This is a genomic window from Bifidobacterium sp. WK012_4_13 (assembly GCF_041080835.1).
GTDB classification, from domain to species: Bacteria; Actinomycetota; Actinomycetes; order Actinomycetales; family Bifidobacteriaceae; genus Bombiscardovia; species Bombiscardovia fermentum.
In genome coordinates this window covers 1-42,795 of sequence record NZ_CP129684.1, presented here as the reverse complement: position 1 = coordinate 42,795, position 42,795 = coordinate 1, and the positions used below count along the sequence as shown (strand labels likewise).

Genomic DNA, 42,795 nt, shown 5'->3' with positions numbered 1-42,795 from the left:
TACCCATTTTAGCCCCAAGGGGGCACAGTAGGTAGTTTTACTTGTTTTGTCATTTTTTTGAGCTTCTAGTGCATGAACTAGAATTGATAATTGAGCATGGAAATGCATATTTTTATAGAGATTGGAGCACAGTAATGGCGTCGAGAATGAGCGAGAATACTCTGGGTGTTGATGTGCTGAAACGAGAGCGTGCACTTGCATCGGAGAAGCTGAAGGATATGAAGACTGTATTCAATGAGCTTAAGAAAATGATGGGTGCTGCGTCGGTTTTGAACTCGGAATTGGCAAAGTTCACGAATAAGTATGGGATGAACAAGCAGGCAATCGATGAGCTTTTTGAGCTTTCTTCGCAACAAATATCCTTGATTCGACAAGCGGCTGCGAGTGATTCATCTTCGGAAGATGCGCAAGAAAAATCATCAAATGAGGAAACGGAATCTCAGGATTCTTCGCAGAATGCGATCAGTGATGTTCCTGCTTTTGTACATCATGATGCGTGATTTGTTCTTCACTGACAAACAGTAATGCCCCGCAAAAGCGGGGCATTCTTTATTCGTTTCGGGCGATTATCCGCGCAAATTTCGTGATGGTATCGGCTTGTGTCTCTATTCTTCCTTACTGTTTTGGTCTGCGATTTCCTCGATGTTGTCGATGAGTATTTCCATATCTACCGCTGAGGCATTGTAGGAGCCGTAATGAATGTGGCTGCATATTCTTGCTTGTTCAGCGTCGATGAGGGGTTTGACGAGTTGAAGGTATTCTTCGTTGATGTACGTGTGCCCGCGCATGGGAATGTAGCCATATGCCATAAGGTTGACGCTTACCGGGTCGGCTCCCATGTTGCCCATCTCATCTCTGTACACCGTCATCAGTGCCAGTGATCTGTCTGCTTGGAACCGGCAGACTGTGTAGGTTATCGGTTCGTCGAACCCGTTGGTGCCGGTCAGTGCGTGTCCTTGGCTGTCGTTGAGATATTGCATTGTTTTCTTCTTTCTTTGTGTGGTTCCAATCATTTTTTTGGAACTTCTTGAACGATTTCCACGGATGCGGTGGAGCGCACGAATGCAAGCCGCAGCGGCACGAGAGAACACGCCTGCGGCGTGTGACCGGAGTGGCGAGAAGGCCCGAAGGCCCGTGCGCGGCGGCCGGCTTTGCCGACGCATCCGGGTTGCATGAGGCAGCACCGGCGCTACAGTGGAATGAGTCAAGAAGGGACGAAAAAGACGCGCAGCGAAGCGCAGCCACGATCATGAAGACACTAATGCGACCGCCCCTTTGACGGTCGTTCCGCTCATCAATGCGCGGGTGAAACCCGCTCCCTATGTCGCCGGTAGGCGAGAGCGGCTTGGAGTGCGCCACGTTGTCTGTGGCGCGCGAGAAACGCACGGGACGCGAGCCTTGGGCACTCCACGCTGACTGTGGAGTGCCCGGCTGGTTCAGTGTGCCAGGAGTCTTTGCACGGTCTCGCGGTCGCTGTCCTCGTAGGCTGGGTAGCGTTTCGATTCCTGGAAGTCACCGTTATCATCAAGGGTCAACGCGACTTTGCGCAGCCCGTCCACGAAATAGTAGATTGGTTTCTTCTTCCACTGGCTTACCTTGCCACTGTCGATGAGCTGCTGGCTGTGCTCGCTGACGGGCGTGCTGTCGGCCTTGCTTTTCACTGCTTCGAGATAGGCGACCTTTTTTCTCAGGGCGGTTATCTTGCTGCCGAACGTGCAACGCTTCGCATCCCTGTGGTTCTTGTTCCATGCTTTCACTGCCTCGTTGTCGGCTATCATCTGAGCTAGCCTGCCTTTGAAATAGTCAAGGTTGTTGACGCTCGTGGCGGCTCCCACGCTTGCCCAGCCTGTGCGTCCCACCACGCGAACATCCTGCAACCGTTCGTTATCTTCCTTGAACTTCTCGACCATTTCGAGCATGTCCACGCGGTCGGCTGCACGCTCTTCCTCGTCAGCGAGGCGGCGCGTCCTGTCCCACTGCTGCTGCACATGCTTGTAGATGTTGCCGCGTCCCTCGATGTTCGGCTGTCCGAACGGTATCGCATGCGCCTCGTCGCGTGCCGCCTGTTCGGTCGCTTCCCGTTCGCTTCTGACCCGTTCGAGTCTGCTCTTCGCCTGTTCCAAGCTGTTTGCTTTGATGATGGTAGTCATGATGTGCTGCTCCTTAGTTGATGCTAACGGTGACGTAATCGGTGGTGAAAGTCTGTGGCAAGTCGGGAAGGGTGAACCGTGATGGACTGCATTTCTCATGCTCTGATTGCAGTTGTTCGTATTGTTCCGTGCTGATTTCCCACTCGTCGCCGCAATCGTTTTCCAGATGCCACACGTCGGGCGCAATCGTGTCCATCGATGAGATAATTTGGTCTGCGTCATCGTTGCCGATGCCCTCGCTATGCACATAGGTGTCGCATTTGTTCCATGTATGGTTGCTCTCTGATGGCTGCTCGATGCTGATTCTTAGTGTGCGGCTCATGAGTTCTACCCCCCCTGTTTTTTCTTTTTGGCCGGTTGGTCAAGCGAAGCGTTATCGAACAAAGCGGGTTCCGTCATAAGCGACGCTCCGAGCTTGCTCGCGTGCGTCGCGTTGACGGGTTCCGCGACTTCGATATGATCCAAGGCGATAGCCGACCGGTCAAAAAGAAAACAGAAAAGCGCAGCCGAAGGCTGCTCCATCTCCTGCTCGATGCCTCGCCTCTTCTCTTCAGGCATCGAGGACGCGGCCACGTTGTTCGGCCGCCTTCATGTGTCTGCGTCCGCGTTTGGCGGATGCTCCTTTCGATGGTCAGTGCAGCCGTGGGCCGCTCCATTCCCCCTGCATCGCGCGATGGCGACGGTGGGGTGTGCCCGCCGTTGCTGTGCGGCGGGTGTGACGCTCAGTCGTGGAAGTATCGTGGCGAAAGAATCGATTTGGGGAATGATACGCAATGTGAATCGTCGTAGTCGTAGTCGCTGATGTTCAGACAGCCGTCGTTTTTTTCGATGAGGCTGTCCAGGTTTTCCGTGGTGAGAATGTCCATCAGATGGTTCACCAGCACATGCCGTTCGATGGTGGCCGGCTCCCCGCTGCCCCCGTCCGTCTCACGAATCGAATACCGGTGCCAGCCGTGTGGAACCTGTTCGGGGTTCAGTCTCAGGTCACTGTAGAGTGCGGCGACTGGCGCTTCCCGCGCCTCGATTCCAAGGCGTATCGAATACAGTTCCTCCGTTCCGTTCGGGCGGGCCATCAGTCTTCACCTTCCTTCTTCTGTTGATTTCTGATGACTTGTTCATCGTGGTGTCGCATCCATTGGTGGAATGCCTCGCGCTTTTCCTTTTCCCACTGGTCGGCCACGGCACGTCCCTGCTCGTACCTGAGTGTGTCGTAATAGTCGTTGATGAGCGCGTCCTCTATTTCCTGCTCGTCTGGTTCATAGGCGGCTATGCCGAGCTTTTCAAGACTGATGACCGCAGTCGTGGTCTTGACGTCTGGTTGTGGTTCCAATCGGCATTCGCAGGTAAAGTGTTCGTCACATGCTTCGTTTTCTTCGACTTGTCTGCCGCACCTTGAGCAGTGGTAGTAGGTGTTTGCCATGATGTTCTCTCCTTGGTTCTGTTTCATTTGATTGCTGTTGATTGGCTATTTCTGCTTGTCGTCAAGCTCGTTGCTGAGTTGGTCGAGGCCGTGCTTGGCTATGTCCTTGAACGTGTCGATGGTGGCCTTGGGCAGGTGGCCGCCATGGTTGGGGTCGTCCTTCGATTGGTGTGACTGCCACATGTCTTCCAGTGCTTCCCATTCGCTGGTGCGGATAGTGGTCATGGTCACCTTCGCGTCGATGCACAGCAGTGCCTTGTAGAAGCTCTTGGGGTTTTCGTTTATCATCTGCTTGATGATGCTGATGTAGGGCTGTATCAAGTTGATTTCGACGCTGGCTTCCATCACCTGCTCGATGCCGGTGGCGAGCATCTTCCTGTAGTGTGCCTTGGGGACTCTGGTCTGCTCGTAGGCGTAGGTCATGTCCTCCATCGACCCGGCCATCCTCTCGGCGGTCATTGCCCTGAAGTCGTCGCAGAACGTGTTCGTCATCATGACTCTCCTTTGTGTATCCAACTGTTTTCCTGACGCCTGGAATGCCGGCACAACAGGAAGCGGAGAGTCAAGCCGTGTGTGGATCGGAACATGGGGAGCGAAGCCCAAGGGGATACGCTTTTATATCCCCGAAGACGAAAGCGAGGCGTGGGCCGGGACACATCCGGCTTGACTCGCAGCGGGTTGTGCCAGAGTGGAAGGTGGCAGGAAAACCCCACCATCCAACCTGTTCAGCCTTACCGCCATAGGCCGTAAGGCGACGAAAACCGGTCTGTCCCTCTGCGGGCAGTCCGTCTCCCCTAGCTCATCGAATGATGTGATCCGGGAGACGCGGATCACATCGCGGCCGGCAGATAGAATGAACGTCCTCGAAGAAGGGTGATGCCGATGAGTGGACGCATGTTCGTGCTGGCCGACGCGGATAGCTTCTATGCGTCATGCGAGAGAGTGTTCCACCCCGAACTCGCACGCCGGCCGCTCGTGGTGCTCTCCAACAATGACGGGTGCGTGGTCTCGCGCAGCCGCGAGGCGAAGCTGCTCGGCATCAGCAACGGCACGCCCTGGTTCAAGATCAGAGGCCAGGCACAGCATGATGGCGTGATAGCCAGGAGCAGCAACTACGAACTGTATGCGAGCCTGTCCAGGCGCATGATGCGGCTCATGGCCGCGGCCCTTCCCGGCCAGGAGATCTACTCGATAGACGAATGCTTCCTGCGAGGCTTCCAGGATCCGCAGCGCACCAGGATCGTCTGCACAAGAATGCGGGAAACGGTGCTGCAAGGCATCGGCATCCCGCTCACCATCGCCACCGCCCCCACCAGGACGTTGGCGAAGATCGTCAGCCACTACATCAAGCACCAGGGCGGCGGCATAGGCGACTGGGATCTGCTTAGATCCCAGGAGCCGGACGTGCTCGACCGGATCGACGTGTCGGAAGTGTGGGGCGTCGGCCGACGCCTCACCAGAAAGCTTCAAGGCATGAGCATCACCACGGCCGGCGACCTCGCACGCGCGGATCCATCCAGGATCCGTCACCTGTTCTCCGTGCTCCTGCAACGCACGGTATTGGAACTGCAAGGCATACCCTCCATCGAACTGGACGATTTCGACGCCATCGACGGCACCAGGAAACAGCAGCTCATGTGCAGCAGAATGTTCGGCCAGCCCATAACCGGCCTGCCCGACCTCTCCGCAGCAGTCAGCACCTACGCGCAGCAGGCATCCATCCGGCTACGCAAGCAAGGATCCCTGGCCGGCATGGTCACCGTGTTCATCGCCACCAGCCCCTTCAACCAGGACTACCAGTCCAGAAGCGGCAGCATCATCCTCACCGACCCGGCAGACGACCCGCTCACCATCGCCAGGGCAGCCGTGGGCACACTCCCCCGCATGATCGACCCACACGCCAGATACGTGCGGGCCGGCGTCATGCTCGGCGCACTCACCGACGCCGCGTCATACACGACCTTCGACGGGATGGACGCCAAGCGTGACAATGGCCTGGGCACGATCCTCGACCAGGCCAACCGGAAATTCGGGCTGCAAAGCGTCGGCATCGGCTGGGCCGGCATGAAAGGCAAGGGCAGGGCACGCCAGGAAACCGGCGCCGCATGGAACATGAAACGACACCACCTCAGCAACCGAGGCACCACACGGTGGGATGAGCTGGCCGTGGCGAAGGCACGATGATCCTTTAACGCTGTCTCTCTGTGAGCATGGTAGGAGCACCTTTTTACGGGCATCCTCTAGGAGTCGGCTTCAATGTCTGACTTCAGTCTTTCAAGACTCCGCATGGAATCGGTGGATAAAGGGTGGGCATGATTCAACATATAGGCGTCACCATCAATGTGTATGAGAGTTTCGTATCCCTGGGGGCAAGGCCGGTTAACGATGCCTGGCTGTCCTTGATCTGTTCTGAAGTCGTCAGAGCTGATGAGAGGGCCGCTCTTGAGAACAAATGATTCCGCCATGTACATTTTCAGTCCGGATTCTGTGAATATGCACGACACGTCTGGCATGCATTCGAAGATGCGAACAGCCATACGGTCCGATTTTCCGAGAAGCTTGAATTGTTGCATGATCTTATCGTGATCGGCATGATGGTATATCCCGAAGTTGAACAGGTTGTAGGTTGCCTTGGAGAACGGCTCATTACCCGAGAATTCTTCGGCAAGCTGGGAATAGAAGCTTGTGGAACGGTACGAGTCAATTATCTTAGGGGTCAGAAACAGGTCCACGACCGTGTCCGACAGCGGCTTGGTCTGAGAAACATAATGGATCTTATACATCACGTCAGGATCGCGGAGCAGAATCGGGAAGGGATCCACGCTCAGTCGCAGCAGGATGATCTCGGTCACTGCACCCATGATGAACGCATGGAACTCATCGCGCATCGCAGGCAAATATCCTGCATACCAGGGTTCCGGTCTCTGAGTCAATGAGTAGAACGTGCGGAACCCCTGCCGGTGAATGTACTTGTTCGCACGACGCAAGGCCTTGTTGCGTTCAGCGAAGAATTCAGGCAGAGCGGCCTTGACCTCCTGAAACGGGGCGCAGACCTCCGCCAGGTTTTTCCTTATCTCCCCATCGGGCGGAAACCATCCGCCTTTTTTCCATCTTTCATACAGCTCACTAGATGCTGGATCATCGTCGCCCGAGAAATATGCCACGATGTGGGCCAGTTCCACTGCGGATCTCACGGAATAGAACGCGGAATCATACATGCCGCTTTCTAAAAGCTTCACGGCATTACGCAGCTCCTTCGACGCCTCCGCAAAGAAGATATTGAGCTGAAACATGTCAATGCGTCCCGTGAGCGACATCTCAATATCCAAGGTCGCCTGAAGAATGGCATCCCGATCATCAAGATGGCATGAACGAAGATGACTGAACCAGACATTGGTATCGATCAATGATGCCCCGTCCACGTCCGCTGAATTCTTCATACGACTCAGAATAGTCTGCCGATAGACCCCTTAATAGCCGCAGTCATATGACCGACTAGCCGTATAGCACGTCACGCGCCTATAACGCTATGGATGGTATGTCGGCTGACGTGGTACTGGTCAGCCGTCTCCTTCCGGCCCGTTGTCAGGGTCGGAGTCTTTGGCCTGCTATTGGGTGGTGATGTTGATGCGCTTGGTCATGTTCAACTGCGAGTAGTTACTAACGGCAGTGCCGTTGAACCTGAGCATAGAGTTCTGATGATGAATCATTTCTTTCCCCTTCATAGAATAAGCCCCCATTCTCGCCGATGAGACCGGAGCCTGCCATAATCATACTGCTGGGAGGAAGCAGGCTCACAGACGTCACTTACTGCTCATCGCACGTTCATGTTCCGTGACCCTTGCAGCGTGTGTCGCCTGCATATAATGATCGTGGAAATGTCAAGGACGACGGTTCCAGCGGTAGGAACGGGCTTGGGTAATACGCCGACGCCTCTTCCCGCTCTTTGTAGAGCGGTCACACGCGAAGGGTACGTGGCCGGTCGAACGGTTCAAGATTCAGTTACTTACAGGTTTATCGATTCTGATGAATCTCTGAAGGAGATGCCTATCATGGCAGATGCAATGGTTCTAGCCACACAGCAGTGGCTCAACGCAACATACGGGTCGGTTGACGGATGGGTGAGTCTTGCGGAGGATGGAAATACCGGGTGGAACACGATCTATGGGCTGCGCCGAGGTCTTCAGCATGAGCTTGGCATTTCTCCGGTGTCCTCGGGTTTCGGCACGGCCACCACCGCCGCGTTCACGGCGAAGATAGGGAAGATAGATGCATCGACGACGTCGCAGAACGTGCTGCGCCTGGTATCGGGAAGCCTGTGGTGCAAAGGGTATTCGGGATGGAACTTCACCGATCCCATGGCATTCACGAACCTGGTGCCATCCGTTTCCCGGGTCAGGTCCGATCTCGGCCTGGATGCAACGATTCAGTCCATCGATGTGAAGCTCATGGCATCGCTGATGTCGATGGATGCGTACGTCATTCCCGAGACGGGCAGCGGGACCGGCAGCATTCGCACGGTGCAACAGTGGCTCAACGGCATGTACTCCACTCGTGGCAGCTTCGCTCTGGTTCCCTGCGACGGACTGTACTCGCGGCAGATACAGACGGCCATGCTCTACGGATTGCAGTACGAGTTCGGCATGGACGATGCGACAGCCAACGGCAACTTCGGCCCCGGCACCAGGCAGGGTCTGCGCGACAGTGCTCCGGTCTCCCAGGGAGACGCGGACAGCTCCCACCATTACGTCCGTCTCTTCCAAGGAGCGCTCCGGCTCAACGGGTATGCGGACACACCATTCGACGGATCGTTCGGCGCGCAGACCGGCGCACAGGCGTCAAGCTTCCAGTCCTTCATGGAACTGACAGTGACTGGCGAGGGTGACTACGGGACCTGGTGCGCGCTGCTTGTATCGACAGGGGACCCCGACAGGACAACGAAGGGGTTCGACACCTCGACGCAGCTCACCGGCAGCCAGGCGCAAGGCGCCGCCGATGCCGGATACACGCATGTTGGCCGATACACGGTCGGGTCCGGCAAGAACATCACCATCGCCGAGCTTGGCGCGATCAAGGCCGCGGGACTCAGACTGTTCCCCATCCACGAACGCTACAACAACAGCGACAGCGTCATGACCGCTGCGGAAGGAGAAACTCAGGGCGCCGAGGCCACGGCGCGATGCCGGCTGCTGGGACTGCCCATGGGATCCACCGTCTTCTTCGCAGTGGACTATGATCCGAACGAGGATTCCATCGCCGGACCGGTATCCGACTTCTTCAACGGCATCGCCGACGGGATGAAGCCCTACCTCAACGGCGCATACGCCATCGGCGTGTACGGCACCCGCAACGTATGTCAGAGTCTCACCGGCAAGGGTCTGGCATCGGCCGTCTTCGTGGCCGGCATGTCCACAGGCTGGTCGGGCAACATGGGATTCCCCATGCCGCCAGCATGGCAGTACAACCAGATACAGGAAACCACCGCCAGCCTGGGCGGCAGCAGCATAGGCATCGACAAGGATGCCATCTCATCGCGCGCGGCAGCCATCGACCTAGCATCCCTCACCCTGCCACCCACCGAAAAGGACGGGGACACCCCCGCACAGTTCGGCCTCGACGTCCTCTACGACTGGATCGTCAGCGCCGAGATCAAGGGAGAGAAGGCGATATACGCGGCCAACAGCCTGCTCAACCCCATGAACGCCTACGCCGGGTTCATGCCCGACTACATCCTCGGATGGCTAAGAAAACCGACATACTGGTCCGACGGAGAAGAGAAATCCATAATGTGGCACACTTATACGCCGGAGCCGGCAACAAATGAGCAGGAGGTCCTTGCGAGAGCCGCTGTCGAAGAAGCGCTCGGCACTGCGGGAACCACTGGAAGTCTGCCATCGGTCAATACATCCTACCGGGATGTCCCCCACATGGCGGCCACCTGCCTTGGCTACCGCGATTGGGGCGTTGACATTGCCGCAAACAAGTCGGATGCCGGTGATTTGGGCGGATGGCTGCTCGATCTGCTCCAGCTCTGGGGCTCCTACGAAGGAAGCGGAGAAAACGCAGACCTGTCGACATGGGCGGCTCAGCGCCTTGGCGTGGTCGACGCAGACGGAGGTTTCGCATACGCCGATGTGCTGGCGGACGCCGACGGGTGGCTCCTGCAGAAAGCCATGAGCGGCGATACCTCGGGGCTGGCGCTGGGCAACGCGATGCGCTCGATCTATCAGGCAGACGGCAACCAGCGGATCAGAAACTTCTACAGCAGCCGGTTCAACGCAAACCCGGACAACGTGTCTGCAGCGTTCACCATGGTTCTCAATGGCATCGACGTGTGGGGCGTCAACCTCGGCTTCACCACTAAACTGCTGTTGGCAGCAGCAAAGGCATCGGGTATGCCCTCCGCCAGCCAAGCGGATGCGCTAGCCCGCGTGTACGCCAGGTTCCTTGCCTCACCGAGCAGATGAAAGCCACGCATCATTGATCGCAGGTGATCCCGTGCGGTGACGTCTGGAACTCCACGGTGCCGTCGTGTCCCCAGATGTTCAGATGGGCGGCACGGCCCTGCCATATGAGCGACCATGCACCCTCGCGGATGGGATCGGCAACAACGTCATGCACCTGCGACCAGTTGCCGCCGGTGTCTACGAGCCATGGGGAGTCGGGCTGCTTGAGATACACGTCGCCGGAGGAGTTGGCCATGCCCTCGCCGAACGAGACGACGACGGCGCAGCCGGCAGCGCTGCGCGGCGCGAGCACATGATAACTATCGGCGAACAGCAGCGTGAACCCGGCGGTCAGCAATCCCCAGAACACCGCCAATGCGAGGATGACGCGCGTCAGAAGCCACAGAACCCTGCGCGCATGGCCTGTAACGACACGTTGGCCGGCCGCCGCGCCGGGTCTGCCAGCGGCCACCATGCACAGGACTCCGTAGGCAAGCCAGCACAAAGCGCCGAGCACCAGACCGGCAGTAGTCAGCAACGTCTCCGGTGTGAGCACCATCCCTGGCAGCGGCATCATAGGATGTTCCCACACACTGATTCCCACGCTAGTGCGCACCTGCGGATCACTGAGCGGAACGAGCGGGATAAGGAAGCAGACAGAGCCAATCCAACCAAGCAACCTGCGCCAACGACCCATCGGCACCTCCAGCCATCCTACGAACCGACCGAACCTTATCCAGCAACCAACCCTTTTTCATATCCAGAGCTATCACAAGTTCCAACACGATACTCCCGTCCACTGCGCATCCATGCAGCACCGCCACCGATCAGACCCTCAACGGGATGGAACATGAAACGACAGCACCTCAGCAACCGGATTCCCACACGGTGGGATGAGCTGACCGTGGCGGAGGCGCGATGAGCGGATGCAGCTAGCTAGTTATATAACTAGCTAGCTATGCCTTGATGACGCTGTATATGGTCTGCCGGCTGACGTGGTACTGGTCGGCGATCTCCTGCACGGTGAGCGTCCTGCCCTGGTAGAGTTCGCGGATGCGTTTGCGCTGCCTCCCGTCAAGCTTGGATGGCCTGCCACCCAGGTGTCCCCTGGCCCTGGCGGCCTGCAATCCCGCGTTGGTGCGTTCCCGTATCAGGTCGCGTTCGAACTGCGCCATCGCGGCGAACACGTTGAAGATCAGCACGCCTCCGGGTGTGGTGGTGTCCATGTTCTCCGTCAGGCTTTTGAACCCCACTCCCTTTACTTGCAGCAGGTTCATGAGATCGACGAGGTTCTGCACGCTACGGCCGAGCCGGTCGAGCTTCCACACGACGAGCGTGTCCCCCTCGCGGATGGTGTCGAGCATATGGTCCAGTTCGGGCCGGTGCGCCTTCGCGCCGGACGCATGGTCGGTGAACAGCCGTTCGCATCCTGCCCTGGTGAGCGCGTCGGTCTGCAACCGCTCGTTCTGCTCCAGAGTGCTCACCCTGGCATAACCGACGATCATGGTCACGCGGCCTGCAACCGGTGGTGCTGGTGCTTCATCTCCTGCTCTATGAGCATGCGCAGATACTCGGACTTGTTGCGCATTCCAGACTGTTTGCGCTGCTCGTCCACGAAGGCAGCCATCGACTCGGAAGCCTTGAAATGAATCTGCACGCTCTTCTCCCTGGGCTTGTCCCCCAGGCGAGGCCTGCCCATCAATACAGCCACGGCATCCGCAACATTATCGGTGCCGGCCGCCTCCATCAAATCGTGATCGGCCTCAACCTGAGCCTGGGCGGCGGTACTCTCCACCGCCTGAGAATCATCCCACTGCCACGTCTCGTCCTGCAATGCCATGAGGTTCACCTACCTTTCAATCCTTGTCCCAGAAGCCACCCTGTTCGGCGTTCACATGGAACACCACGATGCCCTGCCCCGGTATGATCTTCATCATGACCTCGATGCTCGGCACCAGCGGGTCACCGTGGTGCAGTCCAGTGAACTTAAGATAGCGTTCACCGCTACGCACCAGCACCTTACGACGAATCAGATGCTGATACGCAAACAGCACATCGGCGACCGTGTAACCATGACGCTCGGCCGAGCGGGCAAACACCATCCTTGAAGACACGACATAAGTATAGCACACTTTCGTGCTACGTGCAGGTTCTTATGTGAAGAAACTCAACCCAATCAAGCGATTACTGCACTCTGATTCTTGCACGGGTTTCCATACACGTTTCAGCATGAAAAAACGGCCTGGGTCGGCAGGCCGTGGGATTGTCTAGAAAACGGTCGTATATTGCATTAACTTACACGACTCGTTTGCCTCCATCTACGTGACTTTACAGGTACGTTTTTAACCAATCAGGTAGCGCAGGATCATCAACCGACCAGGACTCTATGACACTTTCATCCGTGTCCCAGGTATTCTCTTCACCATCAAAGAATTTCTGTCGATGACATTTATACTTCACAACGCTGTCACCCTCGAGTCGATATTCATTCCAATAGTAGTTATGTTTCCCATAGCCACTCCACTCGTTCGTTGTGTAGATCTTCATGGCAGAGTCTTTACCGTTGGAAGGCCAAGTTTCGTGAGTTCTGTAACGCTGATGGTTTGTGGATACGGCATTGCGAATAAAGGTGCATTGGTTACCGTTCCTACCGGCCAGTATTCAATCTTGATACTACCTGGATATTGAGATTGAATAGCATCATCAATGATTTCTCTGGCATTTACCAGGCTCTCTATTTCACCCTCACGAACTATGACATACTGTTTCCCGCTTGCAGCCTTCCACACCTCGCAGCGGTACCTTCCTCGTGTGGTCTTAAGGTCATCGTCGCCAACAAATATCGGCGGTGCAACATTGAAACCACTGCGGCTGGGATCAATAAGATGATTAACCACGAGAGTCTCCTTATAAATTATCGACCTGTTAATGGATAAATGAAAGAGCACAACACGCACTGTCATCTCTCTCGCTCAATCACAATAATACCCAGCCTCAATGAATGATTTTGCACAGTGATCATATAAGGCAAGCGAATCAACGGTGGTTGTTGATTCGTGCGCCAGGAGCATGGTCGAGCTGATCCAGCTCGGCAGGTGTGGGCAGCCGCCCACGATTCATCTCCCCCGCTTACGCTTCTGCTGCGTGACGTCGGAAGGGGATTGCTCTGTTTTGAGTTGCTTGGTTCCCGCTCTGAGTGCCTGGCGTATATCGCTGACGCTCTTCTTCGCCTGTACACTGCCTTTGGTCTGGTAGCTGTAGCGTTGCCGCTGCTGCTCGTAACTCACTGTCGGAAAGCACCTGGTACACGTTCGGCTGCCCTGGTGCCTCATCTGCACTGGGCTTGAAGCCGATGGCCGGCAGGAACCGAAGATCCTGTTCAGGTGGCAATGGCTGGGTGATCTTGTCGAACATGGCCTCCAACGGGTGATAGTCCACGTTCTCATGGGCAACAAACGAGGCAATGTCATTCTCGCGCTTGGTCACTCTCGACCAGTCCAACCCCCAGCCGGCATCGCGGGCCACTAGTGTCCAGAACACGCGCTGGGTACGGCCATTGCCCTCACGGAAGGGATGCAGAGTATTGAAGTTGGCGAAGTTGACGGCCAGCCGCTCGATGAACTGGTCTCGATCCAAGCCTTGCGGCATATGATCGTTCTCTAGCGTGCTTTCCGCGTATTGGACGCCGGTGGTGAACAGTTGCAGGGGTTGGAATACGCTGCCTCCACCCTTGCTCATATCGATGGTGCGGATCCGTCCCGCCCACTCGTACACGTCCTGGAACAGGTAATGGTGGATCCACTGCAACTGCCCGACCGTGCCTTCGGCGGCGAGAGGCATACTGGCGAGTTTGCTGTAACGGGCGTTGACCAGATCATTCTCGGCGTCAGCCAACTCCTGCTCACTTTGGGCGTTGACTTTGTTGCGCAGTACGTTCGTTCCGGGAATCAGATACGGGTCGATACCCGTGTCATCATTCATGCCGTTTCCAGACCGTACCGGATGCGGGTGCGCCGGATCAGCCCATCCTCGTCGATGAGGCCATCGATGTAGTCCTGCGCGTCGCGACGATACGCGTCAGTGACGCGCCCGCCTTCAAGCTCTGCGGAATGCATGCCATCGCGGATCACCAGACTTCGCCGTGTTCGCTCATCCATCGCATCCTCCTTAAATCGAATTATCCATTATCCCATAAACGGGAGCATTTCAACGGGTCACACACTGGGTGAGCAGGCTTACGGTCTGCGTCTTCTCCGCACTACCCATCGGCCTGACCATCCTTGTGGATGTGATCCCAGTTCAGCACGTCATAGCCAAGACTCGTCTCACTGCTGAACACCACAAGTTTCAACTTGCGTTTCCCGTTCTTCGACACCACCGGGCTGCCGCCGGCCATGATGAATGTACCCTTGCTCAACGGTTTTACAGGTGACGCGATCAGGTTCTTGATGTATTCCTTGGTCTTGCCCCTGGCCTCTAACTCCACATACTCCGTGGCCGCGCCCGTGTGGTTCACCGCCACGGTCATCCACAGAACCTCGTCATACATGCCATCAGCAGCAGGAAACCGCTTCACACGAGGATCCGTCGCCAGATTGCCCGCCACATACTCGAAATCACCAGCCATAAAAGCCATAATCGCCTCCCTTAACAGGATTATTGCATTATGTTTTTATCCTAGCAAGAATAGTAGATTTATGCAATTCTATATCTGTGTCTTTATTGCATTATTGCCTAATCCTGTATCTCTGTGTCTATCCATTCCTCGATGATCTTCGTCATGGGTTTGCCTGTTCTTACCGATTCCATCTTCAGCTTCCGATGTTTGCTCACCGGAAGGTACAGACTGATCTGCTGCGTCTTCTCCTTCGCCTCGCCGGTCTTGTCAACGAGAACGTCGGTGAGCCTCTTCGTCGCCTTCTTGTTCAGATCTATCGCCATGATTCTTGCTTTCTGTCTTTATTGCTAATATCTTTCTGCATTTATGTCTTTGTTGCTCTTTAACGGAAGGCGGCCATTACCTCGTCTACGGCTTCCTTGTACCCACTATCTGACGGGATGGCATTGGTGCCGATGGCGCGTTTAATGCTTTCCCTTGCCTTGATGTAGGAATCCAAACGAGATAGCCCGGCTTCCTTGATGCGTTTCTCGCATTGACGCCACTCGACCGTGCGATCATCCACTCGCGTAACCAGCACAGTCATGGGCTTATCGACTGCTTCTGCAGTTTCCAGAGCGCGGGTCACATCAAGTTTGCTTGGCTGCGTGGTGATGATGACAAGATCAGCTGCCGAGATGGCCGCTTGAATGATCTCAGCTTGCAGCGGTGGAGTGTCGATAAGCACCCAGTCAGCATCCGATACGGGTGGTTCGTCTACTTCCTTCATGTTTGCGCTGTGCACGAGGAAGGGGAGAGGTGTCCCGTTTTTCTGTGCCATCTTCTTCCAGTCCGTCGCCCCTCCGGAAGGATCGGTGTCCCTGACCTCTACCTTTTCTCCTCTTGCGGTCAGGATACCGGCGAACATGAGGGCGCTGGTGGTCTTCGCCGCGCCGCCCTTGGTATTGGCGAAGGTGATGAAGTGTGCCATAACTATGCCTTTCTGTCTTTATTGCTTATGTTTTTATTGTAGCACTATTTATTGCTTACAATAAAACGGTTATTATTGCTTACAACGCTTTGTCACAATCCCCTTCACTATGAGTTGAATGATCTTCAAAGCCAATCGAATCAATTCCGTTGTTGATTCGTGCGCCAGTGCCAGGAGCTAGGTCGAGCTGAATCAGCTCGGCGAGGGAGAGGGGCGGCAGTCCCTCATTCAAACATCAGAAAACCCTTTGCGGACATCATTATGTTTGCTCTATATGTGTTATCTATATGAAAAAGACTATATGAAAAACTATATGGGACACCATCTCAGCCATACTGCCAGTAAGCAATTGGTGGTATACCACCCTACAACAAGCCCGAAGTCACCCTACAACAAGCCCGAAGTAATTTTCCTTACACCCTACAACAAGCCCGAAGAATGACCCTACAACAAGCCCGAAGAATTGGGTATGAAAAAGCCCGCTTTCGCGGGTCGTTCGTTTCAGTTTCCTGTGGGTTTTCGTTTGGCTGTGACGCTTCGTTTTGACCTGTGAAGGATGATTCCCTGGCCGTCGATGATCTCGACGTTGAGATCCGGCCATACCATTCGCACGTTGTTCAATGAACTCTTGAATCTCCTAATGAAGTTATCAAGTCTGCCGTAGGTGTTGCCGAATTGGTTGGCGAGTTGTTGCCAGGTGATGGGTGATGTTTGACGACTGGGGGAGTGGATCAGCGAGTAATTACGAGCATTGAGCCACGTGTAAAGATCTAGATCTTGGCCTCTACTGCGTCCCTTGACGAGCGGGTTGGTGTTGGTAAGCAGAAACACTGCGGCGGCGTCAAGCGGAGTACTGTGCTGCATATGTTCATAGGTACTTTTGTTAAGGCTGATGGTTGAGAGTTCTCCCATAGTCTTGAAACCCCATCCGAGGTTGTAAGTATCCGCAATGATGAGGTTCTTGCCTGCCATCATTCCGTTTTCGTCATCTCCCTCATAAGTAGTAACTTGTGTTCTCATGCCACAAATGGCCTGTAACGCAACACGATATCGATTGTATTCTCTACCATTTGGTTTGCCGTCGTGCCGGTATATTCCTATTTCCTTCATGAGCTGGTTCAGGCTTTGGGGGAGTGTCAGCATGAGGTTGTCTGCTTTGTGGAGCATAACTTGTGTGGAGATCCATATGAGAAGAAGTCGGGCTATTTTGCCGTAAGGCCATAGAGCATACTGTTTTTTGTCTTTTACATATAGGTTTGGGTTCACCGTATAAAGGGTGTTGCCGTTGATACGCTTCCAAGACTCGACATTGCCTGGGTCAGTGTAGGGGAGGCTGAACTTGCAAAAGTCGGAGAGTAAATACAGACGTTGCTGGCTGTTGAGCTGCTGCCATTCCTGGCCTGTATGCTCTTCGTGAACGGCATCTCTGTTGTTGCCGTTCACATCGCTGCTTGTAGTATCATTGTCCATAGTTAATCACTCCATATTAGTGATTGCTTGGCCTCCGGAACCGTAAATTCACGGAGGCATATTTTTATTCTCATTACGTAACTATATATCATGATTACTGATTCGGTATAGATTCGTATACTTATATACCCTTTTTCTTGTTTTTCTTAATGGTTCGTTGTGCCTGTTTTAATTCTGCGGCCGTGGCAGGATCGGGTATTTCATCCAATGCTGATGAGGGATGTAGATATGTGATCGCTAGATTTACTATGGCGTTTTTCACTGTGTGGTCATTGAGCATGTCGTCTATGAGTTTTGCCTCGTTGATTTTCCCGTTTTTTATTGCGACGGCTTGTAATATTTTCATCCATTCGGCTGCTGAATTTTTATTGAAGTAGTTGCACATCTTCTCGAATTCGCCCAGAGTGAGTGGTGCATTTTCGTAGTTGAATTTTTTCTTGATAGCTTGGTAAGTAAAGCCAAGTGCTGCTGCCACTTTTGTTCGGCTCGTTCTTGGCTCGGTTTCGTTGGCCCATGACTTGACAAAATCTATTGCTGTCCTGTCAATGTCGCTCCACGAACTTTTAATCATAAAAGAAGTCTACGGATTCACAATTGACAAAAAATCACTACTTTTATAACCATAAACAAAAGTATCTAATAGTAGGTATAAACACATTACTAGAGTATCTATAATTCAGTCATCAATTATTTTAATAGTGATCAATAAGATACATAAATTACCTATTTATAAATAAATAGATACATATGCATCGGTTTATTTGATATTTGTGATACTATTGTGAGCATGATGCAAGAACACACGAAGAAGGTAACTTCAGCTCTTTACGAAATGTTAAAAAATGAGGTTCCTGGAACTTCTCCAATGACAGTTGCATCAGCTCATATTGGCACCAGTTATGAAACGCTGAGAAGAAGACTTAAGACTGGGACGTTGTCTTTAAATGATTTCGAACTGCTGTCTGATCTTCTGGGTCTGGATCCAGGGTTTATGTATGCGCATCCTGATGAGGCTAAACGTAAACAAAAGTAATGGTGATAGAAGAGAGAAATCATGAGTGGTAAAAGGGATCTGACTTCGGTCTGGTCATCATTATCAAAGCGGCGGCGTCTAACTGTGGCAGTCACGGCAATAGTAGTTGTAGTTCTGCTGATTCTGCTGGCGAGTCTGCATCTCTGGAACAGGCATCAGGTGGCAGTGGCACAAGGCGAATGCAGGATTGCAAAAGAGCAGTATTCCACGTTCGAGAGTAGGGCCAAGCACCTAGATACTGATAGTGATGTGCAGTCAGCCACGGTCATTACAGCAAGTCAGGTTGCTGATACCAAGACAGTCGATACTCTCCATGCGAAGCTCACTGCTTTTACTCAGAAATCACCAAAGAAAGCCTCCTGCACCATGGGAAACGCTGCAATAATCCGGCAGACCACGGCTATCCTGCACAAGTCCTTAAATGATCGCAAGACGGCGAAGACCGCTGTTGTTAGGGCTGCTCGTGCGGTGGTGGTGTCGCGTGACGCGAAGACCCTGACCGATGCCAAGGCTTCCTTGCTGAAGGCGGTGAAGGCTGCTCAGGGCACGCTTGATTCCTCCCATGGCAAGGTTGCTGACAACAAGACCCGTGAAGCGTTGCAGAAGGTGTTGGACGCGGCCAACAAGGTGCTTGCCGATACGAGTGTGAAGGATCCGAAACGCTATCAGGATGTGCAATCGACGCTGGCCGCTCCGGTGAAGGCGGTCAATGATAGCGTGGCCGCGAAGGCCGCATCTGATAAGGCCGCCGCTGATAAGGCCGCCGCACAGGCTGCGGCCGCGTCAGCTGCTCAGTCTCAGTCTGCGTCGGGATCTTCGGGTTCCTCGTCCTCGAACTCGTATCAGCGTTCTTCTGGTTCTGGCTCGTCAGGATCCACTACGCCACGCCAAACTACCGGATCTACAACCGGTAATGGCACATCTGCCGGGACATCAAGCCATTCAAGTGGCTCATCCTCGTCGCATTCCAGCTCAGGAGGCAATTCTAGCGGCTCGGGATCCGGTTTCGACCTGACACCCTCTAAGCCCATTCAGGGCTGTGTAGATGGTAAGAGCATATGCCCAATTGGATAAGAAAGAATTCTTATAACTGAATAATCAATTAAAAATGTGCCCCCCGCTATCGCGGTTCTATCTTGCCGGATGAGCGCGATAGTAGGGAGCCTGATACGGCAACCCATAAGGGGCTGCCCCTTAATGATAAGGGAACAACATGAGGAATTGGAAGAAGGGTGCGACCGTAGTTGCTGCTGTGATTGCGGCGCTTTCCACGCTTGTTTCGCCACTGGCTTTCGCTGATGGTGGTGGCGGATCTGGTGGTGGCGGCACGGGTGCTGGCGGTGATGGTCAGATCAGTTTTGCGTATCGTGATAGTTTTGGTGCTCCCACGTTGGCTAACGTGGGTGTTGCTTTGGCGAGTATGGGTTTGACTTCGTATAACGATGCCACGCATCCTGCTGATGCTGCTGCTACCACGGCGTTGAATAGTGCTGTGGGTGAATGCCAGTCCCGTTATGCTGCCAAGCATGATGGTGATACGAATGCGGGCTGCCGCCTGGTCAGTGTCGGCGCGGTTTCTACTGATGGCCAGTACACGGGTAGTACTGGCGGGTTCAACTCGGATCAGTGGGCTGCCGCCTGGAATGCAACTACGCAGGGGAAAAGCTACTCGTATGAGGGTGTTGATTATCAGACCACCACTCCATTTTCTGACGGTGTGACCACTATTAACGGTTTGGTTGCTCGTGAGGCTGCAAAGTCTCCTGGCATCATCGTGATTGTATTGTCCAGCGACGAGCCTCCGGTGGCTTATAATCTGTCGGTTTCCACGAAGCAGGCTTCGCCGGCGTCGATGAAGGTGGGTTCCACCGCTGCGGTGCATGATGTGATTACCACGTCCAATAATGGTTCCTCATTAAGTGAGAACCTGTCGGCGAAGGTGATCATGCATTATGACGGTCAGAAGAACGGGTATGTGGCCGCTAAGAGTGTGACGAAGAGTGTCACGGTCAGTAATAACGGTTCGAAGAATTCTCCTGATTTCACGCCGTCTGACTTTGGCATGTCGCATTGGCAGGAAGGCACGTACTGGTTTGACGTGCAGGTAGCCAAGCAGGGCAAGATGCAGGCTGCCGTGGATACCACGGATCCTGAGGCGTCTGAATCGTTCTCGGTTGCCGCCGTGCCTCCCGTGAAGCCTGGTAAGAGCATCGAAGAGGGTACTTCCGCCGACCGGATGGTGAATCGTACGACGATCACGACCGGTACCGGTCGTGGTGGCTATGAGATGACCATCAAGGATACGATCACCCCGAACGGCGTGAGCTATGGCATCAGCAACTACAAGCTCGTGGACACGTCGGACGGTAATAAGGATGTATCCGGTCAGTTCACGATCAACTGGGACAGAAACGCGAACACGGTCACTGCCGTGCGCGCCGCTTCCAAGGGTGAGATGCCGTCGGATCACACCTTCACCTTCAGCTTCGATGTGACGGTTGCCAAGCCTGACTTCTCCAAGGTCGATGATGTGGCTTCGGTCAAGTGGAATCAGGAGCCGAGCGTGAACACGGATGACAAGTCGTTCCCGACCTGGCGTCCCAACCCCGACAAGTCCTGGATCAAATACGTGGATGGCAAGTGGCAGGCCGTGATCGACCCGTCCAGAAGCAACCAGACCGGTGCCGACACCGAGACCTTCCTCGACGGCGACAAGGTCGGCTCAGTGGTCAACGGAACCGTTGCCGCACACCTGATCCAAGCCCCCACCAAGCTCACGTTGACCGACGATTGGGCGAAGGCGGACTACATCTTCGATGCCGCCGACGCGTCCAAGATCCGCGTGTACGAGGCCGATGCGAGCAGTGAGAAGCAGTCCAGTGTCGCGGACATCGCCAACACGGGCACGGACGTGACCGACCAGTTCACCATCACCGTGAACGGTACGACTGCCACCGCAACCGCGAAGGCCGGCTATCTCACCTCGTTGAAGGGCCTGGCCAAGGCTCAGCAGATCACCCTGCTGATCCCAGGAACCATCAATTTCGCCAATGGCGGGGGCGCCGAGCAGGTGCGCTCCGACTTCGGCAAGAACGCCGGCGACGAGCTGACCTTCTGCACGAACCCCGCCGGTGTCAACGATGGCGCGGGTTTGACGAACGCGGGTTCCGAGACGGTGAACACGCAGTCTGAGGATACGAACGAGCCTGAGATCTGCGGGTATGTGCCCCCGGTGACGAAGGATGTGCTTGCCGAGTCCTCACAGGGCGGCGACCAGTCCAGCGTGGACGGCAAGACCGTGTTCCCCGGCCAGAAGGTCGAATACAAGCTTGAAACCACGCCGAAACTGCCTGCGAACCTGGCCTATCAGGTGACGAACGTGGGTGTGACGGACAGTTACGACCAGTATCTGAACGTGGACAAGCAGACCTTGGAGGTCACCCGACCTGAATACGGGCAACATCATTCCCAAGAGCCAGTACACCAACACCTGGGATGACACCGCGCACACGGTTCGCATCGCGTTCTCCGACGCCTGGGTGAAGGCCAACTGGAAGGCCGGCTCGAACCCGAGGATCATCGTGCGGTTCGAGGGCACGGTCTCCAAGGATGCTCCCGCGAACACGAAGGTGGACAACCAGTGGAAGTTGACGCTGAACAACAGCATCACTCCGTCGAACATCGTGGAGAACACGCCTCCCGACGACAATCCCTCCAAGCAGGACACTCAGAAGGATGCGAAGATCAACATCGACGGCAAGACCGCCGTGCTGGGCGACAGGATCTACTATCGGGTCAACCTCGATGCCTCGAAGCTGGACAACACCGCGTATGTGGTGCAGCGCCTGGGCATGGTCGATGACTACGACGAGCAGTACTTGAAGCTTGACACGACAGGGATCCATGTGCTTGACGCCCAGGGCAGTGACGTGACCGGCAAGTTCAACATCCAGGAGAAGGACGGCATCGTATATGCCTTCTTCAAGACGGTGGACACGACCATTCCCGCCACGGGCGAGACCGTGAAGGGCGACCCGCAGCCGTCCGACCTGAAAGCGTATTCGACCGAGAAGCTGGATCCGCTCACCTCGCCCGCCATCGACCAGAAGGTGCTTGGACAGACCTACCAGATCGTGCTGCCCATGACGGTGAAGGCCGTCAAGGACGGTTACACGGTGAAGAACACCGCGATCCAGGTCACCAACAACGAGCAGAAGCTCACCAACACCGTAAGCAACCCGTTGAAAGAGATCAACCCCTCCAAGGATGTCACGGTCAACGTGGGCGGCGCTTCGGCCGACGGTCAGAGCATCTACCTGAACCACCTGTTCCTCTACCAGCTGGATTCCTCGACTTTGCACACGAATCGTGCATACAAGGAGATCACCGACTGGAAGATCACGGACGGGTACGACCAGTCGCACGACCGGTACACCGGCCAGTGGGCGGTGTACGCCACCAAGGATGTGGTCGAATACCAGGACGGCAAGGCCGTGACTTTGGCCGCGAAGGGTGACCGGATCGCCGGCAGTGGCGTGGACTCCACGAAATTCGGTGGAGACCTGTTCACCGCATCCGATAAGGACGGTGTACTCACGGTGACCGCCACGGCTCGATACCTCGCCATCGCCTCATCCAACGACACCACGGAGCAGGGTTGGCGTGCCTACGTGCAGATGGAACGTATCAAGACCGGCGACGTGAAGAACCAGTTTGTTGAAACGCTCAACGGCCAGGACAGGCCGTCGAACGTGGTGGTCACCCATACTCCTGATCAGACGCCTTCCATCAGCATCGAGAAATACGATGCGAAGAGCGGCATGAAGGCCGGGGATCGCAACGATCCCAAGGACGCCCTGGACGTGACGGGTGACACACAGATCGTGTTCCACATCACCAACACCGGCAAGGCCAGTCTCTCAAAGATCGACTTGAAAGACCAGACCATCGCCGGTTCCGGCACGGTCGTGGACTTCAAGTATCCGGCCAACTGGAACACGCTCGTGTTGAAGCCCGGAGCGTCCGTGGACGTCACCGGCACGTTGAAGGGCACCAAGAGCAACGACCACCACACGGATCGTGCGAAGGTCACCGCGCAGCCGATCATCGACTGTCCGGCCATCGACACCGACCCATTCGACGGCAAGAACCCGACCGTGGATCCATCCAAGGTGTGCTACGACACTGCGATCAGCGCGCACGACGACTGGAACGGGTACAACAAGCCCGCGCCCGCCAAGAACGCCCTGGCGAAGACCGGTGCCGACATCTTCTGGCTGGCTGCCGCCGTGGTTCTGCTAGCAGGTGGCGGTGCGGGACTGTTCCTCTACCGCCGTTCCCTCGCCCTCTCCGACGCTTCCGGCAAGGATACGGACAGCAAGGAGTAATCATGCCTGCCCCGTCCTCTTCTCTCTTCTTAGGACGGGGCATCCCCCAAACCAACATTCATCCAGTCTCGAAAGGAGCCATCATGCTGTGGATCGTGGCTATTCTCGCAGTGTCATTCGGCCTACTTATGGTGCTATCGCTGTGCAGGGCTGCCGCGATAGGAGACAGACAGCTTGAACACCTCGATGCGATCAACCACCGCACCGGCCCTCATGCAGGGCACTGACGGTTTCCCCAACCGTCACCATCAGCGGCCGGCTGAACATCCGCCGGCCATATGATGCCCCGTCTGCTTTCCCCTGCGGGCGGGGCATCCTTCAATATTTCAACCATTCTTTTGAACGAAAGCGAAGGCCATCATGGTCATGGAAGAACAGATCGCACAAAGCGTGCTCAGCGCGGCCATGCAGGGAGCAACCCTTATCCTGCGCGTCAGCGAGAAGGCGGCGAACATACTTGCGGCGGCCACATCAACGACAGTCTCCAAGATAGGGAAAACCACGAAGGACACGCTGCGGCAAGGGCGTGAATCAGTAGTGAAACTCACGAAGAAGGCTGGCGGCGACCTTCATTTCACCGAAGAGCTCTCCCGTGAGGACATGCGCTCGGTGCGCAATCAACTGCATCAATATGGGCTGCATTACGGGATCGAGAAGAACCCCGATACCGGCAAGTACTACATCGTGTTCAAAGGCACTGACGCCGATATGGTCAAACACTCGCTCGAACGTGCGTTGGCGACCGTGAGCGGCAAGGCTAGCATCGACCCGGTGACGGTGCCTGAGCAAGCTCAGGGCATCAATGAGACCGCACAGGATGTGGCGGTCACGAAAGCCTCGGATCTCGTGCCGGAAACCGTTGCGGCCGACGCCCCCAAGTTCTCGATGCCGTTCAAGACCGTGCAATGGGATCGGGATGCGAAGATTATCAGCGACAATCTCACCAAGCTCTCCATCCCCTTCACGGTGAAGCCTGGCGGGGAAGGCCAGCAGGTTTTCACGTTCCCGCAATCATGCACGCCGGCCGTCAAGCAGTTCATCGACTCCTACGCGCAGAACGTACCCAACTTCGACACAAGCCGTGTCGGCAACTATCAGCAGCTCGGCATCGAGCAGGTGGCGCAGGCCTCCACCCAGAAGATGCCCGCTGTAGGCAAGGAGCATGGCGAGACCGCGCAGCAGCCCGTCCAGGCAAAGACCCGCTCATCGTCCAAGGCCATGCCACGCAAGAAGACTGCCGCCGACGTGCGCAGGGAACTGAAACAGGACACCCAGGAGCGCATCAACCGGGCACGCAACGCGGCACCGGTGAAAACGGCGACCAAGACGAGAGCCAGGTGAACGGCCATGAGCGAGGAAGAAGAAGATGTGCTGCCTGCCGGGGCACGAGTGTGGATTACAGGCACGCTGTTGAAGGAACCGAAGCATCTGAGTTTCAGCGACGGCAATGAAGTTACGTATCTTTTAGTGACCTGCGATATTGGCGGCAATCGTCTGGTGAGTGTTCCCTGTAGTGCGCGCGGCACTGTTTCCAGATATTGCCAGGCCAAGCAATATACCCGTGGTGATCTGCTCTGGATCCGTGGACTTGTGCGCGAGAAGAAAGAAAACTCGGGCCAAATCACGGCCGTGGTCAACATTGAGGCCATGACTGGTGAAACTAGTGAAACCTGGCAGGAGAGTGAAGCATGAAACCCACTGCTCGCGTTCTGGTCGGTGCCGCTCACGCCGGATCGCCGTCGTTGCAGCTCTTTCAGGCCATGACCGGCACCACGGCAGAACGGGTCATCACATGGTTCGGTGAGGGGATCACGGCCATCACCATGCCGGTCAACGATCCTCAGCCGCCCGTGAAGGTGCGCCGGCCGGCGCCGGCCTTGCCGCAGCTTCAGGCCAGCCTCCCCGAACACAAGATGCAGTCCGACCGGACGGCACAGGGCGGTGACGGGCAGCGTGAGGATTCCTCGCGGCGCCGCACTGCGATGGATGTGAGAAACCTCCTGCATCAGACCACACAGCGCCTCATACAGGAGCAGCACAGTCATGAGCAGCAGGCTGCAAGCGGCTCGTCGGATAGCAGTGTGCTCACCCATGACGTTGAGCGCAATGCTCGCATGGACACAGTGAAAAGGTAAATCATGAATCGTACACGCAACAGACGCGATCTTGCCGTTATCGGCATCGTCTTCGCCGTCATCCTGTTCTGGATGGTTGACAAGATCAGCTACCAGGTGCGCACAGACCGCGCCCAGGGCATGAGTCTCGACACGGCGATGAACCGTCTCTTTACCGACATTCTCTCCCGTCCGTCGCACTTTTCCACGAACCGTGCTGATCTCATGGCCGGTGCCGTCAGCCTGATCGCGCTCGGCCTGGTTGCGCTGTATAACGCGGGGTGGCGCAGAGAGCGCAACGGCGAGGAACATGGGTCAGCTACATGGGGCACTGCCAGAGACATACGCCCCTTCATGGATCGCAAGGCGTTCAACAACATTCAATTCACCCAGACCGAGGGGCTGAGCATTGACACGCACAAGACGCAGCGCAATATCAATGCCTTCATTATCGGCGGTTCCGGCACGGGAAAAACGCGCTTCTTCATCATGCCGAACCTGCGGCGTGCCCTGACAAGCTATGCGGTCACCGATCCCAAGGGCGAGATCATGCGCGACTACGGCATGGAGCTGGCGTCACGCGGCTACCAGGTGCGCACGCTGAACCTTATCGACTTCGCCCAATCCAATCATTTCAACCCGATGAAGTATTTCAGCAGAAACGATCCCGAAGTGTCCATCCTGCGATTGACTGAGAACCTGATCAACAACACGTCGGGCAGCAGCAGCAAGGAATCGTCCGACTCGTTCTGGGTCAGTTCCGAACGTGCCCTCCTGAATGCCCTGATCGCGTTCGTCTACTTCTCCGAGACCGATCCATCGCTGCCTATGGTCATCGACCTGGTTGGCCGCATGGGCGCGAGTGAGCAGGATGAAAACAAGCGTTTCGACGTTGACCTGATGTTTGAGTCCGCGAAGCACACGGTCGCCGCATTCATCAAGGATCCAGAGCTTTATGACGACGAGGCCACCCGCATCATCCAGGGCCTTGAGTTCGCCATCAAGGAGTACACGCCGTTCACGCAGGGTGCCGGCGAGACGAAGAAAAGCATCATCATCTCCCTGGGCAACCGGCTTGCCCCGATGCAGGTCGGCCATGTGCGCGCCATGCTCTCCGACGATGACATTGACCTGGGACGCATAGGCAAGGAGAAAACGGTACTGTTCCTGGAACTGTCGGACACGGATCGCACGTTCAGCTTCCTCGCCTCGATCTTCTACCAGTGCCTGTTCGAGGAGAACATCTACATTGCCGACCACAGTCCCGAAGGGCATGTGCAGGTGCCCATTCAATGCCTGTTGGACGAGTTCGCCAACATCGGCAAGATTCCCGACTTCGAGCAGCGCATCTCCACGTTCCGCAGTCGGTGGATCAGCGCGTGCATCGTCTTGCAGTCATACAGTCAGGGCAAGGCCCTCTATAAGGAGCAGTGGGACACCATCGTGGGCAACTGCGATTCCATCCTCTACCTCGGGTCGAATGACAACACCACGAACGAGTGGCTGAGCAAGCGGCTCGGATCGGGCACCATCGACGTGCGCGAGGATAGTCAGAGCTATGGGATGAGCGGCAGCAGCACGAAGTCGTGGCACAAGGTGAAGCGAGAGCTGCTGACCACGGACGAGCTGGCGCTGATCAGATCGGACGAGTGCGTGTATACGCTGCGCGGCGTGCGGCCGTTCCTTTCCAAGAAGATAGATCCGTCTGCCTTCGTGTACAAGGAGAAGCGGTCATGAACGCTTCGGGAAGGACTCTGCCAGTGCCGTCAGTAGCTCCTGCACGTCGGTTGCAAGCTCCCATGACGATTCGACGTGCGCGCGGCGTGGTATTCCTCCCGTGGGGCGCAGTAGCCCTGCGCGTTCGAGCGCGAGGCAGTCTCGGTAGATGCCTGTCGGTGACTGTTCGGGGAGGCTGGCCTGAAGCTGTGAGATCTTGCAGCTTCCGGACGGATCCCCTGCTATGCGTCTCAGCAGCAGGTAGCGGCGCATATTCAGGACTGCGTGCAGTGCATCGGCCGGGTCATTAGATCTCATGGACACGATTCTAGTATAAAACTATAAATACATAAAATGATGTTATATAATTATTAATGACCGGAGAAAGGCAAAACAATGACCATTCAGACAATTCTCTCCCTGATAAAAACATTCGTCACCGTTGGCGGCGGACTGTGGCTCGTTTGGGGAGCCATCGTCATGGGGCTTGCGCTCCGCGACCATCAGGGGCCACAGATTCAGTCGGGCATCTGGCAGGTCGTGGGCGGCGGCCTCATCATCGCCGCAGCACAGCTGTTCCTGAACATCCAGGTGTGAGGCCGCTATGGATCAGTGGATTGTAGCCATGCTCAACGCGATCAGCAGTGGCAATGCTGATACGAAGAATCTGCTCAAGCTGCCATCGGACTACAACGCCACGATGTACAACGCGATGACCACATTCCAGAACGTGGCCGTCAAGCCCATTACCGCCCTGGTATTGAGCGTCATGCTCATGCTCATGCTGCAACAGGCCACCACCCGTGCGGACGGTGACAAGATGCTGAGCGTGCGCCTGGTCGCAGCGGTCATGATCAAGGCGTGCCTGGTGCTGGCGGTGCTCAAGATCAGTGGGGCGCTGCTGCAAGGCATTGACAATATCGGCGTCTCACTGGCAAAGAGTGGCAGCAACATCCAGATTGGCTCTGGCACGACTGCCACCGCCAATCTGGGCAATGCGATGAAGGACTCCATCGACTCTGCCAACTGGGGCGCTCAGGCTGCCATGCTGATGATCGTGCTGTTCCCCTGGCTCATCGCCAACGTCGTTGGCGTGCTGCCTACGGTGATGATCTTCTGGCGTTTCATCCAGCTTGATCTGATGACCGCTTTCAGCAGTCTTCCTCTTGCTTTCCTGGCCCATGAGGACACCAAGCAGATCGGCATTGGCTATCTCAAACGCTATGCGACGATCACCCTACAGGGCGTCATGCTCATAGCGGGGATCAAGCTCTACCAGGCACTGATCAACGGGTGGGTGACCAGTGCCGTGAAGGCCGGCAGCGATCCGATGGACTTTATCATGAAGAACTTCGGGAACCTGTTCGTGGCTCCCATCATCTTGGCGCTGGTCGTTATTGGCTCGAACAGCCTCGCAAAAGCCATTGTCGGGGAAGGATGACGCATGGCATTGGAAGTACAAGTCTATAAAGACGTTCGCGCCTATGAGGCGAAGGTCATGTTTGGCATGAGCTGGCGTCAGCTTGGCGCGGCCGCCGTCGCCGTGCTGGTCGGTGGCGGCGCCTATGCCGCTGCGGCCTTCACGCTGCACGCGAATGGCGCATCCTGGTCGTCGGCCACCAACATGGCGATGTATCTCCTGTTCCCCATACTCATTCCCATTGCTGCCTGGGGATGGTGGCGTCCCAAGGGATTGAAGCCCGAACAGTACATCGGCTATGTCATCAATCATTACGCATCACGAAAGGTCATTACTTATGCAGACGAATACCGAGGGATGGACGCAGGCCGCCCAGCAGATCAGCGAAGCAGAAGAGAGCAGAAGCAGGATAAAAAGAAGGAGAAGGAAAACCTCAAAGAACGCTGACACCCATCTTTCAGCCAAGGGTCATATCCGCCACGTCACCGGCTACGATGACGTGAGCCGTGGCGTGTGGTCGGCTGCCCCCAAGCGCACGGGCGACGTCATTGCGTACAGGGCGATGAAGCCTGACGGGATGGCCTACCTGGGAGAGGATGAATGGTCGATCACGATGAGCATGTCCGACATCAACTATGTGGCGTCGGCGCAGGACACGAAGGAGGCTCTGGTAGATCAGTGGGCCAAGTTTATTAACAGTTTCGGCTCCGGCACCAGGATCCAGGAGAATGTCATCAACCGCGTGCTCGATGAGGCTGACGTGACCGACCTGGTGCAGAAGCCATTGACCGGCGACCGGTTCGATGCATGGCGCGAGGACTTCAACAGGATCGCCACGAACAAGCTGCGTTCCGGCAGTGGGAAAAGCGTGGTCACCGAAAAGTATCTGACGGTGACGGTTCGTGAAAGCGATGCGGAGAAGGCTTCCGCAGCGCTGAGCCGCGCCTATGGGGAGATCCAGGGCATGCTGAGCGCCATGGATGGCTGCCGTGTCGAACGGCTTGACCGTACGCAGCGGCTCGCGCTGCTATCGCATCTGATGCGTCCCGGCGAGGTGCCGTCGTTCACGGAGGATGATTTCGCCGCAGCCCGCAAGTCCATGCACACGAAGGATTACATCGCCCCCTGGGCCATCAAGCTCGATGCTGACGGCAAGGGCTGTGAGCTGATGAACGGTTCGGGTTCATCCCATCACACGGTGCTGTGGGTGCGTGACTACCCGCGTTGGCTTTCTGACAGTCTCATCGGGGATCTCACGGCGATCAAGAGCGATCTGAACATCAGCCTGCATATCGAGCCGTTCGATCAGGCTGACGGCATGGGCATGCTCAACCGTCAGATAGCCGAGTTCGAGATGCAGGTCATGACCGAGCAGAAGAAGGCTCGCAGGGCGCACTATGACGAGACCATGATCCCTCACCGGCTCACCGAGGGTCTGGACGAGGCCACCCAGTTGCGTGAGGAATTGGAGCAGTCGAATCAGAAGATCCTCAGCACCGTGCTCATCATCGGCATCACCGGCACCACCAAGGAGGACTGCGACCAGGTGACCGAAGAGGTGATGACCGCGATCCGCAAGCATTCCTGCCAGGCGGAACGCGCCACGTTCATGACGCTTGACGGGATCAGCACCGAACTGCCGCTTGGCGTGCGCGCACTGCCGATGAGACGCACCATGACCACCGCGAGCACGGCCGTGATCATCCCCTTCACTACGCAGGAGCTGCTGGCCCCGCACGGCAACTGGTATGGGATCAACTCGCAGTCCGGCAACGTGATTCTCGCGGATCGTACCCAGGAGATGAACGGCAACGGGTTCATCCTGGGCACCACCGGATCAGGCAAGAGCCAGTCCGGCAAGATGGAGATCACGAACGTGTTTCTCTCCCGGCCGGACGATGACATTATCATCATCGACCCGGAACGTGAGTATGCGCCGCTCATCAAGGCGTATGGCGGCACCACCATACAGATTCACGCCGGATCCACGGATACCGTCAATCCGATGGACATTAGCTTGGAGTCCGGCATGGCAGACGGTGACGCCATCCACGAGAAGGCCGACTTCATCCTCCAGATGATCTCAGCCCTGGTGGGCGGCAAGGAGGGGCTGACCGCAGCCCAGAAGTCGCTCATCGACCGGTGTGCCGTCAAGCTGTACCGCACCCATGCGGCCGCAGCCCATGATGGCGTGCCGATGGTGCAGCCGACCTTGCTGGACTTGCAGAAGTCTTTGGAGGACTCAGAGTCAGCGGAAGGCCACGAGCTGGCAGGAGCGTTGGACCTGTACACGAACGGCTCGCTGAACCTGTTCGCCCATGAGACCAACGTGCAGGTGGACAACCGGCTCGTATCCTGGGACATTTCGTCTCTGGGCAACGAGTTGAAGACGTTCGGCATGATGGTGGTGCTCGACCAGATCTGGCGTCGCACGGCCTACAACCGAAAGCGTGGCCGTCGCACCTGGCTCTACATCGATGAGTTCCACCTGCTGTTCTCAAACAGGTTCAGCAGCGAATACTTCCGTAGCCTGTACAAGCGTGCCCGCAAATGGGGGCTGATCCCCACCGGCATCACGCAGAACATCGATGAGCTGCTTTCCAACGATGACGCTCGGCTCATGCTCGCCAACTCGAACTTCCTGTACCTGTTGAAGCAGAACGCGACCGATGCCGACACCCTGTGCGACCTGCTGCATTTCAGTGACGAGCAGCGGCGCAGCTTCACCAACATTCCGGCAGGATGCGGCCTGATCCGCTGTGGCAGCGCCACCGTGCCCGTCGATGGGCGCATTCCCACCACGAGCGGCCTGTACCGGCTGTTCTCCACCAAGTTCGGTGAAAGCGAGTCCTGATGAAAGCCAGGACACACCAGGCCGGCATGGTAAGGTTCGGCCAACCCAACGTGAAATCACGCAAGGGCAGCATGAACTTCCATAGGGAAGGCGCTGCCCTGGGCCGCCGTCGCGGCGCACAATCCATCGTGAGGAACGAACGGCGCAAGAAGAGCAGGCTGTTGTCCAAGCTGAGCAGCGGCATTCGTTCCACGACGCCGACCCTGACCGGACGCGATCAGCGCGACATGAACGAGCGCCTAGGCGACAAGTCGAAACAGCTCCTGCAAACGGGGGCGAAACGCTTCGCACGCACCGGCGTGAAAGCAGGGGCGATGGTAGCCCGCAAGACCACCGTCTGGGCGGCTCGATCGACGGCGACCACGGTGCGCAAGACCGCCACGCTGGCCACACGAAAGGCGGCCAGCGTGGCGGCCAGGAAGGTTGCCCAGCGCACAGCGCGCAAGGCAACGCAATCCACGGCCCGCAAAGCCACAGCAAAAGCGGCCAGGAAGACGGCCCAGGCGGCCGCACGAACGACAGCCAACATCACCAGGCAGGCCGTTGCCCTGGCTACCCGTGCGGCCACGGCGGTCGCTGCGGCCGTCAGCTCCATGTCGCTGCCGCTCATCATGGGCATCGTGATTCTCATGGCCGTGATCACATTGATCACCTCACTGTTCTCCTGGCTTCCAGGAGCCGCGAACGACCAGAATACGCAGACCAGCAGCGCGAACTATCCGATCACAGACGACTACCCATACAAGGGCCATTACAACGACGGAACGTCTCCCCTGGGCTACGAGTACGGCAACTGCACCGACTTCGTGGCCTGGCGAATCAACCGTGATGCCGGCGTCACCGCCGCACCCTGGAAATACAAGTGGGCGCAGCTCACTCCCCTGGGCGGCAACGGCGGCCAATGGGGCCTCGCCGGCAATCTATCCGGATGGAACGTCACCACGACGCCCTCCGCTGGCGACATCATCTCCATACCGGCCGGCGTCGCCATTCTCGGCGCCAGCGGCGGCCCCTACGGGCACGTCGGCTACATCGCGCAGGTCTCTGATGGATCCGTGCTCATCGAGAACTATGGAGGCGGCAAATACTTCCAGACCAACCCCACCACCAGCCAGCTCGCCTCATATGTGGCCTCCGGGCAGGCCGTGATCAAGCACAATCCACTCGGCCGCAGTGCTTCCGGCTCCGCCGGCGGCACGGGAACGGACGCGAAAAGCTACGCAAAGAGCGCGTTGAACGATGACACCCAATACAACTGCCTGGTGCAGCTGTGGGATCACGAATCAGGCTGGCGCGTCGATGCGGAGAACGCTTCCAGCGGCGCCTATGGCATTCCCCAGGCGCTGCCGGGCAGCAAGATGGCCTCGTCCGGCTCTGACTGGAAGACCAACGGGGTGACCCAGGTCAAGTGGGGTCTGGGCTACATTAAGTCACGACCTGACTACGGGACACCATGCGCAGCATGGGAGAAGTGGCAGTCCCGTAGCCCCCACTGGTATTAAAGAAGAAGAAGGAGAAGGAGAAAACATTATGAGCAACAAGAAGAAGTGGACAATAATCGGGGTCGCGGCGGCAGTCGTATTGGCCATCATCGTGGGCTGCACGTTCGCCATTGTCGGCGCCGTGAACCGCAATCGTGAACAGCAGGCAGCCATCGCCAACAAAGCCTTCGGCTACAGTGCATCATCATCGACGGGGGCCGGCGACGGTGGCAAGGGTGGCGAGGATGACAGCTATACGAACGTGCCCGACGCCGTGGTCTACAAAGCGACCAGCGTCGTGGCCACCATTGCAACCACATACAGCAAGCTGAACGATGCCGTCACCAAGCCCGATGCAACCACCTTGGAAAGCGCCGGTATGAGCAAGCAGGCCGCATCGTCGTATATCTCGCTGTGGGACACCGTGTTCGCCAAGGCGCATACGGCAGGCATCCAACCCAGCGGCGAAACCGCCTACACCACCTGGGCGGTGCAGAACGTCACCGGCAAGAAACCGGATCGTACCTATACCATCACGGTGACTGCCTCCATCCAACCCTGGTATACGGATAAGAACGGGAAAGATGTGCAGTTCGATGAGGAAAAGGACACCTGGACAGTCACCGTCGATGAGAAAAGCGATCTGGTGACCAAGGTAGTCAACCCCACGGCAGACCAGCTCAGCTTCCGCATCCCTGACGATCTGGTCAACGAAACCCAACAGCAGTAAGGACTCAATATCATGATCCAGTGCACGGCGGCCATCTACGATGACGGTTCGGCCACGCTCACCGTCAACGGGCAACGACGCAAGATCCGCGAACAGGACGCGCAGGCAGCGCGTTCGGCAATACTTACGATCCTCGTCCGCGACGCCGCCACACTCAAAGAGGATCATGCACTCAACGTCCTGGAATCGGACGGGCAGCATCACTTCGTCGTCCGTCCTGACGGTTCCCTCGTTGACACCCAGGAGCCGGACGGCATCGCCACGACGGCCCTACAGCCGGCCACCGAACGGGAGCCAAAGCCTGAACCTGAACCTGAAACGGCGGTCGAGCCACTACCCGTCTCCGACGAGGTGACGCAGCCCATCAACGAAGCACCCACCCAGCAGCTTGATCCCGTGAGCATGAACGATGACGGGCCGGCGCCAACATCAGTCAGACGACTGCCGGCCATCAGCCGCATCATGTTCATCAAAGCCGCCTGCATCCTCGCAGGCGCGCTCATTCTTGTAGCTGCCGCCGCAGGCTGCATGCAGGCATGGCACAGCGCACAGCACGGCAAGGCACTCCAATCGTGCCAGTCGGCACTCACCAGTCAGGAACAAGCCATCACCGCCCGTGCAAAGAGTCTCGCCACGGCGCACGAACTCAAAGGCATCCAACCCACCCAACTCACCACCCCATCGACCCTCACCACGCTTCAAAAAGTTCAGACCAGCATGGCCGACCAGCTCACCGTCTCCTGCACGTCCAGTCTCACCACCACCCAGCTCACCGGCCAAGCCGAACGTCTCGCCACAAATGCCTCAGCCATACAATCCGACACAAGTGCCATTGTTAGGGCTGCTCGTGTGGTGGTGGCGTCGCGTGATGCGAAGTCGCTTGCGGATGCGAAGTCTTCGCTGGCGAAGGCGGTGAAGGCCGCTCAGGGCACGTTGGACTCGTCGCACGGCAAGGTTGCCGACAACAAGACTCGCGAGACGTTGAAGAAGTCGCTAGACGCGGCGAACAAGGTGCTTGCGGACAAGGGCGTGAAGGATCCCAAGAAGTATCGGGATGCTCAGGCGACGCTGGCCGCTCCGGTGAAGGGCGTGAACGATAGCGTGGCTGCGAAGGCTGCGGCTGACAAGGCGGCCGCCGACAAGGCTGCTGCCGCCGCTCAGGCTGCGGCTCAGGCTGCGTCGGGATCTTCGGGTTCCCCGTCTTCGTCCTCGAACTCGTATCATCGTTCTTCTGATTCGTCGGGATCCACTACACGCCGGCATTCAACCGGCAGCACATCAGGATCCAGCACGTCAGGAACTTCCAAGAATGGCAGCAGTGCAGCCCCTTCGTGGAGTGTGCCCAGTAGTGGCAGCGACGAAGGAAACATTGGTGGCAGTGATCCAGGACTCTAACTCATCGTCTGGCATGCTGCTCTTATCGCCGTTGTCGTGATATTTTGGCTTGCGTAGCTTATGTGGTCTCTCACATCGCCGGACAAGTCATTGCGTGATGATGTTGATGCGCCAGGCTCTCTGCTGGGCGATGGTGGGTGTGGGCTGGCCTGGGTTGACGTACACGTCGAGGTTGAAGATGCGTTTGGGCATGTTCAGCTGCGAGTAGTCGGTGACGGCCGTGCCGTTGAGCCTGAGCATCATGAGCCGGTCGAGCCCTCGTATGGGGGTCAGGTCGCTAACGTGTGTAAGACCATCGAGGTAGAGGGTCTGGATGTTCGTGAAGTGTTCGAGTCCCGAAAGGCTGGTCACGTTCTTCAATGCGATGCCACAGTGGGGATGCTCGGTATCGGGAAGTCCGGAATCGTTCGCGACGCCGAGGCCGCCGATGCCGGTCATTCCTTCGGCTGCCTGGCGGGTGAGTTGGTCGTCGACGTGCTGGCCCATGATCTCTGCCATGCACTGGGCTAGCGTGGGGTCGGCGAACAGCTGCCGGTAGGTGCCCAGATTCTCCTGCGCCCCTGTCGGACTGGGCGACGCGGTGGTCGTCGATGACATGTTGGCCGCCGGAGAGGGGGCTTCCCCATGCGTCGTGTCCCTGCTTGTTGAGGATGACGATCCGGTGGGTTCGATGGGCGTCGCCTGCCGGACGGACGAGCATGCCGCCGCGGGCATGACGAGCATCATCGTTATGCCCGCCATGCAGGCGACTCGTGCGAGTCTTAGGAGTGTTGCACGCATGTGCCTCCGCCTTCCCGTTGATAACGGCTGTCAGGAGTTGAGTCTAATGCTCCTGTACATCATTTGAGCAGCAAACGAATAGCAGGTGCTGTTAGTGGAGACGGGTCCACGTACCAGACTCCAAAACCAGCTTCCTCCCCAGGTGGCACGATAGTAGATCTGTCCCTTGTTGTTGCCGGGGCAGACTGCTGTGACTCCTCCACCATATGTGGGGAATGCTGTTGATGACGTGTAGGTTCCCTTGCCGCTCCAGCACTGGTATACGTATCCAGATCCTGCTTCCCCGCCGACTTTGGTGATGACTTTATAATTCTTCGTGGTGCACACGCTTGATACAACGGATGCGCGGGACATCATTCCCGAGGATGACGTTCGAGACACATATGCAGGGTTTTGCCAGGTGGGCTGCAATTCCAGTTCGTCAGTCGTAGCTGTTACTCGCATGGGGCTGATGGTTGTTTCGTCGTCGGTGGCCGATCCTGCGTTGATGAGGGCGTCGGGGTTGAGTACATTCCCGGTTTCTATCAGCTCGACATTGCCAGTGGATGCCGGCGTATCATCCGATAGCTCGTCGGCCGAGACGGCGGGAACGAAGAATGATGACAGTAGGAATGCTGTGAGGCAAAAACCGATGGGCGCAGCCCATTTTTTCATAGAGTTCTGATGATGAATCATTTCTTTCCCCTTCATAGAATAAGCCCCCATTCTCGCCGATGAGACCGGAGCCTGCCATAATCATACTGCTGGGAGGAAGCAGGCTCACAGACGTCACTTACTGCTCATCGCACGTTCATGTTCCGTGACCCTTGCAGCGTGTGTCGCCTGCATATAATGATCGTGGAAATGTCAAGGACGACGGTTCCAGCGGTAGGAACGGGCTTGGGTAATACGCCGACGCCTCTTCCCGCTCTTTGTAGAGCGGTCACACGCGAAGGGTACGTGGCCGGTCGAACGGTTCAAGATTCAGTTACTTACAGGTTTATCGATTCTGATGAATCTCTGAAGGAGATGCCTATCATGGCAGATGCAATGGTTCTAGCCACACAGCAGTGGCTCAACGCAACATATGGCGGTGATCCCCGCTACAACACGATCACCGAGGATGGGTTCACGGGTTGGCAAACGATCTATGCGTTGACGCGCGCGTTGCAGATTGAATTGGGGATACAGAACACGGCGGACAACTTCGGTCCCACCTCGCAGGCCCTGTATGCCCAAAACCCGTTGCAGCCGGCATCGGGGACAAGCAACAAATATGCGATTCTCCAAGGCGCATTGTGGTGCAAGGGATACAATCCCGAACATTACGGGACATTGGACAACCATTTTGACCAACCCGTAGCCGATGCCGTGATCACTATGAAAGAGGATGCTGGCAAGGTCAGTCCCGATGCCGTCGTGAGCGTGAACTTCATGAAGGCCCTGCTTTCCATGAATCAGTTCCAGATCGTCACCGGATCCGGCGGGGACAGCAATGTGCGCTCCTTCCAGCAGGAAATGAATCGCGATTACGAGGCATACGTCGGCATCATTCCCTGCGATGGCCTGTATAACAGGGACACGAACACGGCCACCATTCTCGTGCTACAGGCGTTGGAAGGCATGCCCACGAGCGTCGCCAACGGCAATTTCGGCACTGGCACCAAGACCTACTGCCCGACGATCCCATATACAGGCGGTCAGACCAGCTACACAGGATCCTCCTACACGGCCAGCCAGATCAGCGATTTCACCCGTCTGCTCAACTTCTGCCTGTATGTCAATGGGTTTGGCAGTGGAAATTTCGATGGCGGCTTCTCCGCGAGCAATGTCAGCGCGTTCCAACAGCTGTGCGCACTGCCGCAGACCGGGGTGGCGAACCTGGCCACATGGATGAGTCTGCTCATCAGCTATGGCGACAACACCCGGAAGGGCACGGCCTGCGACACGAGATTCGAGATCACAACGGCACGTCTGGCAGTTCTGAGAGCAAACTCCTATTCGATGGTGGGACGATACATCACGCATGGCATCATCGACGGGGAGGACAAGGCTTTGCAGGACGGCGAGCTCGGACGGATTCTCGCCGGAGGCCTTTCCGTGTTCCCCATCTTCCAAACATTGGGAAATTCCCTGTCCTATTTCACTGCAGCGCAAGGGGCCGTGGATGCCGCAGCCGTGAAGTCTGCGGGTGCGGAGTTCGGGATACCGGCGAACGCCCTGATCTTTGTTGCGGTTGATTTTGATGCTTTGGACGCCGATGTGACGACCAACATCCTGCCGTATTTCCAGGCCCTCCACCAGGCGATGGGCGACATGTATCGCATCGGTATTTATGGGGCGAGAAACGTGTGCAGCAGGGTTAGCGAAGCGGGGTATGCGGTCAACAGTTTCGTATCCGACATGTCCTCCGGCTTCAGCGGCAACATGGGTTATCGACTTCCCTCCAACTGGGGTTTCGACCAGATATCGAACCTCACTATCACCAGCGGATCCCAGAGCCTGGAAATCGACAACGACATCACCTCACCCCGGGCGGAAACCATCTCTAGCGCCATCCCCTCCAGTACAGACAACCCATCACCCGACATCCACAATGCCGTCAACGCGGCCCGCCACACACTCGTGAATCTTTCCACAACCTCGATACCCGTATACAACGCCAGACAGAACGCGGACGCGGCAAATCAGATCGGACAGATCAATCCCAACGAAATCTACATCAGACAGGACGGTGCGGAGGCCGGAGGCTCACCTATCCCGGCGAGCTCATATACCTATGAGATCTATTTCAGAAACTCAGCCGGAAACATCGTCATCGGATTCATTCACGAATCCGATTCATGGGGATCAGACATTCTATACCACTGGGCAAGTCAACAAAAAGAATTCACCGACTATAACTCCACAGGATCATCGCTTGCCGCAGCAACGACGACCTCCATCAATGGGAGCGTCTACGCCGTATTCACGCTTAGCCAGGACCTCGCCTGGTGCTATACCGCAACAGATGGTGAAACTATAATGATGTCACCGTTGAAGGCCGGAACCAAGATCGCGCTCAAACAGGGAGACGGGAACACCGATGCGCCGATGGGAGCGACCCACATCTTGTTCATGCTCGCCGATTATTGGGGGGATGGATCCTCGTGGTTCTCATTCCATGCTGCAGGCCAGCAGGTGAACGGATACGTGGATCTTGGTCTGCAGTACGGAAGCATGCCATCGGACAGGGCCATCTGGTAGGCGCAGTCCGATATGATGCGATCATTGGATGTGATGTGAATCATTGCAGGCCGTCCGAGCGATGGGGGTCGGACGGCCTGCCTTCAGGTTGATGCGAAAATGGAGAAGAACGGTGAATCTCATGAGAAGCTTGCGGCGCGTGCAGATGCCTGTGACCATCGTGCTGTTGATGCTACTGGTGGTATGCATGGCTCCGGCTGCGTGGGGTGCAGGCGCCAGTGCATCGGCTTCGCCTTCGTCTGCTGCGAAACTGAGCGTTGCCGCGTCCGTGCCCGTCGGCAAGCATGCCAACGCGATGCTGCTCGCACCGGACGGGAAGACCCTGTACGTCACCAATGGCAACACGGACAGTGGCAATGCTGACACGACGGTCACGGTGATCGACATGGCAGCCGCACGGGCGACCGCCACGATCGACACGCACGTGACGAACCCCACGAACCCAAGGATTTCCCTAGACGGCAGGACACTGCTCGTGCAGTCCGGTCTCAACACGAACCAGCTCGTCAGGATCGACACCGCCACCGATACCGTGACCGCAAGCGTGCAGACCACGAAGCTGGTGTACTACGCAGCATCTCCCGATGCCAGGCACGTCGTCGGCGTGTTTGCCGACGAGACCGGCCACAAGGTCAACAGGATCGCCGCGATCGACACGAACGCCACTGGAAGCGCACTGCAGTTCAAGCAGCTCGACGGCGCCTTCCTCACGCCCGTCGCCCTGTCGGCAGACGGGACAAGCCTGTACGGGGCACTCATGGCCACGACCACCAGCCAGCCACGATGGGTACGCATAGACACGGCGACCGGCAGCGTGGAGCAGGACTACGGCACCGCCCCCACTGACATGGACCTCATCCACGGGGCCAACACCCTCGCATCCCCCGACGGCGGCACCCTCTACCTACCAGTCAGCAAGGAGTCCACGACCAGCCTGCTCCTCGTCAACGCCGCCACCGGCACGGTACGGCACCGGCTGACCATACCCCTGGCCGCCACATACCTTGCATCCACCCCGGACGGAACGGTCATCCTCACCGCCGACGGCCAGGGAAAGGCAACACTGACCGACACGGCCAACGACAAGACCACGCAGGTCAAGAGCAACGTGTGCGCCAACGGATACATGTGCGGACTGTCCCCCGACGGCACCGTGATATACGGATCCATCGCCGACAACTTCCAACTCACGGCGACGGACACCGCCACAGGCACCGTCAGCACAGTAAAAACCGACGCGGCCGGAAGCGAATCAATCATCATTTCCCCCGACGGCAGCCGAATCGCCCTGAACGGAGGCGAAAGCATCGACATCGTCAACACCGGCCGCACCATCGACACCAGCAGCAAGAACAGCAAGAGCAGCGCCTCGGCCAAACCCACAGCCACTCCCACACACACCGCCGTGCAGCCCCTCGCCTGGATCCAGGAACACGCAGCCGCCGGCATCGGCATCATCCTGGCACTCATCGCCATACTCGCACTCCCGACCCTGCTCATCCTTCACACTCGCCGCCGGGCAGCAACGCCACACCACCGCCACTGATCTTCCAGGCCACAAACTCCTGTGCAGAAACAGGTGGAATCCATCACAACACCCAAGGTGACGAGCGGAAAGGTCAGGTGTAGCGACACCACCCGCTGGTCTCTGGAACCATAACTGCAATTGGGATCACGAATCACATCACGATTCAGACCTGTGAGCTGCTATCTGCCGTGGTGCTTCCCCTGCCGCCGCTGCCCCTCCTGTTGTGTGAGTCTTTGCTCGCGTCCGGTCAGCGCCTTCACTTGTCGGGCGAGGTCTGATATTTCCTTCTCGCTGCCTCTGATCTGTTTGTCCAGGCTTTCGACCTGTTCAGGGTTCAGGCCTTCCTCGCAGCTTGCCACGATGAGCGCTTGGAGGTCGTCCTGTCTTTCGCGGATCTTTGCTCCCAGGGTGGCCACGGCCTGCCTGCTGCTCATTCCGCCTTCCAGGAGGTATTCGCGTACCGTATTGATTTCTCTGACCACGTTGTTGACTTCCTCGACCTTGATGGCCTGTGCCATGAGTCGTTTCCGCTGCGCGGGGTTGGCCGTGTAGATCTGGGGGAAGCTGTTGCGTATGAGCTTGTCGATGTTCAGGCTCGGTGGCGTGAAGTATTCGTAGAGTCCTTCCGTGGGAACCTGCTGCATGAACCGTCCGCGGCTGTCACTCAAGACCTGTTCCGAATCCCTGGGCAGCCATGCGCGGATCGTCTGCCCGTCCACGACCAGACGCTGCCGTGGAATCACCAGCCGCTTGCCGCGCCTGGTGCCCGGCACCCATACGCTCACCGTCCTGGAATCTTGCCTGGCGATCATGCCCCTGTTGAAGCTGATGCATTCCAGACTCTCCTGGCCGATCTTGACCATCAGGCTCATCTCGTCATACGCCTCGCCAAGCTTCGCATCCCGGAACCTCATGCCCGTCTGCGCATCCTCGAACGTGAGATACTTGCCACGCACGTGCGTGAACACTCCCGTGGAGCGCAGCACGCGCTTGAACTGGTCGAAAGACTCCACACGGCCGGCCGTCTGGTCGATGCGCAGACGGATCGACTCCTTGACGCTCTCCCCCTTCAACTGCGTGTACAGGTCGGGACGTGTCTTGCCGTACGACTTGACCTTCTTCTCACGGATCACCTTCAACCCGTTTTCCAGACATAGCTCATCGCTGATTGTTCTGAGCCTTTTGAGATAGGTGCGCGGCACCTTCACTCGTTTCAATGTTTCAAAGTTCACCGGACTGAGCATGATGTGGTTGTGGATATGGTCGCGGTCGGTATGCGTGGCGATCACGTAATGCTGCATGCCCCCGGTGATGCGTTCCATCAGCTCCACGCCCAGCTCGTGCGCCCTCTCCGGGGTAATGTTGTCACCCGGGTCGAACGACTGAATGATGTGGTGAGCGCGCACCAGTGTGGTCTTCGTCGGGGCGCGGCCTGTTTCGATTCGGTGCTGCTCTTCAAGAAAATACTGTGCAAAAGCGGTAGGGTCTTTGCCCACGGATGGAAGGTTGGTGCTCACCAGCTCCATGTCCCGGGTCTTGTCGGGGTTGCAGATGTACTGCATGGCCTTGGAAAGCGTCTGCTTCACCTGGCCGATCTTGACTACGGCCATCCTATCGGCCCTGCTGTTCGTTGAATTTTTTCCACGCCTCACCGACGAGACGATGCACTTCAGCCAACTCGGCCTTCACCTTACTGACCTCTTCCAAGGTTGCATAATCCTGTGCATTGACTCGATGTGCGATCTGGTTGACGTTCACACCGATCTTGTTGACCTGAACCTCCATCTTCGTATAGTCCAAAGGCACAGCAATCAACGTGATCTGTTTGCCCAACACCGACTGACACACAAACTCATTCAGCGACATCGGCCGATACTCACGAACCTGGTCAAGGATGGCCGACGCCTGTTGCCACTCCTCAGGTGTGAAACGAATTTTCTTCTCTACTGATCTGTTTCTGTGATGATCGTTGCTCACTGCTGCTCCTATCGGGTTCGGGTGTCCCGCAGTCCGGCGAAGCCGGAATGAGCATTGGGGGGTCCCCAATGCTATGCTTGC

48 protein-coding genes are annotated in these 42,795 nt (G+C 56.9%); 22 read left to right on the top strand and 26 right to left on the bottom strand.

All coding sequences use genetic code 11. From position 1 onward, the window contains the following. Positions 1 to 146: 146 nt before the first annotated feature. Positions 147 to 500 carry a hypothetical protein gene (locus tag QN062_RS10055; RefSeq protein WP_369342624.1) on the top strand — a complete coding sequence of 118 codons (354 nt, stop codon included), beginning with the start codon at positions 147 to 149 and terminating at the stop codon, positions 498 to 500. A 105-nt stretch (positions 501 to 605) separates the two neighbouring features. On the opposite strand, the gene QN062_RS10050 is transcribed toward QN062_RS10055, so the two are convergent. The 7 genes from QN062_RS10050 to QN062_RS10020 form a co-directional block, all read right to left on the bottom strand. Continuing rightward, positions 606 to 1,013 (bottom strand): hypothetical protein, encoded by a 408-nt coding sequence (locus QN062_RS10050; RefSeq protein WP_094692122.1) that lies wholly within the window; start codon positions 1,011 to 1,013, stop codon positions 606 to 608. 423 nt (positions 1,014 to 1,436) lie between these two features. After that, entirely contained in the window at positions 1,437 to 2,150 is a 714-nt protein-coding gene (locus QN062_RS10045; RefSeq protein WP_094692121.1) for a hypothetical protein, read from the bottom strand. A 13-nt stretch (positions 2,151 to 2,163) separates the two neighbouring features. Then, positions 2,164 to 2,472 (bottom strand): hypothetical protein, encoded by a 309-nt coding sequence (locus tag QN062_RS10040; protein WP_094692120.1) that lies wholly within the window; start codon positions 2,470 to 2,472, stop codon positions 2,164 to 2,166. A gap of 5 nt (positions 2,473 to 2,477) precedes the next feature. Continuing rightward, positions 2,478 to 2,708 carry a hypothetical protein gene (locus QN062_RS10035; protein ID WP_094692119.1) on the bottom strand — a complete coding sequence of 77 codons (231 nt, stop codon included), beginning with the start codon at positions 2,706 to 2,708 and terminating at the stop codon, positions 2,478 to 2,480. Positions 2,709 to 2,872: 164 nt separating this feature from the next. Beyond that, a complete protein-coding gene (locus QN062_RS10030; protein ID WP_094692118.1) occupies positions 2,873 to 3,223 on the bottom strand; it encodes an LPD28 domain-containing protein in 351 nt (116 codons plus the stop codon). Next, on the bottom strand, positions 3,223 to 3,570 hold the full coding sequence (locus QN062_RS10025; protein WP_143241927.1) for a hypothetical protein: 348 nt from the start codon (positions 3,568 to 3,570) through the stop codon (positions 3,223 to 3,225). The genes QN062_RS10030 and QN062_RS10025 overlap by 1 nt, the downstream gene beginning before the upstream one ends. Before the next feature lie 45 nt (positions 3,571 to 3,615). Continuing rightward, the gene (locus tag QN062_RS10020) at positions 3,616 to 4,065 is read right to left on the bottom strand and encodes a hypothetical protein (protein WP_094692116.1); all 450 of its coding nucleotides are present in this window, start codon (positions 4,063 to 4,065) and stop codon (positions 3,616 to 3,618) included. Between the two features lie 387 nt (positions 4,066 to 4,452). Between QN062_RS10020 and QN062_RS10015 the strand changes: the two genes are divergently transcribed. Beyond that, positions 4,453 to 5,754 carry a Y-family DNA polymerase gene (locus QN062_RS10015; RefSeq protein ID WP_094692175.1) on the top strand — a complete coding sequence of 434 codons (1,302 nt, stop codon included), beginning with the start codon at positions 4,453 to 4,455 and terminating at the stop codon, positions 5,752 to 5,754. Between the two features lie 56 nt (positions 5,755 to 5,810). Here QN062_RS10015 and QN062_RS10010 read toward each other — a convergent pair whose 3' ends face one another. Next, complete coding sequence (locus tag QN062_RS10010; RefSeq protein WP_094692115.1) at positions 5,811 to 7,010, bottom strand: hypothetical protein; 1,200 nt, start codon at positions 7,008 to 7,010, stop codon at positions 5,811 to 5,813. 612 nt (positions 7,011 to 7,622) lie between these two features. Here QN062_RS10010 and QN062_RS10005 point away from each other — a divergent pair. Next, a complete protein-coding gene (locus QN062_RS10005) occupies positions 7,623 to 10,037 on the top strand; it encodes a glycoside hydrolase domain-containing protein (protein WP_369342623.1) in 2,415 nt (804 codons plus the stop codon). Positions 10,038 to 10,047: 10 nt separating this feature from the next. Here the strand turns inward: QN062_RS10005 and QN062_RS10000 are convergent, their stop codons facing one another. After that, a complete protein-coding gene (locus tag QN062_RS10000) occupies positions 10,048 to 10,608 on the bottom strand; it encodes a hypothetical protein (protein WP_369342622.1) in 561 nt (186 codons plus the stop codon). Here QN062_RS10000 and QN062_RS09995 point away from each other — a divergent pair. Then, the gene (locus QN062_RS09995; RefSeq protein WP_158215583.1) at positions 10,597 to 10,938 is read left to right on the top strand and encodes a DUF4113 domain-containing protein; all 342 of its coding nucleotides are present in this window, start codon (positions 10,597 to 10,599) and stop codon (positions 10,936 to 10,938) included. The two genes, QN062_RS10000 and QN062_RS09995, sit on opposite strands and share 12 nt — an antisense overlap. Positions 10,939 to 10,972: 34 nt before the next feature. On the opposite strand, the gene QN062_RS09990 is transcribed toward QN062_RS09995, so the two are convergent. From QN062_RS09990 to QN062_RS09935, 12 genes are all read right to left on the bottom strand, one after another. After that, the gene (locus QN062_RS09990) at positions 10,973 to 11,521 is read right to left on the bottom strand and encodes a recombinase family protein (protein ID WP_094692111.1); all 549 of its coding nucleotides are present in this window, start codon (positions 11,519 to 11,521) and stop codon (positions 10,973 to 10,975) included. Between the two features lie 2 nt (positions 11,522 to 11,523). Next, entirely contained in the window at positions 11,524 to 11,856 is a 333-nt protein-coding gene (locus QN062_RS09985; protein WP_094692110.1) for a hypothetical protein, read from the bottom strand. 16 nt (positions 11,857 to 11,872) lie between these two features. Then, positions 11,873 to 12,130 (bottom strand): hypothetical protein, encoded by a 258-nt coding sequence (locus QN062_RS09980; protein WP_143241925.1) that lies wholly within the window; start codon positions 12,128 to 12,130, stop codon positions 11,873 to 11,875. Between the two features lie 214 nt (positions 12,131 to 12,344). After that, positions 12,345 to 12,563, bottom strand: a complete 219-nt coding sequence (locus QN062_RS09975; protein WP_369342621.1) for a hypothetical protein — start codon at positions 12,561 to 12,563, stop codon at positions 12,345 to 12,347. After that, positions 12,560 to 12,913: a hypothetical protein gene (locus QN062_RS09970; protein WP_369342620.1), complete on the bottom strand. Its 354-nt coding sequence runs from the start codon at positions 12,911 to 12,913 to the stop codon at positions 12,560 to 12,562. Before QN062_RS09970 ends, QN062_RS09975 begins: the two co-directional genes overlap by 4 nt. A gap of 232 nt (positions 12,914 to 13,145) precedes the next feature. Next, positions 13,146 to 13,997 carry a Fic/DOC family protein gene (locus QN062_RS09965; RefSeq protein WP_369342619.1) on the bottom strand — a complete coding sequence of 284 codons (852 nt, stop codon included), beginning with the start codon at positions 13,995 to 13,997 and terminating at the stop codon, positions 13,146 to 13,148. Beyond that, entirely contained in the window at positions 13,994 to 14,173 is a 180-nt protein-coding gene (locus tag QN062_RS09960; protein WP_369342618.1) for a hypothetical protein, read from the bottom strand. Before QN062_RS09960 ends, QN062_RS09965 begins: the two co-directional genes overlap by 4 nt. A gap of 101 nt (positions 14,174 to 14,274) precedes the next feature. Next, positions 14,275 to 14,652, bottom strand: coding sequence for a hypothetical protein (locus tag QN062_RS09955; RefSeq protein ID WP_369342617.1), 378 nt, complete (start codon positions 14,650 to 14,652; stop codon positions 14,275 to 14,277). 98 nt (positions 14,653 to 14,750) lie between these two features. Continuing rightward, a complete protein-coding gene (locus QN062_RS09950) occupies positions 14,751 to 14,957 on the bottom strand; it encodes a hypothetical protein (RefSeq protein WP_369342616.1) in 207 nt (68 codons plus the stop codon). Between the two features lie 59 nt (positions 14,958 to 15,016). Next, positions 15,017 to 15,604, bottom strand: a complete 588-nt coding sequence (locus tag QN062_RS09945) for a ParA family protein (protein ID WP_340445509.1) — start codon at positions 15,602 to 15,604, stop codon at positions 15,017 to 15,019. A gap of 501 nt (positions 15,605 to 16,105) precedes the next feature. Next, on the bottom strand, positions 16,106 to 17,074 hold the full coding sequence (locus QN062_RS09940) for a replication protein RepA (protein WP_369342615.1): 969 nt from the start codon (positions 17,072 to 17,074) through the stop codon (positions 16,106 to 16,108). 121 nt (positions 17,075 to 17,195) lie between these two features. Then, a complete protein-coding gene (locus QN062_RS09935) occupies positions 17,196 to 17,645 on the bottom strand; it encodes a hypothetical protein (RefSeq protein ID WP_094695333.1) in 450 nt (149 codons plus the stop codon). A gap of 216 nt (positions 17,646 to 17,861) precedes the next feature. Between QN062_RS09935 and QN062_RS09930 the strand changes: the two genes are divergently transcribed. The 9 genes from QN062_RS09930 (at position 17,862) to QN062_RS09890 (ending at position 27,345) form a co-directional block, all read left to right on the top strand. After that, positions 17,862 to 18,107 carry a hypothetical protein gene (locus QN062_RS09930; RefSeq protein WP_143242018.1) on the top strand — a complete coding sequence of 82 codons (246 nt, stop codon included), beginning with the start codon at positions 17,862 to 17,864 and terminating at the stop codon, positions 18,105 to 18,107. Between the two features lie 21 nt (positions 18,108 to 18,128). Further along, positions 18,129 to 19,181 carry a hypothetical protein gene (locus QN062_RS09925; RefSeq protein WP_369342614.1) on the top strand — a complete coding sequence of 351 codons (1,053 nt, stop codon included), beginning with the start codon at positions 18,129 to 18,131 and terminating at the stop codon, positions 19,179 to 19,181. 139 nt (positions 19,182 to 19,320) lie between these two features. Further along, entirely contained in the window at positions 19,321 to 21,606 is a 2,286-nt protein-coding gene (locus QN062_RS09920) for a hypothetical protein (protein WP_369342627.1), read from the top strand. An 82-nt stretch (positions 21,607 to 21,688) separates the two neighbouring features. Continuing rightward, positions 21,689 to 23,494, top strand: coding sequence for an LPXTG cell wall anchor domain-containing protein (locus QN062_RS09915; protein WP_369342626.1), 1,806 nt, complete (start codon positions 21,689 to 21,691; stop codon positions 23,492 to 23,494). Between the two features lie 83 nt (positions 23,495 to 23,577). Continuing rightward, positions 23,578 to 23,721, top strand: a complete 144-nt coding sequence (locus QN062_RS09910) for a hypothetical protein (protein ID WP_369342625.1) — start codon at positions 23,578 to 23,580, stop codon at positions 23,719 to 23,721. A 133-nt stretch (positions 23,722 to 23,854) separates the two neighbouring features. Then, positions 23,855 to 24,835: a DUF3801 domain-containing protein gene (locus tag QN062_RS09905; RefSeq protein ID WP_094692141.1), complete on the top strand. Its 981-nt coding sequence runs from the start codon at positions 23,855 to 23,857 to the stop codon at positions 24,833 to 24,835. 6 nt (positions 24,836 to 24,841) lie between these two features. Beyond that, the gene (locus tag QN062_RS09900; protein WP_094692140.1) at positions 24,842 to 25,186 is read left to right on the top strand and encodes a hypothetical protein; all 345 of its coding nucleotides are present in this window, start codon (positions 24,842 to 24,844) and stop codon (positions 25,184 to 25,186) included. Beyond that, the gene (locus QN062_RS09895; RefSeq protein ID WP_094692139.1) at positions 25,183 to 25,629 is read left to right on the top strand and encodes a hypothetical protein; all 447 of its coding nucleotides are present in this window, start codon (positions 25,183 to 25,185) and stop codon (positions 25,627 to 25,629) included. Before QN062_RS09900 ends, QN062_RS09895 begins: the two co-directional genes overlap by 4 nt. 3 nt (positions 25,630 to 25,632) lie before the next feature. Next, the gene (locus QN062_RS09890; RefSeq protein WP_094692138.1) at positions 25,633 to 27,345 is read left to right on the top strand and encodes a VirD4-like conjugal transfer protein, CD1115 family; all 1,713 of its coding nucleotides are present in this window, start codon (positions 25,633 to 25,635) and stop codon (positions 27,343 to 27,345) included. On the opposite strand, the gene QN062_RS09885 is transcribed toward QN062_RS09890, so the two are convergent. Continuing rightward, the gene (locus QN062_RS09885; RefSeq protein WP_094692137.1) at positions 27,340 to 27,642 is read right to left on the bottom strand and encodes a hypothetical protein; all 303 of its coding nucleotides are present in this window, start codon (positions 27,640 to 27,642) and stop codon (positions 27,340 to 27,342) included. The genes QN062_RS09890 and QN062_RS09885 overlap by 6 nt on opposite strands. Before the next feature lie 78 nt (positions 27,643 to 27,720). Here QN062_RS09885 and QN062_RS09880 point away from each other — a divergent pair, with 78 nt between their 5' ends. Genes QN062_RS09880 through QN062_RS09850 form a run of 7 tightly spaced genes read left to right on the top strand, consistent with a single transcriptional unit; the run spans position 27,721 to position 35,204 of the window. Continuing rightward, positions 27,721 to 27,921 (top strand): hypothetical protein, encoded by a 201-nt coding sequence (locus QN062_RS09880; protein WP_094692136.1) that lies wholly within the window; start codon positions 27,721 to 27,723, stop codon positions 27,919 to 27,921. A 7-nt stretch (positions 27,922 to 27,928) separates the two neighbouring features. Further along, positions 27,929 to 28,765 (top strand): hypothetical protein, encoded by an 837-nt coding sequence (locus QN062_RS09875; RefSeq protein WP_094692135.1) that lies wholly within the window; start codon positions 27,929 to 27,931, stop codon positions 28,763 to 28,765. Positions 28,766 to 28,768: 3 nt separating this feature from the next. Beyond that, entirely contained in the window at positions 28,769 to 29,191 is a 423-nt protein-coding gene (locus tag QN062_RS09870) for a PrgI family protein (RefSeq protein ID WP_094692134.1), read from the top strand. Then, on the top strand, positions 29,082 to 31,598 hold the full coding sequence (locus QN062_RS09865) for a VirB4-like conjugal transfer ATPase, CD1110 family (RefSeq protein WP_158215588.1): 2,517 nt from the start codon (positions 29,082 to 29,084) through the stop codon (positions 31,596 to 31,598). Before QN062_RS09870 ends, QN062_RS09865 begins: the two co-directional genes overlap by 110 nt. Next, a complete protein-coding gene (locus tag QN062_RS09860; protein WP_094692132.1) occupies positions 31,598 to 33,100 on the top strand; it encodes a CHAP domain-containing protein in 1,503 nt (500 codons plus the stop codon). The genes QN062_RS09865 and QN062_RS09860 overlap by 1 nt, the downstream gene beginning before the upstream one ends. Positions 33,101 to 33,128: 28 nt before the next feature. Next, on the top strand, positions 33,129 to 33,809 hold the full coding sequence (locus QN062_RS09855; protein ID WP_094692131.1) for a hypothetical protein: 681 nt from the start codon (positions 33,129 to 33,131) through the stop codon (positions 33,807 to 33,809). A gap of 12 nt (positions 33,810 to 33,821) precedes the next feature. After that, positions 33,822 to 35,204: a hypothetical protein gene (locus QN062_RS09850; RefSeq protein WP_094692130.1), complete on the top strand. Its 1,383-nt coding sequence runs from the start codon at positions 33,822 to 33,824 to the stop codon at positions 35,202 to 35,204. An 87-nt stretch (positions 35,205 to 35,291) separates the two neighbouring features. Here the strand turns inward: QN062_RS09850 and QN062_RS09845 are convergent, their stop codons facing one another. After that, the gene (locus tag QN062_RS09845; protein ID WP_094692129.1) at positions 35,292 to 35,984 is read right to left on the bottom strand and encodes a hypothetical protein; all 693 of its coding nucleotides are present in this window, start codon (positions 35,982 to 35,984) and stop codon (positions 35,292 to 35,294) included. Between the two features lie 30 nt (positions 35,985 to 36,014). Next, the gene (locus QN062_RS09840) at positions 36,015 to 36,674 is read right to left on the bottom strand and encodes a hypothetical protein (RefSeq protein ID WP_143241930.1); all 660 of its coding nucleotides are present in this window, start codon (positions 36,672 to 36,674) and stop codon (positions 36,015 to 36,017) included. Between the two features lie 327 nt (positions 36,675 to 37,001). Between QN062_RS09840 and QN062_RS09835 the strand changes: the two genes are divergently transcribed. Together QN062_RS09835 and QN062_RS09830 are read left to right on the top strand one after the other, a co-directional pair. Further along, a complete protein-coding gene (locus QN062_RS09835) occupies positions 37,002 to 39,209 on the top strand; it encodes a glycoside hydrolase domain-containing protein (protein ID WP_158215587.1) in 2,208 nt (735 codons plus the stop codon). Positions 39,210 to 39,321: 112 nt separating this feature from the next. Continuing rightward, positions 39,322 to 40,755, top strand: a complete 1,434-nt coding sequence (locus QN062_RS09830) for a WD40 repeat domain-containing protein (protein WP_143241929.1) — start codon at positions 39,322 to 39,324, stop codon at positions 40,753 to 40,755. 161 nt (positions 40,756 to 40,916) lie between these two features. Here the strand turns inward: QN062_RS09830 and QN062_RS09825 are convergent, their stop codons facing one another. Both QN062_RS09825 and mobC read right to left on the bottom strand, forming a co-directional pair. After that, complete coding sequence (locus QN062_RS09825; protein ID WP_094692125.1) at positions 40,917 to 42,347, bottom strand: relaxase/mobilization nuclease domain-containing protein; 1,431 nt, start codon at positions 42,345 to 42,347, stop codon at positions 40,917 to 40,919. 1 nt (position 42,348) lies between these two features. Beyond that, the gene (gene mobC / locus QN062_RS09820) at positions 42,349 to 42,714 is read right to left on the bottom strand and encodes a plasmid mobilization relaxosome protein MobC (protein WP_158215586.1); all 366 of its coding nucleotides are present in this window, start codon (positions 42,712 to 42,714) and stop codon (positions 42,349 to 42,351) included. Positions 42,715 to 42,795 lie beyond the last annotated feature (81 nt).

Coding starts and splice junctions, on each gene's coding strand:
- QN062_RS10055 (WP_369342624.1), top strand. CDS start 147: ATGAGCGAGAATACTCTGGGTGTTGATGTGCTGAAACGAGAGCGTGCA.
- QN062_RS10050 (WP_094692122.1), bottom strand. CDS start 1,013: ATGATTGGAACCACACAAAGAAAGAAGAAAACAATGCAATATCTCAAC.
- QN062_RS10045 (WP_094692121.1), bottom strand. CDS start 2,150: ATGACTACCATCATCAAAGCAAACAGCTTGGAACAGGCGAAGAGCAGA.
- QN062_RS10040 (WP_094692120.1), bottom strand. CDS start 2,472: ATGAGCCGCACACTAAGAATCAGCATCGAGCAGCCATCAGAGAGCAAC.
- QN062_RS10035 (WP_094692119.1), bottom strand. CDS start 2,708: ATGCCTGAAGAGAAGAGGCGAGGCATCGAGCAGGAGATGGAGCAGCCT.
- QN062_RS10030 (WP_094692118.1), bottom strand. CDS start 3,223: ATGGCCCGCCCGAACGGAACGGAGGAACTGTATTCGATACGCCTTGGA.
- QN062_RS10025 (WP_143241927.1), bottom strand. CDS start 3,570: ATGGCAAACACCTACTACCACTGCTCAAGGTGCGGCAGACAAGTCGAA.
- QN062_RS10020 (WP_094692116.1), bottom strand. CDS start 4,065: ATGATGACGAACACGTTCTGCGACGACTTCAGGGCAATGACCGCCGAG.
- QN062_RS10015 (WP_094692175.1), top strand. CDS start 4,453: ATGAGTGGACGCATGTTCGTGCTGGCCGACGCGGATAGCTTCTATGCG.
- QN062_RS10010 (WP_094692115.1), bottom strand. CDS start 7,010: ATGAAGAATTCAGCGGACGTGGACGGGGCATCATTGATCGATACCAAT.
- QN062_RS10005 (WP_369342623.1), top strand. CDS start 7,623: ATGGCAGATGCAATGGTTCTAGCCACACAGCAGTGGCTCAACGCAACA.
- QN062_RS09995 (WP_158215583.1), top strand. CDS start 10,597: ATGTTCCCACACACTGATTCCCACGCTAGTGCGCACCTGCGGATCACT.
- QN062_RS09990 (WP_094692111.1), bottom strand. CDS start 11,521: ATGATCGTCGGTTATGCCAGGGTGAGCACTCTGGAGCAGAACGAGCGG.
- QN062_RS09985 (WP_094692110.1), bottom strand. CDS start 11,856: ATGGCATTGCAGGACGAGACGTGGCAGTGGGATGATTCTCAGGCGGTG.
- QN062_RS09975 (WP_369342621.1), bottom strand. CDS start 12,563: ATGAAGATCTACACAACGAACGAGTGGAGTGGCTATGGGAAACATAAC.
- QN062_RS09965 (WP_369342619.1), bottom strand. CDS start 13,997: ATGAATGATGACACGGGTATCGACCCGTATCTGATTCCCGGAACGAAC.
- QN062_RS09960 (WP_369342618.1), bottom strand. CDS start 14,173: ATGGATGAGCGAACACGGCGAAGTCTGGTGATCCGCGATGGCATGCAT.
- QN062_RS09955 (WP_369342617.1), bottom strand. CDS start 14,652: ATGGCTTTTATGGCTGGTGATTTCGAGTATGTGGCGGGCAATCTGGCG.
- QN062_RS09950 (WP_369342616.1), bottom strand. CDS start 14,957: ATGGCGATAGATCTGAACAAGAAGGCGACGAAGAGGCTCACCGACGTT.
- QN062_RS09945 (WP_340445509.1), bottom strand. CDS start 15,604: ATGGCACACTTCATCACCTTCGCCAATACCAAGGGCGGCGCGGCGAAG.
- QN062_RS09940 (WP_369342615.1), bottom strand. CDS start 17,074: ATGGACAATGATACTACAAGCAGCGATGTGAACGGCAACAACAGAGAT.
- QN062_RS09935 (WP_094695333.1), bottom strand. CDS start 17,645: ATGATTAAAAGTTCGTGGAGCGACATTGACAGGACAGCAATAGATTTT.
- QN062_RS09930 (WP_143242018.1), top strand. CDS start 17,862: ATGATGCAAGAACACACGAAGAAGGTAACTTCAGCTCTTTACGAAATG.
- QN062_RS09925 (WP_369342614.1), top strand. CDS start 18,129: ATGAGTGGTAAAAGGGATCTGACTTCGGTCTGGTCATCATTATCAAAG.
- QN062_RS09920 (WP_369342627.1), top strand. CDS start 19,321: ATGAGGAATTGGAAGAAGGGTGCGACCGTAGTTGCTGCTGTGATTGCG.
- QN062_RS09910 (WP_369342625.1), top strand. CDS start 23,578: ATGCTGTGGATCGTGGCTATTCTCGCAGTGTCATTCGGCCTACTTATG.
- QN062_RS09905 (WP_094692141.1), top strand. CDS start 23,855: ATGGTCATGGAAGAACAGATCGCACAAAGCGTGCTCAGCGCGGCCATG.
- QN062_RS09900 (WP_094692140.1), top strand. CDS start 24,842: ATGAGCGAGGAAGAAGAAGATGTGCTGCCTGCCGGGGCACGAGTGTGG.
- QN062_RS09895 (WP_094692139.1), top strand. CDS start 25,183: ATGAAACCCACTGCTCGCGTTCTGGTCGGTGCCGCTCACGCCGGATCG.
- QN062_RS09890 (WP_094692138.1), top strand. CDS start 25,633: ATGAATCGTACACGCAACAGACGCGATCTTGCCGTTATCGGCATCGTC.
- QN062_RS09885 (WP_094692137.1), bottom strand. CDS start 27,642: ATGAGATCTAATGACCCGGCCGATGCACTGCACGCAGTCCTGAATATG.
- QN062_RS09880 (WP_094692136.1), top strand. CDS start 27,721: ATGACCATTCAGACAATTCTCTCCCTGATAAAAACATTCGTCACCGTT.
- QN062_RS09875 (WP_094692135.1), top strand. CDS start 27,929: ATGGATCAGTGGATTGTAGCCATGCTCAACGCGATCAGCAGTGGCAAT.
- QN062_RS09870 (WP_094692134.1), top strand. CDS start 28,769: ATGGCATTGGAAGTACAAGTCTATAAAGACGTTCGCGCCTATGAGGCG.
- QN062_RS09865 (WP_158215588.1), top strand. CDS start 29,082: ATGCAGACGAATACCGAGGGATGGACGCAGGCCGCCCAGCAGATCAGC.
- QN062_RS09860 (WP_094692132.1), top strand. CDS start 31,598: ATGAAAGCCAGGACACACCAGGCCGGCATGGTAAGGTTCGGCCAACCC.
- QN062_RS09855 (WP_094692131.1), top strand. CDS start 33,129: ATGAGCAACAAGAAGAAGTGGACAATAATCGGGGTCGCGGCGGCAGTC.
- QN062_RS09850 (WP_094692130.1), top strand. CDS start 33,822: ATGATCCAGTGCACGGCGGCCATCTACGATGACGGTTCGGCCACGCTC.
- QN062_RS09845 (WP_094692129.1), bottom strand. CDS start 35,984: ATGCGTGCAACACTCCTAAGACTCGCACGAGTCGCCTGCATGGCGGGC.
- QN062_RS09840 (WP_143241930.1), bottom strand. CDS start 36,674: ATGAAGGGGAAAGAAATGATTCATCATCAGAACTCTATGAAAAAATGG.
- QN062_RS09835 (WP_158215587.1), top strand. CDS start 37,002: ATGGCAGATGCAATGGTTCTAGCCACACAGCAGTGGCTCAACGCAACA.
- QN062_RS09825 (WP_094692125.1), bottom strand. CDS start 42,347: ATGGCCGTAGTCAAGATCGGCCAGGTGAAGCAGACGCTTTCCAAGGCC.